The sequence below is a fragment of the Ornithinimicrobium cerasi genome (genome assembly GCF_003702705.1).
Taxonomy (GTDB): Bacteria; Actinomycetota; Actinomycetes; order Actinomycetales; family Dermatophilaceae; genus Ornithinicoccus; species Ornithinicoccus cerasi.
In genome coordinates, this window is sequence record NZ_QZMN01000003.1 from 281,454 (window position 1) to 338,448 (window position 56,995).

48 protein-coding genes and 1 pseudogene (2 of these 49 only partly in view) are annotated in these 56,995 nt (G+C 73.5%); 30 read left to right on the forward strand and 19 right to left on the reverse strand.

Annotated features, from left to right (window positions below; all coding sequences use genetic code 11):
* From D4B81_RS04960 to D4B81_RS05005, 10 genes are all read left to right on the forward strand, one after another.
* A protein-coding gene (locus D4B81_RS04960) for a LamB/YcsF family protein (protein WP_122261443.1) crosses the window boundary here: on the forward strand, positions 1-172 show its 3' end. 593 nt of this gene lie to the left of the window's left edge; only the last 172 of its 765 coding nucleotides appear in the window; its start codon lies off the left edge, out of view; it ends in the stop codon at positions 170-172.
* Positions 173-175: 3 nt separating this feature from the next.
* A complete protein-coding gene (locus D4B81_RS04965) occupies positions 176-784 on the forward strand; it encodes a 5-oxoprolinase subunit B family protein (RefSeq protein ID WP_122261348.1) in 609 nt (202 codons plus the stop codon).
* Positions 781-1,644, forward strand: a complete 864-nt coding sequence (locus D4B81_RS04970) for a 5-oxoprolinase subunit C family protein (RefSeq protein WP_122261349.1) — start codon at positions 781-783, stop codon at positions 1,642-1,644. Before D4B81_RS04965 ends, D4B81_RS04970 begins: the two co-directional genes overlap by 4 nt.
* A gap of 75 nt (positions 1,645-1,719) precedes the next feature.
* The gene (locus D4B81_RS04975) at positions 1,720-2,757 is read left to right on the forward strand and encodes a M14 family zinc carboxypeptidase (protein ID WP_122261350.1); all 1,038 of its coding nucleotides are present in this window, start codon (positions 1,720-1,722) and stop codon (positions 2,755-2,757) included.
* A 112-nt stretch (positions 2,758-2,869) separates the two neighbouring features.
* The gene (locus D4B81_RS18715) at positions 2,870-3,502 is read left to right on the forward strand and encodes an SHOCT domain-containing protein (protein WP_237565817.1); all 633 of its coding nucleotides are present in this window, start codon (positions 2,870-2,872) and stop codon (positions 3,500-3,502) included.
* Positions 3,503-3,605: 103 nt separating this feature from the next.
* Positions 3,606-4,913 carry an ABC transporter substrate-binding protein gene (locus tag D4B81_RS04985; RefSeq protein WP_122261351.1) on the forward strand — a complete coding sequence of 436 codons (1,308 nt, stop codon included), beginning with the start codon at positions 3,606-3,608 and terminating at the stop codon, positions 4,911-4,913.
* 41 nt (positions 4,914-4,954) lie between these two features.
* Positions 4,955-5,905, forward strand: coding sequence for a carbohydrate ABC transporter permease (locus D4B81_RS04990; RefSeq protein WP_122261352.1), 951 nt, complete (start codon positions 4,955-4,957; stop codon positions 5,903-5,905).
* Positions 5,902-6,717 carry a carbohydrate ABC transporter permease gene (locus tag D4B81_RS04995; protein ID WP_122261353.1) on the forward strand — a complete coding sequence of 272 codons (816 nt, stop codon included), beginning with the start codon at positions 5,902-5,904 and terminating at the stop codon, positions 6,715-6,717. The genes D4B81_RS04990 and D4B81_RS04995 overlap by 4 nt, the downstream gene beginning before the upstream one ends.
* The gene (locus D4B81_RS05000; RefSeq protein ID WP_122261354.1) at positions 6,714-8,165 is read left to right on the forward strand and encodes a GH1 family beta-glucosidase; all 1,452 of its coding nucleotides are present in this window, start codon (positions 6,714-6,716) and stop codon (positions 8,163-8,165) included. Before D4B81_RS04995 ends, D4B81_RS05000 begins: the two co-directional genes overlap by 4 nt.
* Before the next feature lie 8 nt (positions 8,166-8,173).
* Positions 8,174-9,181: a LacI family DNA-binding transcriptional regulator gene (locus tag D4B81_RS05005; protein ID WP_237565818.1), complete on the forward strand. Its 1,008-nt coding sequence runs from the start codon at positions 8,174-8,176 to the stop codon at positions 9,179-9,181.
* Between the two features lie 2 nt (positions 9,182-9,183).
* On the opposite strand, the gene D4B81_RS05010 is transcribed toward D4B81_RS05005, so the two are convergent.
* Complete coding sequence (locus D4B81_RS05010) at positions 9,184-10,548, reverse strand: aspartate aminotransferase family protein (RefSeq protein ID WP_122261355.1); 1,365 nt, start codon at positions 10,546-10,548, stop codon at positions 9,184-9,186.
* A gap of 52 nt (positions 10,549-10,600) precedes the next feature.
* Positions 10,601-12,094, reverse strand: coding sequence for a CoA-acylating methylmalonate-semialdehyde dehydrogenase (locus tag D4B81_RS05015; protein ID WP_122261446.1), 1,494 nt, complete (start codon positions 12,092-12,094; stop codon positions 10,601-10,603).
* A gap of 88 nt (positions 12,095-12,182) precedes the next feature.
* Here D4B81_RS05015 and D4B81_RS05020 point away from each other — a divergent pair, with 88 nt between their 5' ends.
* On the forward strand, positions 12,183-12,944 hold the full coding sequence (locus tag D4B81_RS05020; RefSeq protein ID WP_237565819.1) for a sulfite exporter TauE/SafE family protein: 762 nt from the start codon (positions 12,183-12,185) through the stop codon (positions 12,942-12,944).
* A gap of 122 nt (positions 12,945-13,066) precedes the next feature.
* On the opposite strand, the gene D4B81_RS05025 is transcribed toward D4B81_RS05020, so the two are convergent.
* Positions 13,067-13,537: a PPOX class F420-dependent oxidoreductase gene (locus D4B81_RS05025; protein WP_122261357.1), complete on the reverse strand. Its 471-nt coding sequence runs from the start codon at positions 13,535-13,537 to the stop codon at positions 13,067-13,069.
* A 108-nt stretch (positions 13,538-13,645) separates the two neighbouring features.
* On the opposite strand from D4B81_RS05025, the gene D4B81_RS05030 reads away from it, so the two are divergent.
* Positions 13,646-15,934, forward strand: a complete 2,289-nt coding sequence (locus D4B81_RS05030) for a hypothetical protein (RefSeq protein WP_161964989.1) — start codon at positions 13,646-13,648, stop codon at positions 15,932-15,934.
* On the opposite strand, the gene D4B81_RS05035 is transcribed toward D4B81_RS05030, so the two are convergent.
* From D4B81_RS05035 to xylA, 4 genes are read right to left on the reverse strand one after another with little or no spacing between them, the layout of a single operon-like run.
* Entirely contained in the window at positions 15,867-16,766 is a 900-nt protein-coding gene (locus D4B81_RS05035) for a hypothetical protein (protein WP_122261359.1), read from the reverse strand. The two genes, D4B81_RS05030 and D4B81_RS05035, sit on opposite strands and share 68 nt — an antisense overlap.
* Positions 16,763-17,527, reverse strand: coding sequence for a hypothetical protein (locus tag D4B81_RS05040; RefSeq protein WP_237565820.1), 765 nt, complete (start codon positions 17,525-17,527; stop codon positions 16,763-16,765). The genes D4B81_RS05035 and D4B81_RS05040 overlap by 4 nt, the downstream gene beginning before the upstream one ends.
* Positions 17,528-17,575: 48 nt before the next feature.
* Complete coding sequence (gene xylB / locus D4B81_RS05045; protein ID WP_122261361.1) at positions 17,576-19,051, reverse strand: xylulokinase; 1,476 nt, start codon at positions 19,049-19,051, stop codon at positions 17,576-17,578.
* A 3-nt stretch (positions 19,052-19,054) separates the two neighbouring features.
* Positions 19,055-20,248 (reverse strand): xylose isomerase, encoded by a 1,194-nt coding sequence (gene xylA / locus D4B81_RS05050; RefSeq protein WP_237565821.1) that lies wholly within the window; start codon positions 20,246-20,248, stop codon positions 19,055-19,057.
* A 163-nt stretch (positions 20,249-20,411) separates the two neighbouring features.
* On the opposite strand from xylA, the gene D4B81_RS05055 reads away from it, so the two are divergent.
* From D4B81_RS05055 to D4B81_RS05075, 5 genes are all read left to right on the forward strand, one after another.
* On the forward strand, positions 20,412-21,725 hold the full coding sequence (locus D4B81_RS05055) for a sugar ABC transporter substrate-binding protein (RefSeq protein WP_122261362.1): 1,314 nt from the start codon (positions 20,412-20,414) through the stop codon (positions 21,723-21,725).
* Positions 21,726-21,739: 14 nt separating this feature from the next.
* Positions 21,740-22,723 (forward strand): carbohydrate ABC transporter permease, encoded by a 984-nt coding sequence (locus D4B81_RS05060; RefSeq protein ID WP_122261363.1) that lies wholly within the window; start codon positions 21,740-21,742, stop codon positions 22,721-22,723.
* Positions 22,720-23,580 (forward strand): carbohydrate ABC transporter permease, encoded by an 861-nt coding sequence (locus D4B81_RS05065; RefSeq protein ID WP_122261364.1) that lies wholly within the window; start codon positions 22,720-22,722, stop codon positions 23,578-23,580. Before D4B81_RS05060 ends, D4B81_RS05065 begins: the two co-directional genes overlap by 4 nt.
* A gap of 83 nt (positions 23,581-23,663) precedes the next feature.
* On the forward strand, positions 23,664-25,976 hold the full coding sequence (locus tag D4B81_RS05070; protein WP_122261365.1) for a beta-xylosidase/alpha-l-arabinosidase: 2,313 nt from the start codon (positions 23,664-23,666) through the stop codon (positions 25,974-25,976).
* Between the two features lie 123 nt (positions 25,977-26,099).
* Entirely contained in the window at positions 26,100-27,479 is a 1,380-nt protein-coding gene (locus D4B81_RS05075) for a DUF6395 domain-containing protein (RefSeq protein WP_122261366.1), read from the forward strand.
* A gap of 34 nt (positions 27,480-27,513) precedes the next feature.
* Here D4B81_RS05075 and D4B81_RS05080 read toward each other — a convergent pair whose 3' ends face one another.
* Positions 27,514-28,530, reverse strand: coding sequence for a LacI family DNA-binding transcriptional regulator (locus D4B81_RS05080; RefSeq protein WP_122261367.1), 1,017 nt, complete (start codon positions 28,528-28,530; stop codon positions 27,514-27,516).
* 190 nt (positions 28,531-28,720) lie between these two features.
* Between D4B81_RS05080 and D4B81_RS05085 the strand changes: the two genes are divergently transcribed.
* Genes D4B81_RS05085 through D4B81_RS05095 form a run of 3 tightly spaced genes read left to right on the forward strand, consistent with a single transcriptional unit; the run spans position 28,721 to position 32,105 of the window.
* The gene (locus tag D4B81_RS05085; RefSeq protein WP_122261368.1) at positions 28,721-29,923 is read left to right on the forward strand and encodes an ROK family transcriptional regulator; all 1,203 of its coding nucleotides are present in this window, start codon (positions 28,721-28,723) and stop codon (positions 29,921-29,923) included.
* 11 nt (positions 29,924-29,934) lie between these two features.
* Entirely contained in the window at positions 29,935-30,897 is a 963-nt protein-coding gene (locus D4B81_RS05090) for an acetylxylan esterase (RefSeq protein ID WP_122261369.1), read from the forward strand.
* A complete protein-coding gene (locus D4B81_RS05095; RefSeq protein ID WP_122261370.1) occupies positions 30,894-32,105 on the forward strand; it encodes an FAD-binding protein in 1,212 nt (403 codons plus the stop codon). Before D4B81_RS05090 ends, D4B81_RS05095 begins: the two co-directional genes overlap by 4 nt.
* A 14-nt stretch (positions 32,106-32,119) precedes the next feature.
* Here D4B81_RS05095 and D4B81_RS05100 read toward each other — a convergent pair whose 3' ends face one another.
* Positions 32,120-35,569, reverse strand: coding sequence for a P-loop NTPase fold protein (locus D4B81_RS05100; RefSeq protein WP_161964990.1), 3,450 nt, complete (start codon positions 35,567-35,569; stop codon positions 32,120-32,122).
* A gap of 117 nt (positions 35,570-35,686) precedes the next feature.
* Between D4B81_RS05100 and D4B81_RS05105 the strand changes: the two genes are divergently transcribed.
* The gene (locus tag D4B81_RS05105; RefSeq protein WP_122261372.1) at positions 35,687-37,327 is read left to right on the forward strand and encodes a lipase family alpha/beta hydrolase; all 1,641 of its coding nucleotides are present in this window, start codon (positions 35,687-35,689) and stop codon (positions 37,325-37,327) included.
* Between the two features lie 4 nt (positions 37,328-37,331).
* Positions 37,332-40,730: a hypothetical protein gene (locus D4B81_RS17980; protein ID WP_161964991.1), complete on the forward strand. Its 3,399-nt coding sequence runs from the start codon at positions 37,332-37,334 to the stop codon at positions 40,728-40,730.
* On the opposite strand, the gene D4B81_RS05115 is transcribed toward D4B81_RS17980, so the two are convergent.
* Complete coding sequence (locus tag D4B81_RS05115) at positions 40,714-41,445, reverse strand: CDP-alcohol phosphatidyltransferase family protein (protein WP_122261373.1); 732 nt, start codon at positions 41,443-41,445, stop codon at positions 40,714-40,716. The two genes, D4B81_RS17980 and D4B81_RS05115, sit on opposite strands and share 17 nt — an antisense overlap.
* A 74-nt stretch (positions 41,446-41,519) precedes the next feature.
* Here D4B81_RS05115 and D4B81_RS05120 point away from each other — a divergent pair, with 74 nt between their 5' ends.
* Positions 41,520-42,749 (forward strand): ATP-grasp domain-containing protein, encoded by a 1,230-nt coding sequence (locus D4B81_RS05120; RefSeq protein WP_122261374.1) that lies wholly within the window; start codon positions 41,520-41,522, stop codon positions 42,747-42,749.
* Between the two features lie 5 nt (positions 42,750-42,754).
* On the forward strand, positions 42,755-43,966 hold the full coding sequence (locus tag D4B81_RS05125; RefSeq protein ID WP_122261375.1) for an ATP-grasp domain-containing protein: 1,212 nt from the start codon (positions 42,755-42,757) through the stop codon (positions 43,964-43,966).
* A 39-nt stretch (positions 43,967-44,005) separates the two neighbouring features.
* On the opposite strand, the pseudogene D4B81_RS05130 reads toward D4B81_RS05125, so the two are convergent.
* A pseudogene (locus D4B81_RS05130) lies at positions 44,006-44,512 on the reverse strand (aldo/keto reductase); the annotation flags it as partial.
* Positions 44,513-44,523: 11 nt separating this feature from the next.
* Here D4B81_RS05130 and D4B81_RS05135 point away from each other — a divergent pair.
* From D4B81_RS05135 to D4B81_RS05145, 3 genes are all read left to right on the forward strand, one after another.
* Positions 44,524-44,823, forward strand: a complete 300-nt coding sequence (locus tag D4B81_RS05135; protein WP_122261377.1) for an oxidoreductase — start codon at positions 44,524-44,526, stop codon at positions 44,821-44,823.
* Between the two features lie 547 nt (positions 44,824-45,370).
* Positions 45,371-45,607, forward strand: coding sequence for a hypothetical protein (locus D4B81_RS05140; protein WP_122261378.1), 237 nt, complete (start codon positions 45,371-45,373; stop codon positions 45,605-45,607).
* A complete protein-coding gene (locus D4B81_RS05145) occupies positions 45,600-46,733 on the forward strand; it encodes a hypothetical protein (protein WP_122261379.1) in 1,134 nt (377 codons plus the stop codon). Before D4B81_RS05140 ends, D4B81_RS05145 begins: the two co-directional genes overlap by 8 nt.
* A gap of 128 nt (positions 46,734-46,861) precedes the next feature.
* On the opposite strand, the gene D4B81_RS05150 is transcribed toward D4B81_RS05145, so the two are convergent.
* The 4 genes from D4B81_RS05150 to D4B81_RS05165 all read right to left on the reverse strand — a co-directional run bounded on the left by D4B81_RS05150 (position 46,862) and on the right by D4B81_RS05165 (position 49,482).
* A complete protein-coding gene (locus D4B81_RS05150; RefSeq protein WP_122261380.1) occupies positions 46,862-48,100 on the reverse strand; it encodes an RNA polymerase sigma factor in 1,239 nt (412 codons plus the stop codon).
* Positions 48,097-48,483, reverse strand: coding sequence for a YciI family protein (locus tag D4B81_RS05155; protein WP_122261381.1), 387 nt, complete (start codon positions 48,481-48,483; stop codon positions 48,097-48,099). The genes D4B81_RS05150 and D4B81_RS05155 overlap by 4 nt, the downstream gene beginning before the upstream one ends.
* 1 nt (position 48,484) lies before the next feature.
* Positions 48,485-48,871 (reverse strand): YciI family protein, encoded by a 387-nt coding sequence (locus tag D4B81_RS05160; protein WP_122261382.1) that lies wholly within the window; start codon positions 48,869-48,871, stop codon positions 48,485-48,487.
* A 131-nt stretch (positions 48,872-49,002) separates the two neighbouring features.
* Positions 49,003-49,482: a GrpB family protein gene (locus D4B81_RS05165; RefSeq protein WP_122261383.1), complete on the reverse strand. Its 480-nt coding sequence runs from the start codon at positions 49,480-49,482 to the stop codon at positions 49,003-49,005.
* A gap of 62 nt (positions 49,483-49,544) precedes the next feature.
* Between D4B81_RS05165 and D4B81_RS05170 the strand changes: the two genes are divergently transcribed.
* Positions 49,545-51,269 carry an ABC-F family ATP-binding cassette domain-containing protein gene (locus tag D4B81_RS05170; protein ID WP_122261448.1) on the forward strand — a complete coding sequence of 575 codons (1,725 nt, stop codon included), beginning with the start codon at positions 49,545-49,547 and terminating at the stop codon, positions 51,267-51,269.
* A 175-nt stretch (positions 51,270-51,444) separates the two neighbouring features.
* Here D4B81_RS05170 and D4B81_RS05175 read toward each other — a convergent pair whose 3' ends face one another.
* Genes D4B81_RS05175 through D4B81_RS05185 form a run of 3 tightly spaced genes read right to left on the reverse strand, consistent with a single transcriptional unit; the run spans position 51,445 to position 54,051 of the window.
* Positions 51,445-51,963: a hypothetical protein gene (locus D4B81_RS05175; RefSeq protein ID WP_122261384.1), complete on the reverse strand. Its 519-nt coding sequence runs from the start codon at positions 51,961-51,963 to the stop codon at positions 51,445-51,447.
* On the reverse strand, positions 51,960-53,054 hold the full coding sequence (locus D4B81_RS05180; RefSeq protein ID WP_202613571.1) for a HoxN/HupN/NixA family nickel/cobalt transporter: 1,095 nt from the start codon (positions 53,052-53,054) through the stop codon (positions 51,960-51,962). Before D4B81_RS05180 ends, D4B81_RS05175 begins: the two co-directional genes overlap by 4 nt.
* Positions 53,055-53,076: 22 nt before the next feature.
* Complete coding sequence (locus tag D4B81_RS05185) at positions 53,077-54,051, reverse strand: helix-turn-helix transcriptional regulator (RefSeq protein WP_122261386.1); 975 nt, start codon at positions 54,049-54,051, stop codon at positions 53,077-53,079.
* Positions 54,052-54,172: 121 nt separating this feature from the next.
* Between D4B81_RS05185 and D4B81_RS05190 the strand changes: the two genes are divergently transcribed.
* The gene (locus D4B81_RS05190) at positions 54,173-55,168 is read left to right on the forward strand and encodes an ATP-binding cassette domain-containing protein (protein ID WP_122261387.1); all 996 of its coding nucleotides are present in this window, start codon (positions 54,173-54,175) and stop codon (positions 55,166-55,168) included.
* A complete protein-coding gene (locus tag D4B81_RS05195) occupies positions 55,165-55,977 on the forward strand; it encodes an ABC transporter permease (RefSeq protein WP_122261388.1) in 813 nt (270 codons plus the stop codon). Before D4B81_RS05190 ends, D4B81_RS05195 begins: the two co-directional genes overlap by 4 nt.
* Here the strand turns inward: D4B81_RS05195 and D4B81_RS05200 are convergent, their stop codons facing one another.
* Positions 55,978-56,995, reverse strand: partial view of a glycosyltransferase family 4 protein gene (locus D4B81_RS05200; RefSeq protein WP_122261389.1) — the 3' portion only. Its footprint extends 53 nt past the window's final position; only the last 1,018 of its 1,071 coding nucleotides appear in the window; the start codon falls outside the window, past its right edge; the stop codon is at positions 55,978-55,980.

Here is a 56,995-nt window from a genome sequence, read left to right on the forward strand (position 1 = left end):
GATGGCGACCGGGGAGCCGGTAGCTGACGTCAACGGCGACCCGCTCACGGTGCACCCGGACTCCCTCTGCGTCCACGGCGACACCCCCGGGGCGGTCGGGATCGCCCGTGCGGTGCGGGCGGCGCTCCAGGGCGCGGGCGTGACGCTGGCCCCGTTCGTCGCGACGGTCTGAGGCGTGCGCGTCCTGCCGAGCGGCTCCCGCGGGCTGCTGCTGGAGCTGGACTCCCTCGAGGAGGTCCTGGCCCGTTACGCCGCGCTCCGGGAGGTCGACCTCCCGGTCCTGGACCTCGTCCCGGCCGGACGCACGATCCTCGTCGTCGCCGACCGGGGCACCGACCTGCGCGCCCTGGAGCAGCGGGTCCGGGCGGTCGCGCCGGTCGAGCACGCCGGCGCCGACCTGGACCCCGTCGAGGTGCCGGTGCGCTACGACGGGGAGGACCTGCACGAGGCGGCCGACCTGCTCGCGTGCTCGGTGGAGGAGCTGGTGCGCCGACACCGCGAGGAGGCGTGGACGGTCGCGTTCTGCGGATTCGCCCCCGGCTTCGCCTACCTGCGCGGCACCCGGTCCGGCTGGGACACCCCTCGCCGCACCTCCCCGCGGACCCGTGTGCCGGCCGGTGCGCTGGCCCTCGCGGGGGAGTTCACCGCCGTCTACCCGCGGGAGTCGCCGGGCGGCTGGCAGCTCATCGGCCACGCCCTCGTGCCGATGTTCGACCTCCACCGCGACCCGCCCTCGCTGCTGCTGCCCGGCACCCCGGTGCGTTTCGTGGAGGCCCGGGTATGACGTCGCTCACCGTGGTGGAGCCCGGCACCCTCACCACGGTCCAGGACTTCGGCCGGCCGGGGCAGGCGGCCCTGGGCGTCGGTCGCTCGGGCTGCTGCGACCGCGGGGCGCACCGGCTGGCCAACGCCCTGGTCGGCAACCACCCCACGCTGGCGACCCTGGAGGTCACCCTCGGCGGGCTCGTGCTGACCGCCGACGGGGACGTCGTCGTCGCCACCACCGGGGCACGCTGCCCGGGGGTGCCCCACCTGGGCCCCTTCTCCCTGGGACCGGGGGAGGAGCTGCGCCTCGGCATACCCGCGGCCGGCCTGCGCACCTATGTCGCGGTGCGCGGCGGCATCGACGTGGAGCCGGTGCTGGGCAGCCGCTCCACCGACGTGCTCGCCGGGCTCGGCCCCCCGGTGGTCGCGGCTGGCGACCGGCTCCCGGTGGGCACCACCCCCCGGCCGGTGCCCGGGGTGGACGTCGCCGCGGTCCCGGAGCCGACCGGCGACCTGCTCACCGTGCCGGTGACCCCCGGCCCCCGCCGCGACTGGTTCGACGACGCCCAGTGGCGGCGGCTCCTCGAGCAGGCCTGGACCGTCGACCCGCGGTCCGACCGCGTCGGCGCGCGGCTGGTCGGCGATCCGCTGGTCCGCACCCGCGAGGGCGAGCTGACGAGCGAGGGGATGCTGCGCGGCGCCCTGCAGGTCCCGCCGTCGGGTCTGCCCGTGCTCCTCCTCGCGGACCACCCGGTGACCGGTGGCTACCCCGTCATCGGCTACGTCGACGACGAGGCGGTCGACCGGTGCGCCCAGCTGCGACCGGGCCAGCAGGTGCGGTTCACGTCGCTGCGTCAGGACGCGGCCAGGGAGCGGTAAAGACCTGGTCAGGGTTCGGTCTGGGTTGCGTCAGAAGCCTGGTCAGGGGCCCGTCGACCTGCCTAGCGTGCGGGCATGGAACTCAGCCGCAGAAGTCTCGTCGCCGCGCTCGTCGCCGCACCCATCGCCCTCGGCTCCCTCCCCGCGCTGGCGGTGGGCAACGGTCCCGAGTGGGGCGGGAACGGCAACATCACCACCGCGCACCTGTCCACCTACGACGACCTCGCCGACTTCCTGCACACGCAGGACGCCCGCCAGGACGCGATGGAGCTCACGGTCATCGGCCAGTCGGTCAAGGGCCGCGACCTCTACCTGGCGTCCTGGGTCAGCGACCCCGACAACCCGACGATCCTGTACCTGACCCAGCAGCACGGCAACGAGCAGCTGACCACCGAGGGCGCGATGGAGTTCATCAAGCACCTCGGCACCGGCCGGGGCAGCGACGTGCTCGACGGGGTCAACATCCTCGTCGTGCCGATGCTCAACCCGGACGGCGCCATGGGGGACGTCAACTTCTCCCTCGACAACTACATCGCCCACGGCGACCGGCACCTGACCCGCGCCAACGCCGTCGGCGTGGACCTCAACCGCGACCACGTCGCGCGGGTCCAGCCCGAGACGCAGGCGCTGCACGACAACGTGCTCGGCGCCTACGACATCGACTACATGATCGACCTGCACCACCAGGGGGCCTACAGCGCGATCGGCGAGGAGTGGGTCAGCGGCTCGATCCTCTACCCGACCACGCCCAACGCCGACCCGGAGGTCGTCGAGCGCTCCAAGCAGCTGGGCGCCGTGGTCTACGACGCCGTCGACTCCACGGGCTGGGGCCTGCTGGCCAGGTACGAGGGCGGCTCCGCGGAGACCATCAGCCGCAACGGCCTCGCGGTCGAGTACGGCATCGCCACCCTGCTGTTCGAGATGCGGGGCATGTCCGACCACTCCAGCCCCACGTCGGTGCTCGGCGCGCGCAGCAGCGGCTACCTGATCCGTCAGACCGTCATCACCCTCGAGGCGACGGCGCGGGCGATCGCCGACGGGTCGGTCGAGACGGTCGACACCTCCTTCTGGGACACGCTCCCGACGCAGAACTGGTACAACCCCGACGAGTGAGGGCGCGGGTATGACGAGGGGCGGGTGCCGTGGGCGCCCGCCCGCGGCGTCGGTGGCCGGCGCGAGGGGGGCGTTCGGTAGCGTGGTGCACTCAGCACAGAGAGGCAGGGGCGTGCAGGAGGAGATCGACGGGGTGCCCGGGGAGAACGCGGCATACACCGACCCGAAGGTGGGCAGGCGGCTGCTGCACACGGCGCGCCAGTCCCTGCGGCTCGTGCTGCACCCGGGGGAGCGGGTCCTCGGGATGTTCGCCGTCACCCGCTTCCGCCGCTCCGTCACCCTCCTGGTCGTGACCGACCGGCGGTTGCTGACGCTGGGCGACCAGCACGTCGGGATGCCGGTGGTGGACGAGGTGGTGCGGGCCGACGTGGTCAGCCTGCACGTGGAGCGCGAGAAGGTCTTCACCTCCGGTCTGGTGACGGCGACGACCGACCAGGGCGAGGTCAGCCTCGGCACGCTGACCTTCGGACCGGACACCTTCCTCCGCCTGGAGGAGGTCCTCGCCCGCACCGACACGGCGATGCCCGTCATCCCGACCGTGCCGCCCTGGGGCGAGGCGCCGGCAGGTCCTGGGGGGCGCGAGCCCGGGGACGTCGTCGGCCCACGGTCTGCGCCCGTCCGGGCGTCGGAGCACCCGCTGGTGGCCCAGCTGACGGCGCTGGCCGACCTGCACGATCGCGGGGGCCTCACCGACGCGGAGTTCACGGCGGCCAAGGCCAGGCTGCTGGCGGACCCCACGCCGTAGGGGGTTGACAGAAGGATCCGGCACCGCCATAGTCAGTCGTGAGAGCGCTCTCACAAAGGTCCACGACCGGGCCGGGGTGCTTGCCACGGACAAAGGAGTCGCGATGAGACGCAGTACCTCCCCCTACCTCCTGCTGGCTGCCGGCACGGCCGCGAGCCTCGTGCTCGCCGCCTGCGGGGGAGCCTCGGACGCGGGCGACGACGGCGGGGACGGGAACGCTGCCTCGGCCGGTGACGGCGAGCAGGTGTCGCTGACCGTGGCCACCTTCAACGAGTTCGGCTACGAGGAGCTGCTGGAGGAGTACGAGGACCTCAACCCCGGCGTCACCGTCGAGCACGTCAAGGCGGACACCGCCGACAACGCCCGCGCCGCGCTGCGCAACAGCCTGGGCGCGAACTCCGGGGCCGCCGACATCGAGGCGATCGAGGTCGACTGGGTCACCGAGTTCAAGCAGTACCCCGACAAGTTCGCGGACCTGAGCTCCGCCGACGTCGAGGGCCGCTGGTTGGACTGGAAGACCGAGGCGGTGACCCTCGAGGACGGCACGCTCATGGGCTACGGCACGGACATCGGCCCCGAGGCCGTCTGCTACCGCGCCGACCTCTTCGAGGAGGCCGGGCTGCCCACCGACCGCGAGGAGGTCGCCGAGCTGCTCGGGGAGTCGTGGGAGGACTACTTCGCCGTCGGCAAGGAGTTCGTCGCGGCCTCCGACGCCGCCTGGTACGACTCGGCCGGTGCCCTGTGGCAGGGGATGATCAACCAGGTCGACTACGCCTACGAGGACGCCGACGACAACGTCGTCGCCACCACGAACCCGCAGGTGCGCGAGCTCTACGACCAGGTGCTCGCCGCCTCGGTCGACGACGAGCTCTCGGCCGGGCTGGGCCAGTGGAGCAGCGACTGGAGCTCCTCGTTCCAGGAGGACGAGTTCGCCACGATGCTCTGCCCCGGCTGGATGCTCGGCGTCATCGCCGGCAACGCCGAGGGCGTCGAGGGCTGGGACGTGGCCAACGTCTTCCCCGGCGGCGGCGGCAACTGGGGCGGGTCCTACCTGACCGTGCCGGCCCAGGGCGAGAACATCGAGGAGGCCACCAAGCTGGCCGCCTGGCTGACCGCGCCGGAGCAGCAGATCAAGGCCTTCGAGGCCAAGGGCACCTTCCCCAGCCAGGTCGAGGCGCTCGAGTCGGACGTCCTGCTCGGGTCCACCAACGCCTTCTTCAACGACGCCCCGACCGGCCAGATCCTGGCCGAGCGCGCCGAGGCCGTCACGATGATGCCGCACAAGGGACCGAAGTACTTCGAGATCAACACGGCCCTTCAGGACGCCATCACCCGGGTCGACGTCGACGGCTCGGACGACCCCGACAGCAGCTGGGCGAAGTTCGTCGCGGCCGTGGAGGCGCTGGGCTGACCGTGGGAGCAGCGACGACGGCTCCACCGGCGAGCCACTCCATGCCGGCCCCGGCCCCGGTCCCGCCCCGCGGCGGACGCCGGGGCCGGGGCCGGCTCGGCCGGCTCGACAGCACCGTCTCCCCCTACCTCTACATCGCCCCGTTCTTCCTGCTCTTCCTCGTCACCGGGCTCTTCCCGCTCGTCTACACCGGGTGGGTGGCGCTGCACGACTGGGACCAGATCATGGGTCAGGGCGAGTTCGTCGGGATGGCCAACTACGTCGACGTGCTCACCGGCCGGGGCTTCTGGCGAGCGCTGTCCAACACGGTCAGCATCTTCGTCCTCTCCTCGGTCCCGCAGATCCTGGCGGCCCTGCTCATCGCCACCCTCCTCGACCGCAACCTCCGGGCCAGGACGCTGTGGCGGATGGGGGTCCTGCTGCCCTACGTCGTCGCGCCGGTCGCCGTGGCGCTGATCTTCAACAACCTGTTCGCGGACCGGTTCGGCCTGATCAACCTGCTGCTCGAGACGGCCGGGCTGGAGCCGGTGCGCTGGCACTCCGACCGGTTCGCCAGCCACGTCGCGATCGCGACGATGGTCAACTTCCGGTGGACCGGCTACAACGCGCTGATCCTGCTGGCCGCCATGCAGGCCATCCCGCGCGACCTCTACGAGCAGGCCGCCATCGACGGGGCCAACGCGTGGCGGCAGTTCTGGTCGGTGACCGTGCCGATGCTGCGTCCCACGCTCATCTTCGTCATCATCACCTCCACCATCGGCGGCCTCCAGATCTTCGACGAGCCCAAGATGTACGACCAGTTCGGCCGCGGCGGCGCCGACCAGCAGTGGCAGACGCTGACCATCTATCTCTACGAGCTGGGCTGGACGCGCGCCGACTTCGGTATGGCGTCGGCCGTCGCCGTGCTCCTGTTCCTGCTGATCGTCGCCTTCGGCGTGGTCAACTTCCTCCTCACCCGACGCATCGCCCACGACGAGGGAGGCCGTCGATGAGACGCCCCGGCTGGACCGTCTACGGGCTGCTCGCGGCCGTCGTCCTCGGCAGCATGTTCCCGTTGTGGTGGTCGATCGTGGTGGCCAGCCACGACTCCACGGTCCTGGCGCGGGACCGCTTCCCGCTGCTGCCAGGAGGCAACTTCTTCCGCAACGCGGCCACCGTGCTCGACACGGTCCCCTTCTGGCGCGCCACGCTCAACTCGGTCATCGTCTCCACGACCGTCTCGGCGTCGGTGGTGTTCTTCTCCACGCTCGCGGGCTACGCCTTCGCCAAGCTGCGCTTCCGCGGGTCCGGACCGCTCCTCGTCTTCGTCATCGCCACCATGGCGGTGCCGACCCAGCTGGGAGTGGTGCCGCTCTACCAGGTGATGGCCCGGCTCGGCTGGACCGGCGAGCTGACGGCGGTGATCGTCCCAGGCCTGGTGACCGCCTTCGGGGTCTTCTGGATGGCGCAGTACCTCGCCCAGGCCGTGCCCTCCGAGCTCATCGAGGCCGCCCGCGTCGACGGGGCGAACATGTTCCGCACCTTCTGGCACGTCGGGCTGCCCGCCGCCCGGCCGGCCGCCTCGATGCTCTTCCTCTTCACCTTCGTGGCGACCTGGACCAACTTCTTCTGGCCCTTCATCGTCCTCGGCCCGTCCAACCCCACCCTCCCCGTCGCGCTGCAGCAGCTGCAGGCCGCCCACTTCGTCGACTACTCGCTGGTGCTGGCGGGGGCCGTCCTCGCGACGGTCCCGCTGCTGGTGCTGTTCGCCCTGGCCGGGCGCCAGCTGGTGTCCGGCATCATGCAAGGAGCTGTCAAGCAATGACCCCCGGTCCCGCACCGTCCTTCCCGGGCGACTTCCTCTGGGGCGCCGCCACCGCGTCCTACCAGATCGAGGGCGCCGGCACCGCCGACGGCCGCAGCGAGAGCATCTGGGACACCTTCTCGCGGATGCCGGGCAAGGTCCTCCACGGCCACGACGGCTTGACCGCGTGCGACCACTACCACCGCTACCCCGACGACGTGGCGCTGATGCGCGAGCTCAACCTCACGGCATACCGGTTCTCCCTCGCCTGGACCCGGATCCTGCCGGACGGGCGCACCCTGAACCGGCCCGGGCTGGACTTCTACTCGCGCCTCGTCGACGAGCTGCTCGGGGCGGGCGTCACGCCCTGGCTCACGCTCTACCACTGGGACCTGCCGCAGGCGCTCGAGGACGCCGGCGGCTGGCCGGAGCGTGACACCGCGCTGCGGTTCGTGGACTACGCGGCGGCCGTGCACGACGCGCTCGGGGACCGGGTGCACTACTGGACGACCCTCAACGAGCCCTGGTGCTCGGCCTTCCTCGGGTATGCCGCCGGCGTGCACGCGCCGGGTCGCACCGAGCCGCAGGCGGCTCTCCGGGCGGCGCACCACCTGCTGCTCGGCCACGGACTGGCCACCCAGGAGCTGCGCCGCCGAGACCCCTCCCTCAGCCTGGGGCTGACGCTGAACTTCACCGACACCCAGCCCCTGGACCCGGCGTCCGAGCGGGACCAGGACGCGGCCCGCCGCCTCGACGGGCTGGCCAACCGGTTCTTCGTGGAGCCGGTGACGCTCGGCGCCTACCCGCAGGACGTGCTCGCGGACCTGGGCGACCTGTGGCCGCAGGACCTCGTGCAGGACGGTGACCTGGAGGTCATCTCCACGCCGATCGACGTGCTGGGCGTCAACTACTACGCGACCCAGGCGGTCACCGCGGGCTGCCCGCCGGAGCGGGCACCGCTCGCGGCGGCGCAGGCCCGGCGCCACGACCTGCCCTCGCCGTCGGTCGGGTCCGAGCACGTCGCGGTGGTGCGACGCGGCATACCCGTCTCGGACATGGGGTGGGAGATCTCGGCGGACGGGCTGAGCGACCTCCTGCTGCGGCTGCACAAGGACTACACCGGGCCGCTGGGGGTGCGGCTGACCGTGACCGAGAACGGCGCGGCGATGGACGACGTGCCGGACGCGACGGGCTACGTCGAGGACCGGGACCGCGTGGACTACCTCGACCGGCACCTGCGCGCCGTGCACGAGGCGCTGGCCCGGGGGGCCGACGTCAACGGCTACTTCGTCTGGTCCCTCCTCGACAACTTCGAGTGGGCCTGGGGCTACACCAAGCGGTTCGGGATCGTGCGGGTCGACTACGACACCCAGCGGCGGACTCCCAAGGCGAGCGCCCGGTGGTACGCCGACGTGGCAGGATCGGGGCTGATCCGCAGCCGGAACGGAGCGGGGGCCACGGCGGAGTGAGGACCTGAGTGAGCGCGCGACGACCACCGACCCTGGAGGACGTGGCCGCCCGGGCGGGTGTCTCGCGGGCGACCGCCTCGCGCGTCGTCAACGACGACCCCCGGGTGCGCGAGAGCGCGCGGGAGGCGGTGACCTCGGCGATCGCCGAGCTGGGCTACCTGCCCAACCGGGCGGCGCGGTCCCTCGTGGTCCGCGAGCCCGACTCGGTCGCGGTGCTGATCCACGAGCCCGACCAGCGCATCTTCGCCGACCCGTTCTTCAGCGGGATGCTGCGCGGGGTGAGCTCGCGGCTCGCGGGGACCCCCCTTCAGATGGTGCTGCTGCTGGGCGAGCCGGCCCGGGACGCGGCGCGGATGGAGCGCTACCTGCGCGCCGGGCATACCGACGGGGTGATCGTCGTCAGCGCGCACAGGGGCGACGGCCTGGTCTCGGTCCTCACCGAGACGCGGCTGCCCACGGTGTTCGTCGGGCGGCCGCTGACCGAGGGGCCGGCCTTCGCCTACGTCGACGTCGACAACCGTGAGGGCGGGCGCATCGCGACGCGACGGCTGGTGGAGCGCGGCTGCCGGCGGATCGCCACGATCACCGGGCCGACCGACATGGCGGCCGGGATCGACCGGCTCGAGGGGTGGAGGGACACGCTGACCGGGGCGGGTCTGCCGACCGACGCGGTCGAGACCGGGGACTTCACGTCGCAGGGCGGGGCGGAGGCGATGCGGCGCCTGCTCGCCGCTCACCCGGACCTCGACGGGGTCTTCGTGGCCTCCGACCTGATGGCGGCCGCGGCGATGGCCGAGATCCAGGCCACCGGCCGGCGGGTCCCTGAGGACGTGGCGCTCGTCGGCTTCGACGCCTCGGCCGCCGCGTCGCTCACCCGACCGCCGCTGACGTCGGTGGAGAACCCGGTCTCGGAGATGGCCGTCCGTGCGACCGAGCTGCTGCTGCGGCTGCTGCGCGGCGAGGAGGTGGCGCCGGAGGTGCTCCCGACCCGGCTGGTGGAGGGCGGGACCGCCTGACCTCAGCCCACGTGCGCGTCGGCCACCGAGAGCGCCTCGTCGAGCACGTCGAGGCCGGCGTGCAGGTCCTCGTCGGGGATGTTGAGCGGCGGGACGACGTGGACCCGGTTGAAGTTGACGAAGGGCAGCACGCCGCCGGTGCGCAGTGCGGCGGTGAGCTCGGTCATCGCGGGTGAGCTGCCGCCGTAGGGCGCCAGCGGCTCCCGGGTCTCCCGGTCCCTCACGAGCTCGACGGCCCAGAAGCAGCCGAGGCCGCGGACGTCGCCGACGCTGGGGTGGCGCTCGGCGATCTCACGCAGGCGCGGCCCGATGACCTCGCGGCCCAGCCGGGCGGCGTTGTCGACCATCCCCTCCTCCCGCATCGCGGTGATGGTGGCGACGGCGGCCGCGCAGGCGAGCGGGTGCCCGGAGTAGGTCAGGCCGCCCGGGTAGGCGCGCTCGTCGAAGGTCGCGGCGATCTCGTCCCGGATCGCGACACCGCCGAGCGGGACGTAGCCGGAGTTGACCCCCTTGGCGAAGGCGACGAGGTCGGGCTCGAGGTCCCAGTGGTCGAAGGCGAACCACGCACCGCTGCGCCCGAAGCCCGCCATCACCTCGTCGGCGATCAGGACGATGCCGAAGCGGTGCGTCAGCTCCCGCACCCCGGCGAGGTAGCCCGGAGGCGGCAGGTAGATGCCCGCCGTGCCGGGGATGGTCTCGAGGATCAGCGCCGCGATGTTGGTCGGACCCTCGAGGACGATCAGGTCCTCCAGGTGCCGCAGCGCGCGCTCGGTCTCCTCCTCCTCGGTGGTCGAGCCGAAGTAGCTGCGGTAGGTGTAGGCCGGCATGAAGTGGACGACGCCCTCGGCCGAGTAGTCGTTGGCGAAGCGGCGCGGGTCGCCGGTGACGTTCACGGCCAGCTGGGTCCCGCCGTGGTAGCTCCGGTAGGCCGAGAGCACCTTGGTCCGCCCCGTGTGCAACCGGGCCATCCGGATCGCGTGCTCGACGGCGTCCGCGCCGCCGTTGGTGAAGAACACCCTGTCCAGCCCGGTGGGCGTGAGCTCGGTGATGAGGCGGGCCGCCTCCGAGCGGGCGTCGTTGACGTGCTGGGGCGCGACGGTGCACAGGCGTCCGGCCTGCTCCTGGATGGCCGCGACGACGGCCGGGTGCTGGTGGCCGATGTTGGTGTTGACCAGCTGGGAGGAGAGGTCGATGAGGCGGTTGCCGTCGCCGTCCCAGACGTAGGACCCCGAGGCGGCGAGGACCGTCATCGGCTGGAAGAGCGCCTGCGCCTGCCAGGAGTGGAAGACGTGGGCCCGGTCGAGCTCGTGGGCGCGGCGGCCGGCCTCGAGGTCGGTCGCCGAGATCGGGGTGGTGTCGGTGGTCATCGGTGCGGCCTCCGGGGGTCGGGGTGAGCGGGTGGCTGGCGGACCGGCTGGCTCACGCGTTGGTGGGGAAGCCGAGCTGCAGGCCGGCGTGGCTGGGGTCGAGCCACCGGCTGGTGACGACCTTGCCGCGGGTGAAGAAGTGGACGCCCTCGGTCCCGTGCGCGTGGGAGTCGCCGAAGAGGCTGTTCTTCCACCCGCCGAAGGAGTAGTACGCCATCGGGACCGGGATGGGGACGTTGATGCCGATCATGCCGACCTCCACCTCGTTCTGGAAGCGCCGGGCCGCGCCGCCGTCGTTGGTGAAGATCGCGGTGCCGTTGCCGTAGGGGTTGCCGTTGATCAGCTGCAGACCCTCCTCGTAGCCCTCCACGCGGACCACGGAGAGCACCGGCCCGAAGATCTCGTCGGTGTAGACCGTCATGTCGGGGGTGACGTCGTCGAGCAGCGTCGGGTTGAGGAAGAACCCGTCACCCTCGGCGTCGGGGTCCACGGTGCGACCGTCGAGGACGAGGGTGGCACCGGCCTCCTCACCGGCGTCGACGTAGGCGGCGACCTTGTCCCGGTGCTCGGCGGTGATGAGCGGGCCCATGTCGCAGCTGCGGGTGCCGTCGCCGACGCGCAGCCCCTGGGTGCGCTCGCTGATCTTGGCGACCAGCTCGTCGGCGATCGAGTCGACGGCGACGACGGCGGAGATGGCCATGCACCGCTCGCCCGCGGCGCCGTAGCCGGCGCTGACCGCGGCGTCGGCCGCCAGGTCGAGGTCGGCGTCGGGCAGCACGAGCATGTGGTTCTTCGCGCCGCCCAGGGCCTGCACGCGCTTGCCGGAGGCGGTGCCGTGCTCGTAGACGTAGCGGGCCACCGGGGTGGAGCCGACGAAGGAGACGGAGGCGACCTGCGGGTCGGTGAGGAGGGCGTCGACGGCCTCCTTGTCGCCGTGGACGACGTTGAAGACACCCTCGGGCAGGCCCGCCTCGGCCCACAGCGCGGCGAGCCAGTTGGCCGGCGAGGGATCCTTCTCCGAGGGCTTGACGACCACCGTGTTGCCGGCCGCGATGGCGACGGGGAAGAACCACATCGGCACCATGGCCGGGAAGTTGAACGGGGAGATGATCGCGCTCACGCCCAGCGGCTGACGCACGGAGTGGACGTCGACGCCGGTCGAGGCGTTCTCGGTGAACCCTCCCTTCAGCAGGTGCGGCATACCGCAGGCGAACTCGACGACCTCCTGGCCGCGGCTCACCTCGCCCATCGCGTCGGCGAGGACCTTGCCGTGCTCCTCGGTGATGAGCGCCGCCAGCTCGGGCTGGCGCGCGTTCAGCAGCTCCCGGAAGCGGAAGAGGATGGCGGCCCGCCGAGACAGGGCGGTGTCCCGCCAGCCGGGGAACGCGGCTGCGGCGGCGGCCACCGCCTCGCCCACCTGGTCGGCGTCGGCGAGGGCGACCCGTCGGACGACCTTGCCGGTGGCGGGGTTGTGCACGTCAAGAGTCCGGGCGTCCGCGGGGGCGGCGACCTCCTGGCCGTTGATCCAGTGTCCGAGGGTCTGCAGTGTCATGGGACCGACCCTAGACCCGCAACGGTCCGCCCTCCACGGGTCCTGCCCCGGCCGGGGCGGGTGACAGGGCACGATGGGCGGCATGGAGCTCACCGCCGTCACCGTGCTCGTCATGGTGGCGGCGATCGTCGTCGGGGCGTCGCTGCAGCGGGTCTCCGGCACGGGGATGGGGCTTGTCGTCGCGCCCCTGCTCGCGGTGCTTCTCGGGGCCGCGCCGGGGGTGCTGCTGGCCAACGCCACGACGACGGTGTCGGCGCTGCTGCTGACGCTGGCCGTGCGCCGCGACGTCGAGTGGCGGCGGGCGCTGCTGATCGGGGTGTTCGCGGTGCCCGGTGCGGCGCTTGGGGCGCTGGTCGTCGGGAACGTGCCGGCGTCGGCGCTGCAGGTCCTGGTCGGGGCCATCGTGCTGGTGGCGCTGGGCCTGAGCTCGCTGGCGGCCCTGCTCGGGCGGTTGCCGGAGGTGCGACGGCCGTGGGTGACCCCGGCCGCCGGGTTCCTGGGTGCGGCCTTCAACACGACGGCGGGCGTGGCGGCACCGGTCATGGTCGTGCACGCGCGGCTGGTGCGGTGGGGCCAGGCCGGGTTCGCGGCCACGATGCAGCCGGTCTACATGACGATGGGTGCCCTGTCCGTGCTGGCCAAGACGGTCATGACCCCGGTGACCACGTGGACGCCGCCGTGGTGGCTGGTCGCGCTCGCCGTCGCGGCCGTCCTGGTCGGGATCGCCGTCGGGGGCGTGCTGGTGTCCCGGGTCTCGGCGTCGGCGGCCCGGCGGACGGCCACCCTGCTGGCGGCGGCCGGGGGGCTGAGCGCGGTCGTCCGGGGGGTGCTCACCTGGGGGTGAGAGGCGGTATGCCCTCGCTCGCCGCCCCCGGGTCTAGCGCGGTCGTCCGCGGGTGCTCACCTGGTCGGCGGGTGCTCACCTGGGGGTGGGAGGCGGCATACCCGCGCCTCCTGCAGAAGGGTCTAGCTGTCCTCGACCAGCCGGGCCGGGAAGCCGCCGGTGGCGACGGGTGACCAGCGGGTCGGGGTGATGCGCAGCAGCGACTTGCCCTGAGCGACCATCGCCTCGCGGTACTCCGCCCAGTCGGGGTGCTCACCGGCCACCGCCCGGAAGTAGTCGACGAGCGGCTCGACGGACTCGGGGCAGTCGATCACCTCGCACTCCCCGTCGACCTGCACCCACGCGCCGCCGAAGTCGTCGGAGAGGACGACGACGCTCACCCGGGGGTCGCGGCGGGCGTTGGTGGTCTTGGCCCGCTCGGGGTAGGTCGAGATGACGATCCGGCCTCGGTCGTCGACGCCCCCGGTCACGGGCGAGGCCTGGGGGCGCCCGTCGGAGCGACTGGTGATGAGGACGAGGTTGTGGCGCGGGCGGACGAAGTCCAGGAGCTCCTGGAGACCGACGTCGGTGGTCGTGGCGATGGTGCGTGGCATGGGGTCAGTCTGCCCGGTGGAGTCCGCGACACGCAGCGCGCTTCCGCAGGTATGTCGTACAGGTGTTCTATAGTTGGTGTCAGCAGGGGAGGACGGGAGGGGAGTCTCGTGGAGGAGATGACTGGACGTGGCGGTAGGGCCGACACCGCTCGGCCGGCGATGCTGGTGCAGGGCCTCGGGGTGAGCGGCGACGTGCCCCACGGTGCGCGGTGGCTGACGGAGGACGTCGTGCCTCCCCGGTGGCGTGACCACGCGGTCGTCGGGCTGGACGGGGTGGTCCGGGTGCGGTGGCTGCGACGTGTTGACGACGTGGACGACGTGCAGGAGGGGGTCGCCGGGGCCGAGGGTGCCGGGAGGGCGGAGGTGGCGGGGACGTCTGGGCGGGCCGAGGGCACCGAGGTACCGGTGCGTGAGCGCCCTTCCGCCGATCTGTTCGCGCTGGCAGCACCTTTCCTCGGCGGCACGTCCTCGATCCCGGCGGAGGAGTGCCTGACCGGCATCGAAGCCATGCACGTGCTGATGAGCAGGATGGCTGCGGGGCGTCTGCACGCTGCAGGCGAGCTGGCGGCTCGGGCCGCCGAGGTGCTGCTCGAGGAGGAGGGCGTGGCAGACCCGGACGAGCTGTCCAGGACCCGGCGGGAGGACTGGCGCCGCCGGGCGAAGATGACTGCCGGCCAGGAGATCGCCGCACTCACCGGGTGGGGTCGGGGCAAGTCGCGCGAGCTGGTGGCCATCGCGCTGACGCCCCGAACCACCCGTCGGGCGGTCGACCAGGCTCTGCACTCAGGGATCGCGTCGTGGTGGCAGGTCGACAAGTTCTGGAGGGACACGCGGATGCTGCCGCACGAGGACGCAGCACTGGTCGCGCGAGCGCTCTTCGCCACCGACCCCCAGGCCGCCGACGCAGCCGTGGAGCGGCTGGACCCGGAGGGCAGCCTGACGAGCGATCCCTGGCAGGACGCGCTCTTCGTCAAGGCGCTCGCCCGGGAGATCGCCCGCGCGCGGGGCGCTGACGCGGAGGCCGAGGCGAGACGCAGGGCGGCGAGGCGGCAGGAGCGCGACGCCTTCGCCCTGATCGACGACGACGGCGAGGGCCAGGTGGTGGTGAGGGGTGACGCCGCCACCTCGGCGGCGTGCGCGGACCGGCTGCACCTCCTGGCGACCACGCTGCGTCAGGGCGGGGACGGGCGCACCGTGGCCCAGCTCCGTGCAGACCTCGCTCATGCCCTCCTGCTGCACGGGGTGCTTCCCCTCGGCGGCCAGGAGGCGACCGGGGGCGTCGCGGGCACCGTCGGGGGCGTCGAGACTGCCTCCGGGGGCGTCGACGAGGGCGATCGATGGGGAGACGACCTGATCGCGCCCGAGGAGCTGGAGCGCCTGGCCCAGGTGCTCACCGGCACACCGTCGTACCACCTCCAGGTCATCGTCCCGTGGGACACCCTCACGGGGCAGCCGTGGCTCTCGGGATCGTGCGTCTGCGGGGGAGGCGGTGAGGGTACGCAGCCGACGTCCCCACCACGGTCGTCCGCGCCCGCCCGGTCTCCGGGACCACGGAGGCGTGAGGGGGTGGGGCACGTGCTGTCGAGGACCCCGGTCTTCCTGACCGGTGCAGCGCTGCGTGCCATGGCCCTGGCACCCGGGACGACGTTCTCGAGGATCCTCGTCGACCCGGCCGACGGGCGCTGCGTCGAGCGCTCGGTGGCGAGGTACCAGCCGGACCGCCTCATGCGGGAGCAGATCCTGGCGGCCGATGTCACGTCCCGCGGGTTCGGGTCGGCCACCCTGGCCCGGGACTCCCAGCTCGACCACGTCCTCGAGTACCTCGCGGGCGGGGAGACGAGCGAGACCAATCTCCAGGCGCTGGACGTGGCTTCCCACCTGCGCAAGACGCGCAAGGAGTGGGCCGCGACCATCGGCCGTCTGCGCGACGTCACCTGGACCTCCTTCTTCGGGCGCGTCTACCGCACGCGGGTCCACGACTACCGCCAGTACCTCTCCACAGGAGTGAGCCAGGTGGAGGCGGGGGAGTCGACGCACCCGGGCAACGCGGTGGGACTGCGCGCTGAGGACCGCCGGCAGCTCGCGTCCTGGCTGACCTACGCCGCACTCACCGCGCGCCAGGTCGGTGCACCCCTGGAGGCCTCCGACGACGACCCCGACGGCGACGACACGCTGCCCGGGCGGCGGCACCCGGCCGTCTGGCTGCGTCGCACCCGGGAGCGGGACGGTCGCAAGATCTCCGGACCGCGGCCGGGCACGCCGACACCCGAGCAGGTCATCTCCGTCCCTGCGTCGACCATCCTGAGGGCGGCGCACTGGACGGACCCGTTCACCGAACCGGACCCGGCCCCGCGGACGACGACCTGGAACGCGCAGGATGACCCGCCACCGTTCTGACACCCACCTCACGGACCCGCCGCAGGTATGCCGTCACGGCGCCGACGCTGACCGCCACCAAGAACGAGACCATCACGGCCGGCGGTATGGCCGCAGCCCCCTCGGTCCCCAGCATCAGCAGCATCGCGACGACGATGCTGGCACCCATCAGCGCCGAGAAGACGAGCCACGGCCCGAGCCAGAACAACCCCCCAGGCCGGCCGAGCCAGGCGCCCACACCCGTCACCACGAGGGCCGGCAGCACGATCGACAGGTCGATCACGTGGATGGGGTTCACCCACAGCCCGGCCTCGGTGAGGCTGTCGGGCACCGTCCCGGTGACGGCCGCAGGGACGAGCTCGCCCAGCCAGAGGGCTGCGAAGAGGACGCCGGTGCCCACGCTGACGCCCGCGGCGACCCGCGTCCACGTCCGGTGGGGGAAGTCGAACCCGCCGCTGCGCAGTGGCCCGACGTGCACGACCAACGCCCACGCGCTGAGCCCCAGCACAGCGACATACGCGAGGAACAGGTAGTTGAGGTGGACCGCCATCGCGTAGACGACGAAGGCGTACACGAGGTAGAGCAGGGCTCCCAGCCAGACGAGGCCGGCCCGCATGGACCCGTGCGCGTGCCGCACCGCCGCTGCGAGGAGGACGACGACCGCGACGAGGTTGCCCACGTCCTGGCCCCTGGCCTGCGTCGCCCAGTTCACCGTCTCCTGGGCGTAGACGCGGGGGTCCGTCAGCCCGGCGACGCTGCACACGAGCACCAGGAGCGAGATCGGGACCGACCAGGCCAGCACCGAACGAGCGGCCAGGCCCGTCCGCGGGCGACCCGCGACCGCGCTCGTCACGGGCGCCGACCCTCGACCGGCACCGGACGGCGCAGGACGACCGCGAGCAGAGGCCCGGCCACGATCAGGGTGAGCCAGACGATGCTGATCACGAGGATCTCGAAGACGTCACCGCGGTCCCGGCCCTGCACCACCGACACCACTCCGAGACCTGCTGCCACGGAGGCGGGGCTGGCCACGAGGACCCACCTGAGCACCCGCTCGACGCGCGACCCCGCCGACAGCGCCGGCGCCAGGCAGAGGAGGGACAGACTCATGAGCAGGTAGCCCAGCTCCTCGAGCGCGATGAAGACCCCGCCGGGGTTGTACTGCGTCAACAGCGCCCAGCCGTCCAGCTGCCCCTTCTCCAGGGCGAGCGGCATCACCGACGACTGGACGTAGTAGTCGATCAGGAGGACGGCCGCGGCGATCGTCGCCAGGCACAGGGCGATCTGGGTGTAGACCTTCCGCTCGGGCTCGACGTGCTGGTGCACGACGGCGACGAGCGCGACGAACAGCACCATGAGCACCATGGCAGGGAACATCCAGAGGTAGTCACCCGGCCACTGCGCCACGATCACCTCGTCGGTGAAGGGGTACGGCACCTTGTCCGGCAGCGCCGTGAGCGCCAGGGCGAAGGTCACCAGCGTGAGCGCCGCCGTGGCCAGGGCCACCCCGGCGCCGAAGCCGCTCCCGTCACGCGCACGCGCGGTGGACGGCGAGCTCCGGACACCTCCTGCGGCTGGAGGGCCTGCGGACCGTCCTCGGACGTCGACACCCATCTCGTGCCTCCTAGCACTACTACACAGCGTAGCACCAGAGGTCTCGGGTCAGCTGTCCTGCGGGCGTTCCAGGACGTGCGTGCGGGCCTCGGCGTAGCGCTCCCGGACCCGCGCGCCGTCGCCGCCCGGACCCGGCTCCACGAGCACGGTCTCGTGCAGCGGCCAGTCGGGGGGCGGGGCCTGGGACGTCGCGAGCACCCAGGCGGCCTGCCGGGCGGCGCCGTTGGCGACGTACTCGTCCGGCGTCGGCACCAGCACCGGCGTGCCGAGCACGTCGGCGAGCGCCTGCCGCAGGGTCAGCGACCGGGCTGCGCCACCCACGAGGAGGAAGCGCCGCGCCAGCACCCCCTCGGCCGCCAGGGCGTCCACCGCGTCGGCGAGCAGGCAGGCGATCGACTCCACGGCCGCGCGGGCGAGGTGCGCGGGCGTCGTGGTGCCGAGGGTGAGCCCGTGCAGGGAGCCCGTGGCCAGCGGCAGGTTGGGCGTGCGCTCACCCTCGAGGTACGGCACGAGGACCAGCCCGCCCGCGCCCACCGGAGCCTGGGCAGCCAGGGTGTCCAGCCCGCTCACGTCCGTGCCCAGCAGGCGGGCGGTCGCGTCGAGCACCCGCGCGCCGTTGAGGGTGCACGCCAGGGGCAGGAAGCGGCCCGTGGCGTCGGCGAAGCCGCTCACCAGGCCGCTGACGTCTGCGGTACCCCGGTCCGTGACCGCGGACACCACCCCCGACGTGCCGACCGAGAGCACCACGTCACCGGGGCCGGCGCCCAGGCCGAGCGCGGCCGCGGCGTTGTCCCCCGCCCCGGGGCCGAGGGGTATGCCGTCCGCGCCGGCTCCGCGTGCGGCGGGTCCGCGCGCGGCGGCGCCGGCGTCGAGCCTGCGTCCCCTGGTGGTCCCGGGGCTGTCGGCCGGCCCGAGGACGCGCGGCAGCCCGACGTCCCGACCCAGGACCTCTCGGACCAGGTCGGGCAGGTATCGGCCGGCCGCCGGGTGCCAGTAGCCGGTGCCGGAGGCGTCGGACCGGTCCGTGGTCAGGTCGGCGAGCCGGCCGGTCCCGCGCAACCGCCAGGTCAACCAGTCGTGGGGGAGGGCGACTGCCGACGTACGGTCGGCGTGCTGCGGCTCGTGCTCGCGGAGCCACGCGAGCTTGGTCACGGTGTAGGACGCGACCGGTACCGAGCCGGTGGTCGTCGCCCACCAGGCCGCCCCGCGCTCCTCCACCAGACGCTCGGCCTGCGGGGCGGAGCGGGTGTCGTTCCACAGCAGCGCCGGGCGGACCACCTGCCCCGCCTCGTCGAGCGCGACCATGCCGTGCTGCTGCCCCGCCACCGAGACGGCTGCCACGTCATCCAGGCCGCCCGCCTGCGCGACCGCCTCCCCGAGCGCCCGCCACCAGGCCTCCGGGTCCACCTCGGTGCCGTCGGGGTGGGCGGCACGCCCGGAGCGCACCAGGTCCCCGCTGGCGGCGTCCCGCACGACGACCTTGCAGGACTGGGTGGAGGAGTCGATCCCGGCGACGAGCGGCATACCTCAGACGGCTCCGAGGAGGTGGCGCAGGGCGAGCTGGTTGAGGTGGACGTGCGCGTAGCCGCGCGAGCCCAGCCGCTCGGACTCCTCGAGGATCTCCACGCCGAGGTCGCCCTCGGTCCGGAGCAGCGAGGCGGGCGACTCGCCCTCGTCCAGGGTCGGGCGGGCCAGCTCCTCGAGCCCGGAGGCGCGCATCGCCTCCTGCACCTGCGGGTCGGCGCGGAACGCGACGGCCCGCTCGGCCAGGAGCGAGTAGGCCTCCATGTTGGCGGCCGCCGACACCCACACCCCCTCCAGGTCCTCGGTCCGCGAGGGCTTGTAGTCGAAGTGCCGGGGGCCGTCGTAGCGCGGACCGCCGCCCGGGAAGCCGTTCTCCAGCAGGTCCACCGTGAAGAACGCCGACAGCAGGTCGCCGTGCCCGAACACGAGGTCCTGGTCGAAGCGCGGCCCGTGCTGACCGTTGAGGTCGATGTGGAAGAGCTTGCCCTGCCACAGCGCCTGGCTGATGCCGGCGGTGAAGTTGAGCCCGGCCATCTGCTCGTGCCCGACCTCGGGGTTGAGCCCGACGATGTCCCCGTGCTCGAGGGTGGAGATGAAGCCCAGGGCGTGGCCCACCGTCGGCAGGAGGATGTCCCCGCGGGGCTCGTTGGGCTTGGGCTCGAGGGCGATCCGCATCCCGTAGCCGCGCTCCTTGATGAACGACGCGACGGCGTCGACGCCCTCGGCGTAGCGGTCCAGCGCGGCCTTGTGGTCCTTGGCGCCGTCGTACTCCGCCCCCTCGCGGCCGCCCCACATCACGAACGTGGCCGCTCCCAGCTCGGCACCGAGCTCGACCTGGCGCAGCACCTTGCGCAGGGCGAGCCGGCGCACGCCGCGGTCGTTGCTGGTGAGGGCGCCGTCCTTGAACACCGGGTGGCTGAAGGTGTTGGTGGTGACCATCGGCACCGTGAGACCGGTCTCCTCCAGCGCGGTGCGGAACCGCGCCAGCGTCGCGTCCCGGTCGGCGGTGGAGGCTCCCAGCGGGACGAGGTCGTCGTCGTGGAAGGTGACGCCGGAGGCCCCCAGCTCGGCGAGGCGGTGGACGGACTCGACGGGGTCGATCGGGGCGCGGGTCGCGTCACCGAACGGGTCCTGGGCGGACCAGCCGACGGTCCAGAGGCCGAAGGTGAACGGGACCTGGGCGAGCGTGGTGGGCACGAGAGCCTCCTTGGTTGGTTGTGCGTCAAAACTATCCAGTCGCAGGCTCGCGCGCAACCCCACCGTCACCGTTGCGAAATCGTTATCGATAACGTTTGACACGCGGCGCAACTAACTGGCAGATTCAGGCTACGGAACTCACTCGACGCTGAGGAGCATGACCATGAAGATGACCCGCGCACTGAGCCTGATGGCCTCGGGAGGCCTGGTTCTCACTCTCGCCGCCTGCGGCGGCGACGGTGGTGAGGAGGTCGACGAGGGCGGGTCGACGGGTGGGGGAGCCGCCGCCGGCGACACGACGATCACCTGGTGGCACAACTCCAACACCGGGGAGGGGCTGGAGTACTACCAGCAGCTGGCCGACGACTTCGCCGAGGAGAACGGCATCACCATCCAGGTCGAGGCGATGCAGCACGAGGACATGCTCACCCAGCTCGACGCGGCCTTCCAGGCCGGCGACGCCCCGGACATCTACATGGAGCGCGGCGGCGGCGAGCTCGCCGACCACGTGGAGGCCGGGCTGACCCGTGACCTCACCGAGGACGCCGCGGAGGAGATCGAGCTGCTCGGCGGCACGGTCCAGGGGTGGACGGTCGAGGACCGGGTCTACGCGCTGCCGTTCTCCGTCGGCGTCGTGGGCTTCTGGTACAACACCGAGATGTTCGAGGAGGCCGGGATCACCGAGCCGCCCGCCACCTGGGACGAGATGTACGAGGCCATCGACCAGCTCAAGGCCGCCGGCATGGAGCCGATCTCGGTCGGGGCGGGCGACGGCTGGCCGGCCGCGCACTACTGGTACCAGTTCGCGCTGCGGCACTGCGCCGAGGACGTGCTCACCAGCGCCGTCCAGTCCCTCGACTTCTCCGACCAGTGCTTCATCAGCGCCGGGGAGGACGTCGAGCGGCTGATCGCCGCCGAGCCGTTCAACCGCGGGTTCCTGTCCACCCCCGCCCAGTCCGGTCCGACCAGCGCCTCGGGCCTGCTCGCGACGGAGCAGGTGGCGATGGAGATGCAGGGCCACTGGGAGCCGGGCGTGATGGCCGGCCTGACGGAGGACGGCGAGGGGCTGGGCGACAAGCTCGGCTGGTTCCCGTTCCCGCAGGTCGAGGGTGGCCAGGGTGATCCCGAGGCCCAGCTCGGCGGCGGCGACGCGTGGGGCGTCTCCGCCGACGCGCCGGACGAGGCCGTCGACTTCGTGCGCTTCCTGCTCTCCGACGAGGTCCAGAGGGGCTTCGCCGAGCGGGACATGGGCCTGCCGACCAACCCCAACGTCGGCGACGCGGTCCAGGACCCGGCACTGGCCGGTCTGCTCGAGGTGCGCGACAGCGCCCCCTACGTCCAGCTCTACTTCGACACCGCCTTCGTCCAGTCCGTCGGCGGGGCCATGAACGACGCGATCGAGCTGATGTTCGCCGGTCAGGCGACCCCGCAGGACATCGTGGCCGACACCCAGGCCGCGGCGGACTCCGCGGGCTGACCGCCCGCCTGACGATGACCGTCCTCCCCGTCGCCCCCCGGGCGACCACGGATCCCTCCGCCGGCCGCGCCTCGCGGCCGGCGGGGGCCCGGGGTCGCGACTGGCGCATGGCGCTGGAGATCGTGGGCTTCACCGCCCCGGCCCTGCTGCTCTTCGCCGTCTTCGTGGTCTGGCCGATCCTGCGTGCCGTCCAGTTCTCCGTCTACCGCTGGAAGGGCTTCGGCCCCCTCGTCGACTTCGTCGGCCTGCAGAACTACGTCAGCGTGCTCACCGACGACGTCTTCACCGGTGCGGTCGGGCACAACCTGCTCATCGTGGTGCTCTCGATCCTCGTGCAGCTGCCGCTCGGCCTGGCCATCGCGCTGCTGCTCAACCGCCGGATGCGCGGTCAGGGCGTGCTCCGGACGATCATCTTCGTCCCGTACGTGCTGTCGGAGGTCATCGCCGGTGTCGTCTGGTTCCAGCTGCTGCAGCCGGGCCGCGGCGTCGTCGAGACGCTGCTCGGCACGGTCGGTCTCGAGGGGCCCTTCCAGGGGTTCCTCGGCACCCCGGAGCTGGCCATGCCCACCCTCATCGTGGTGCTGACCTGGAAGTACGTCGGCCTCGCGGTCCTGCTCTTCCTCGCCGGCCTGCAGGGCGTGCCGGCCGAGCTCTCCGAGGCGGCCCAGATCGACGGGGCCACCTGGTGGCAGACCCAGTGGCGGGTCACCATCCCGCTGCTCGGTCCGACCATCCGGATGTGGGCCTTCCTGTCGATGATCGGCTCGCTGCAGCTCTTCGACATGGTGTGGATCCTGACCGGCGGCGGACCCGCCAACGCGACGACGACCATGGCCACCTTCCTCGTCAACGAGGGCACGAAGCGGCAGAACTACGGCATCGCCGCCGCCGCGTCGGTCGTCCTCTTCGTCATCGCCCTGGTGATGGCTCTCCTCTACCAGCGGTTCGTGCTCCGGCGCGACACCGACGACGCCGACGTCGTCCGGGGGGTCCGATGAGCGCCGTTCCCGTCACCCGAGGCTCCCGCGAGGGCAGCGGCCGCCGCGAGGGCGGCGTGCTGGTCTACCTCGCCGCGCTGCTCGTCGTGATCATCACCCTGGGCCCGGTCCTGTATGCCGTGCTCGGCGGCTTCCGCAGCAACGCGCAGCTGGCCGCCGACCCCGCCGGCCTGCCCGACCCCTGGCTGCTGGACAGCTACCGCCGCGTCGTCACCGAGGGCGCCTTCTGGACCTATGCCCTCAACTCCGTGGCAGTGGCCGTGATCACCACGGTGGTCACCGTCGTCCTCGGCCTGATGGCCGCCTACCCGCTGGCCCGCTACCAGTTCCGGTGGCGCGAGCCGCTGTTCATGGTCTTCGTCGTCGGCCTGCTCTTCCCGGCCACCGTCGCGATCATCCCGCTCTTCATCCTCGTCACCCGTGACCTGAGCCTCGGCAACACCTGGTGGGGCGTCGCGCTGCCCCAGGCGGCGTTCGCGCTGCCGATGACCATCGTCATCCTGCGCCCGTTCCTGATGGCCATCCCGCGCGAGCTGGAGGAGGCCGCGACCGTGGACGGCGCCTCACGGCTGCAGTTCTTCTGGCGGATCCTGCTGCCGCTGTCGGCGCCGGGCGCGATCACCGTCGGGGTGCTGGCCTTCGTCGGCTCCTGGAACGCCTACCTGCTGCCCCTGCTCCTGCTGCGGGGAGACATGAAGACGCTGCCCCTGGGCGTGGCCGACTTCTCCTCGCAGTACTCCTCGGACACCGCCGGCGTCTTCGCCTTCACCACGCTGGCGATGATCCCCGCGCTGATCTTCTTCCTCGCCATGCAGAAGCGGATCGTCAGCGGCCTGCAGGGCGCGGTCAAGGGCTGACCGTCCTCGACCGCCCCTGACCCGCCCGTGACCCTGCCGACCCGCCCGGCCCCCCCACACCTCCGCCCAGAGAGACCTGCCCCATGAGCCAGACCACCGCGCAGCCCGACACCAGCACCAGCACCGTCGCGGTCCCCGAGGACCCCACCGACGTGGCGGGCCTCGTCGCGTCGATGACCCTGGAGGAGAAGCTGGCCCAGATCGTCGGCTTCTGGGACAAGGGTGACGGTGACGCGGTCGCGCCGCTGCAGGGCGCCTTCGTCGAGCCGAAGAGCCTCCACGACGTCGCCGCCTCCGGACTGGGCCACCTGACCCGGGTCTACGGCACCCGGCCGGTGGACCCGCTCGAGCGGGCCCGCTGGCTGTGGGACTTCCAGCGCTGGATCGTGAGCAGCACGCGGCACGGCATACCGGCGCTGGTCCACGAGGAGTGCCTGACGGGGCTGTCCGCGTGGGGCGCGGCCACCTACCCGACCCCGCTCGCCTGGGGTGCCACCTTCGACCCCGACCTCGTCACCGAGGCGGCGGCCCTGGTCGGCCGCTCGATGCGGCAGCTCGGTGTGCACCAGGGGCTGGCGCCCGTGCTCGACGTCGTCCGCGACCCCCGCTGGGGGCGGGTCGAGGAGGCGATCTCCGAGGACCCCTACCTCGTCGCCACCGTCGGGACCGGGTATGTCGTGGGCCTGCAGTCCGCAGGGATCCACGCCACCCTCAAGCACTTCGTCGGCTACTCCGCCTCGCAGGCCGGGCGCAACTTCGCCCCCGTCCACGCCGGGCCGCGCGAGCTCGAGGACGTGCTGTTGGTGCCCTTCGAGATGGCTGTCGTCGAGGGCGGCGCGCGGTCGGTCATGCATTCCTACAGCGAGATCGACGGCGTCCCCGTCGCCGCCGACCCGACCCTGCTCACCGGGGTGCTGCGCGAGCGGTGGGGCTTCGACGGCACCGTCGTCGCCGACTACTTCGGGGTCGCCTTCCTCGCGCTGCTCCACCACGTCGCCGCGGACCTCGGCGACGCCGCCGGTCAGGCGCTGCTCGCCGGCGTCGACGTCGAGCTGCCCACCGGTGACGCCTACCTCGGCCCGCTCGCGGCCGCGGTGCGCTCCGGTGCGGTCGACGAGTCCCTCGTCGACCGGGCCTGCACCCGGGCGCTGGAGCAGAAGGCCGAGCTCGGGCTGCTCGGGGCCACCTTCGAGGACGAGCCGCCGACCGAGGTCGACCTCGACGGTCCCGAGCACCGGGCGCTCGCCGCCCGGCTGGCCGAGGAGTCCGTGGTGCTGCTGTCCAACGACGGGACGCTCCCGCTCGCGGCTCCGCGCCGGGTCGCGGTCCTGGGCCCGAACGCCGACCGGCTGGCGGCCCTCCTCGGCTGCTACGCGTTCGTCAACCATGTCATCCCGCAGCACCCCGGCACCGAGCCGGGCATCGAGGTCCCGACGGTCCTCGAGGCGCTCACGGGCGAGTGGCCGGACGTCCAGGTGCGGTTCGCACGAGGCTGCGAGGTGGACTCCGACGACGTCACCGGCATCGAGGAGGCGGTCACCGCGGCGCGGGAGGCCGAGGTGGCGGTCCTCGTCGTGGGTGACTCCTCGGGGCTCTTCGGGCGCGGCACCTCCGGGGAGGGCTGCGACCGCGACGACCTCGAGCTGCCGGGCGTGCAGCGCCGCCTCGTCGAGGAGGTCGTGGCGACCGGCACCCCCGTCGTCCTCGTCCTCGTCACCGGGCGCCCCTACGCCGTGGACTGGGCCCTGGGCTCGTGCGCCGCCGTGGTCCAGGCCTTCTTCCCGGGCGAGGAGGGCGCCGGCGCGGTCGCGGGGGTGCTCTCGGGCCGGGTCAACCCCTCCGGGCACCTGCCGGTCAGCATGCCGCGGTCGGCCGGCAGCCAGCCCTACACCTACCTCCACCCCGCGCTGGGCGGCGACTCCGACGTCACGAACCTCTCGAGCCGACCGGCGCTGCCGTTCGGGCACGGGTTGTCCTACACGACCTTCGAGCTCACCGACCTCGACGTCCTCGCCGGCTCGACCGCCGACGACGTCGTCGTGCGGGTCCGCGTGCACAACACGGGGGACCGCCCCGGGGACGACGTCGTCCAGCTCTACGCCCGCGACCTGGTGGCCTCCGTGACACGCCCGGTGGCCCAGCTCGTGGGCTACGCCCGCGTCCGGCTGGCCGCCGGTGAGTCCCGCACCCTGACGCTGCGGGTGCCGCCCTCCCGCCTCTCGTTCACCGTCCGCGACGGGCGGCGGGTCGTCGAGCCTGGGGAGGTGGAGGTGTGGGTCGGCGACTGCGTCACCGACCGCCGCCAGCTGCGCACCGTCATGCTGACCGGCGGCGTGCACGAGGTGGCGCTGCACGACCCGCGCCGCACCACCGTGGAGGTCGGGACGGGGATCTGACGCCTCGCGGGAGCGTCCGTGCCGGGACCGGCGAGGCCGGTCGACAGCCGCCCCGGCCGGCCGTAGTCTCCGCTGCGTGACTCCTGTGCCGGTGGACCGCGCCGACGACCCGCGGACCGGCTGATGCACGTCGAGGTCGAGCACACGCCCGGCAGGGTGACCTTCACGCTGGAGCCGGGCGCCGCCGAGCGCACCGGCCGGCGCGTCGAGCTCGCACGCCGCAGCGCCAGCTTCCTGCTCGACGTCCCGCCGGGGCAGGTGCACCCGGACCTCCTCGTCGTCAGCGCGCTCCTCTGCGCCCGCCCGTGGGTGCACCGGTCCACCCCCTTCTCCTGCTCCGTCCCGGCGAGCCGGGAGCTGGCCGACGCCGTCCGCTCCGGTCCTCGGTTGAGGCTGGCGCACGTGGGGGAGGGCTCCCCCCGCCCGGCCCCGCAGGACGGTAGCCCCGGCCTCTGCTTCAGCGGGGGCACGGACAGCGTCGCGGCCCTCGTCCTGATGCCGGGCACCACCCAGAGCTACCACCTCTCCCGGCAGACGCCGGAGGACGAGCGTCGGGCCACGATGATGGACGGACGGGCGGCGTTGCAGTCGTGCGAGGTCCTGCGGCGGCACAGGCGCCCGGTGACCGTCGTGCCGAGCGACGTCGAGTACCTCCGGAACCCCACGGGTTTCCCGCACGACCTGACCACGGCCGTCCCCCTGCTGCTGCACGCCGACGTCCGCCGCCTCGACGCCGTCGCCTGGGGCGCGCCCCTGGAGGCCACCTACCGGCTGCAGCGGGGCCGGTACCGCGACTACGCCCAGTCGCCGTTCGTCGCCGAGTGGGGACCGGTGCTCGACGTCCTGGGCCTGCCCGTGTGCGTGCCGGTCGCCGGGGTGTCGGAGGTGGTGACCAGCGCGATCGTCCACCAGCACCCGCTCGGGGAGGCCGCCCAGTCCTGCGTGCGCGGCCCCCGCCTGGGGCGCCCGTGCGGACGGTGCCCCAAGTGCACCCGCAAGACGCTGCTGGCCGCCACGGTGAGCGGCAGGTGGCCCGGCGACAGTGCGCTGGAGCGGCAGTGGCGTGATCGGGAGGCACGTCAGCACCTCCTGGCCGAGCCGATGAAGGTCGAGCCGGTGCTGGCCCACGGCGTGCACCGCTACCTGGCCCAGGGCGGTCGCAGCGACCTCCTGCGGCTGGTGGCGGCCAAGGCCGGCCCCGATCCGCGCGACTGGCTCGTCCGCTCCTACGAGCCGGCGCTCCAGCTCCTCCCGGAGCGCTACCGCCCCGCCATCACCGAGGAGGTCCACCGGTTCGCCCCGCCCATGAGCGCGGACGAGGAGGCGGCCGTCCGCGCCTACGACGTCACCGTGCCGGACGACCGGCGGGCCGCCGCCCAGGTCGAGCTGGAGCGCTGGATGGCGGCGCACCCTCCTCGTGATCGGGCGCGCCGGGCCTGGAACCGGGCGCGCCGCGAGGTGCGCGCCCGGCTCGGGCGGCGCCGGTCGGCACCGGCGCGCTGACCCGCGATTGGACCGTCGCCCGGTCCGGACGCGGTCAGAGCCGGCCGGGTGCGGGCGGGCCGGTGGAGGCGCGCTCGACCAGCCGGGTGTCCAGGCGCACGTGCGGCTGGGCCAGCTCCTCGCCCGCGAGCAGCGAGAGCAGCAGGTCGAGAGCGCAGCGGCCCATCTCCCGCAGCGGCTGCGCCACCGTCGTCAGCGCGGGCTGGGCCAGCGCCGACTCCGGGATGTTGTCGAAGCCGACCACGGAGAGGTCCGCGGGGACCTGCAGCCCCAGCGTCCGGGCCACCTCGACGGTCCGGATCGCCATCAGGTCGTTGGCGGCGAAGACCGCCGTCGGGCGGTCGCGCCGGTCGAGCAGCAGCAGCGCCGGTGCGACGGCCGACTCGGACCGGTAGGACCCCGTCGCCAGCAGGGTCTCGTCGACCTCGAGGCCGGCCGCCGCCATCGCCTGCCGGAAACCGTGCTCGCGGAGGCGGGCCGACTCCAGGTCCTCCCGCCCCCGGATCATCCCGATCCTGGTGTGCCCCAGGCCGATCAGGTGCTCGACGGCCGACCGTGCCCCACCGACGTTGTCGGAGTCGACGGTCGGCACGTCGCTGCTGCCGGTGTGCGGGTCGATGGCCACGACCGGTACCGCAGCACCGGGCTCGATGACGGTGGGGGTGACGACGATCGCCCCGTCCAGGAGGGTGCCGCCCAGGCGGCGCAGCGACCGGCGCTCCCAGCCCACCGTCTCGCCGTGGGTCGCCCCGGCGAAGGCCATCAGCTCGTAGTCCGTGTCGGCCATCGCGCCGGACACCCCCTTGAGCAGCTCGGTGCTGAACGGCTCGAACTCCGCGACCAGCACCCCGAGGATGCCGGTCCGCGTGCTGCGCAGGCTGCGCGCCCCCAGGCTGGCCTCGTAGCCCAGCTCGGAGATGACGTCGGCGACGCGCGCGGTGGTGGTGGCGGACACGCCATACCTGCCGTTGACGACCTTGGAGACGGTGGCGACGGACACGCCGGCCTGTCGCGCGACGTCCTCCATCCGGACGCGGCCGTAGGTCACCATGGCGCCATTATCGCGACGACCGTGCGGGACGTGCGCAGGTGGTGGGCGGCAGCCCCGCTCGTCCCTGACCGGTCGGTGGAGCACGGAGGAGGTTCCGCGCTCCCCGTCGTTGCGGCACAAAACTTTCGTCACAAAACTTATCTCGGGTCGGCGGGGCCCGCACGGCGCGCGGGTGCGTACGCTGGGCCGCATGCTCCCGGTGTCCGACGCGGCCGCGCCGCTCCTGGCCCACCAGTCGACGCTGCGCGAGACCAACCTCGCGGTCGTGCTGAGGTGCGTGTCCGGCGCCGCCGAGCCGCCTTCCCGGGCGGGGGTCGCGGCCGCGACCGGCCTGACCCGCTCGACCGTCTCGCGCCTGGTCGACGAGCTCGTCGCCGGCGGTCTGGTCGAGGAGGGCGCTGCCCTGCTCGCCGGTCCGGGGCGGCCGGCGACACCCCTGCGGCCCTCGGGTCGCGTCTGCGCGCTGGGCCTGCAGGTCAACGCCGCCCACGTGGCCGCCCGGCTCATCGACCTGGGCGGACGGATGCTGTCCGAGTCGCGGTCCGAGCCCGACCTCGTCGGCTCCGAACCGGCCGTGGCGCTCGACCTGCTCGCCGACCACCTGCGCGAGGTCCTCGCCCGCACGCCCGAGGGCGGCCGGGTCGTCGGCGCGGGGCTTGCCCTGCCCGGCGTGGTCGACGGGTCCGGCGAGCGGCTGCTGCGTGCGCCCAACCTCGGCTGGCGGGACCTGGCCCCCGGCACCGGCCTGCGCGAACAGCTCCACGGCATACCCCTGAGCCTGGGGAACGAGGCCAACCTCGCGGCGCACGCGTTCGTCCAGCCCGCGCCGGGCCGCCTCGGACGTGCCGGCCACTTCGTCTACGTCTCGGGCGAGATCGGGATCGGGGGTGCCGTCGTCACCGACCACCGCGTCCAGACCGGCCGGCACGGCTTCGCCGGCGAGATCGGGCACATGCCCTTCCGCCCCGGCGGCGACCCGTGCCCGTGCGGCTCGGACGGCTGCCTGGAGCGGTATGCCGGTCGCCTCGCCCTCACCCGTCGCGCCGGTCTGCCCCCGACCACGACGCTCGCCGAGCTGGACCGGCTGGCGGAGGACGGGCACGCGGCCAGCCGGGCGGCCATCGACCTCGCCGCCGAGGCGCTCGGCGTCGTCCTCGCCGGGGTCGTCAACCTGCTGGACGTCCCCACGATCGTGCTCGGCGGCGAGATCGGCGACCTCGCGGACCGGATCACCCCGACCGTCCAGGCCCGGCTCCGCGCCCGGGTGATGGCCGCCGACTGGATGCCGCTGGAGGTCGTCCGCGACCCCGACGACGTCGCCGGGGCCAGCGGTGGCGCGCTGCTGCACCTGTCCCGCGTCGTGACCGCACCGGTCGCCTTCCTGGCGGCCTGAGGAGGAGGACCGTGCTCGTCGACCTGCCCCTGGACCAGCTCCGGGACTACCGGCCCGAGGTGCCGGAGCCGGACGACTTCGACGACTTCTGGGCGACCACCCTCGCGCAGGCGCGGTCGGCCCCGACCGTCGCCACCAGCGAGCCCGCCGACACCCCCGTGACGGCCCTGCGGGTCGAGGACGTCACGTTCCCGGGGTTCGGGGGCGAGCCGGTGCGGGCGTGGTTCGTGGCCCCACCGGTCCCCGGCCCGCTGCCCTGCGTGGTCGAGCTCATCGGCTACGGGGGCGGGCGGGGGTTGCCGCACGAGCGGCTGGGCTGGGCGGCGGCCGGCTACGCCTCCCTCGTCATGGACACGCGCGGCCAGGCCTCGACCTGGGGCAGCGGTGGCGGCACGCCCGACCCGCACGGGTCCGGACCCGCTCACCCCGGCGTGATGACCCGCGGGATCGAGTCCCCGCAGACCTACTACTACCGCCGCCTCGTCACCGACGCCGTCCGGGCCGTGGACCACGTCCTCACCCGTCCCGACGTGGACCCGGACCGGGTGGCGGTGGTCGGCACCAGCCAGGGCGGCGGGCTGGCGCTCGCCACGGGGGCGCTGCACGGGCGGGTGGCGGCGGTGGTCGCCGACGTGCCGTTCCTGTGCCACCTGGAGCGGGCGGTCTCGATCACCGACGCGGCGCCCTACTCCGAGGTCGCGTCCTACCTCGCCGTCCACCGGGGAGCGGCGGAGCAGGTCTTCCGGACGCTGTCCTACGTCGACGGCGTGGTCATGGCGCGCCGCATCTCGGCCCCGACGATGGTCTCGGTCGCCCTCATGGACGACGTCTGCCCGCCCTCGACCGTCTTCGCGGCGGCCAACGCGATCCCCGTCCCGCCCACCGTCGAGGTCTACCCCTTCAACGGTCACGAGGGCGGCGGGCAGGAGCAGTGGCTGCGGTCGGTCCGCTGGCTGGGGGAGGTGCTCGCGTGAGCACCCGCACCAACTGGGGTGGCAATCTCCGGTATGCCGCCACCCGCCTCGTCGAGCCCGTCTCGGTCGCGCAGCTGCAGGAGGTGCTGCCGACGCTCGGGGCGGCGCGGGCACTGGGCTCGCGCCACTCCTTCAGCAGGGTGGCCGACACCCCCGGCGTGCAGGTGTCCACGGCGTCGCTGCCCAGGTCCGCCTCGGTCGACCGGGACCGCGGCGTGCTCCGTGTCGAGGGCGGCGCGCGCTACAGCGACCTCGTGCCCGAGCTGGACCGGACCTGCACGGCCCTTGCCAACCTCGCCTCGCTGCCGCACATCACGGTCGCGGGCGCGGTCGCGACCGGCACCCACGGCTCGGGCGACGCCCTGGGGTCGCTGGCCACCCAGGTCACCGCGCTCGAGATCGTCGGCTGGGACGGTGAGCTGCGGCGGCTCGCGGCGGGGCACCCCGACCTGCCCGGCGCCGTGGTGAGCCTGGGACGCCTCGGCGTCGTCACGGCCCTCGAGCTGGCGGTGGAGCCGACCTACGAGGTGGGCCAGACGGTGGTGGAGCAGGTCCCCCTCGACGCGGTCCTGGACGACCTGGACGCCGCGACCTCGCTCGGGCACAGCGTCTCCCTGTTCACCACCTGGGCCGACCCCGACGTCCTGGACCAGGTGTGGGTCAAGCGCCGCACCGACCGGCCCGCCGGTCCCGACCCGGCCACCGCGCTCGGGGGACGGCCCGCGGACGGGCCGCGCCACCCCATACCGGGGGTCGACCCCGCCCCGGCCACCCGGCAGGGCGGTGTGCCCGGGCCCTGGTGGTCCCGGCTCCCGCACTTCCGGGCCGACCACGTGCCCTCCGCGGGCCGCGAGATCCAGAGCGAGTGGCTGCTGCCCCGGCCGCACGCGGTCGCAGCGCTGGAGGCGGTGCGGGGTCTGGCGGACCGGCTCGCACCCCTGCTCCAGGTGTGCGAGATCCGGACCGTCGCCGCCGACGACCTGTGGCTCAGCGGCGCCTCCGGCACCGACGTCGTGGGCCTGCACCTCACCTGGCACCTCGACCCCGAGGGGGTGGCCGCCGTGCTGCCCGCCCTGGAGGCGCGGCTGGCGCCGTTCGCGGCGCGCCCGCACTGGGGCAAGGTCCACCGTGAGGAGGAGCTCGACGCGGCAGCCCTCTACCCGCGGTGGGCGGACTGGCAGGACCTGCTCCGGCGCTGGGGCGGCTGACCCAGCTCAGCGCGTCAGTCGTCCGGGTCCCCGATCGGCGCCGGTCGGGATGTCGGCGCCGGCGTCCCGGCGGTCCGGAAGACGAAGCGTCGCACCGCCTCGGCGGCCGGGCGGAGCGACCCGGCCGTCCACGTCGACCACGTCCGCAGCTCGACCGGCACCGTACCCGTGAACCACTCCCGGTCCTCCGGCGGCCAGGCCCTGACGAGCGTCTCGAGCGTCACCCCAGGCTCCGCGCCGGCGATCTGGTCGAGCAGCCGCTCGCCCGTCCGGGGACGCCCGGTCGCGACCGCCAGCATGAGCCTGGCCGCCTCCAGGTCCTCCTCGTCGACGAGTCCCTTGAGCAGCCGGTACGTGTTGAGATAACGCTTGAGCGCCCTCGGTGACCGCGCCAGCATCGGTGCCAGCGCGGCGATCGACGTCGCCTCGCCCTCCAGGAGAGTGACCGGGGCAGGTGGGCTGGTGGCGAGCGGCGCGCCGACCCCCTCGCCCGCACCCGACGCAGACCCACCGGGGTATGCCGTCCCCTCCCCGTCCGTCGCAGCCTCCGCTGATCCTTGCGTGGCGTCGGGTTCCGGACGGGTGCCCGACGCGGGTCCGGCACCTCCCTCACCACGTCCCGTCGCGGCGGCTTGGCCGAGCAGGTGGCGGGCCATCGAGGTGGCGGCCTCGGGCCCGGGGCGGTCGAGCCACACCGGCAGCTGGAAGATCTTCTCCAGGTAGTTGTCTGCCGTGACCTCGCCCCCCTCGAGCAAGGTCGGGTAGACCGTGGACAGCGACGTCGACACCCAGTGCGCGTCCACCGCGACGACCACCACGAAGAGTTCGAACGACAGGAGCATCGAGACCGCCTCGAGCACCCGCACGACGGTCTTCGGGGGGCAGCGGTCCAGGTCGTCGATGTAGAGGACGACCCGGTTGACCGCGTCCGCGCCCTCCTCCCGACTGGCCTCGGGCGCCTCCAGCAGCCTGCGGTTGTGGCGGGTGACCCCGTCGGAGATGACCCGCAGGTCGCGGTGCACCGTGCCGATCAGACCGAGCTGGCTGCGGTAGTCGTCGGTGGTGACGCGACCCTCGAGGTACTCGTTGAGGAGTCGACCGACGCTCGCGGGCCGGGCCTGCTCCCGGGCTGCCTCGAGGTTCGCCTGCGCCTCCTCGAGGAGCTGCTGCGCGGCCGTGACCGACTCGACCCTGGCCGCGTACTGCTGGACCTTCTCCCGCACCCAGGTAGCCGCTCCGGCTGCGGCGCTGACCAGGGCGGCAATGGGTCCCCACGTCATCGTCCTCACGTCCGTCCAGCGCAGCAGGAGCAGGAGCACCCCGAGGACGACGGCGAACACGGCACCGACCTTTCCCGAGGTGACGAGGAGCTGCCTGCGGGTCCCCGGGGTGAGCCAGCCCACCTGGCGGAGCTTCTCGCGGGTGGCGACCACCTCGGTGAGGGTGGTGCTCAGGTCCTTCTCCAGCTTCAGATCGGCGCCGTCGAGGTTCCTCCGCAAGGTTTCGAGGGTGCTCGTGGACGCGAGCTCGAAGAGACCCTCGGCCCCCTGCCGCTCCGCCTCGGCCAGGGCCTCCGCACGGGTCCGGACCTCGGCCTCCGCGTCGGCAAGTCGCCGCACGCGCGCCTCCTCCGCAGCCGAGAGTCCGGGCGGCAGCGGCAGCTCGACGTCGCGTGCGGCGCCGTCGACGCTGATCCCGGCGATCAGCTGCTCGAGCATCCCCGCCCAGACGTCGGCGGAAGCGTAGTGCCAGGCGTTGAACCGCACCTGACGGACGTTGCGCCAGGCCCACAGCTGCGACTGCGTGCGGCCGGAGGTCCGGGCGGTGCCGGTGATCTCCTCGACCTTGGCGTGCAGCTGCTCCATGAAGAAGCTCTTACCGGAACCCCAGGACCCGAACAGCCCGATCGCCAGCGGAGGCTGCACGACGTGCGCGCAGACCACGGCGGCGAGGGCCTTCACGGTGGGGGTGATGTCCAGCAGGTCCTCGCCCTGCGGCGTGTCCGCGAGGTAGCCCGTCAGGCGCAGCTCCGGCTGGCTGTCCACCCGCCACATCCGGACGAGTCCGTCCGCGCAGATCCCGAGCGAGCGACCGTCCGGGCTCAGCGCAACGACCTGCGGTCCGCCACCCTGGGTGCTGCGCCACCGGCACACCAGAGCCCCGTCCCGCAGCACGGCGACCGACGTGCCCGAGGCGGCGACGACCAGCCCCCCGCCGCAGGCCAGGTGCTCGATCCGCTCGCCGGGCAGCGCCACCGTGGGCGCGGTGGCCGACCCGTCGGGGGTGAAGGACCCCACAGACCCGGTGTCCGTGCCGAACCAGCTCGTGGTGAGCTGCTGGGCGATCGCGGTCACGCCCGCGGTGCCCGACCCGCCCGGGTACCACGGCCCGTCGACCCGGGTGAGGTCGACAGCCCGGACGGTGCCGTCCGGGAGGAGAGCGGTGACCGTCCGTCCCGAGGCGGCGAGCCGCACAGGCTGCGGCCCCGGCGGAGCCAGGACCACCGGGGCGCCGTCGTCGACGTTGCCCCAGAGGATCTTCCCGTCCTCCCCCTGACCGGGCACCAGCGCCACACCCCCCTCGCCCACAGCGGCCACCGTGCCGTGCGGCCAGCTCTTCCCGAGCGGGAGCACGGCCTCCTGCGCCGCGTCCCACCGCACCACGCCGCCGTCCGGCCCGTCGGCCAGGATGACCCACAGCGTCCCCCGCCGGGACCACCCGAGGGCCGAGACGTCGACGTGCACGGGCGGATCCGTGTCTCCTGGCGGGGACGGTGGGTAGACCCGTTCCGACTCCGTCCCCCGGCCCACGCTCACGCGTGCCGGAAAGCCCATGGCCCAGCGCCCGACGCCGCGGTCGGTGCTCGAGGGTCCGCGGAGCGCCAGGTGACGCACCGGGTCCTCCGGGTCCAGGGGACCCTCCACGGACACGGGCAGCAGACCCTCCTGGAGCGCGATGAGCGGAGCCCGGCGGCGCAGGAGGTCGCGCCCGCCCGCGGAGAGGTGGTCGGCCAGCGACGGACTGACCTCCGCGGCCAGGGCGCCCAGCAGCCCGCTGGCGACCGACTCCTCGGCCACGTCGTCGTCCAGGAGGCACCATGCCACCACGGCGACCCGGCCGAAGACCAGCCCCTCGGACCGCAGCAGCGAACGTGCCTCCGCCAACCAGTCCTGCGCCGGCTGCCGCGGGCCGTCCTCCGGCCACGCGGGGTCACGCCGTGGCCAGGTGCGGGCGTAGTCGCGGCGGTGCCGGTCCAGGACGCCGTCGACCAGGGTCGTCACCAGCACGAGGCCCGGACCTGCGTCCCGCACCGCACCGGCCACCGTCCCGGTGACGGTCCCGGCGCCGGTGACGGCAACCTCCACGGCGACGGACCCGCTCCCGCTGACGACGGGCACGTCATACCCCCGCGCGGGATCGGCCCCGACCGACCCTGGCCCCGCCTCCCGATCAGGTCCAGCCACGCCCGCAGCGTCCCGCCGCCTGGCCGGTTCGTCAATAGGTACAACTACCTATCCCCACGGAGCACGCCGGGCTGCTAGACCAAGCAGGACCGCGACCCGACGGCTCAGGGGAGAGACATGGACGAGCAGAGCACCCGACCGCTGATCCTGGTGCGCGGCTTCGGCGGCCTGGACATCGGCTCCGAGCAGGCCAACGCCTACCAGGGGTTCAACGAGGGGACGGTCTACCCGGGGCGGCGGGGCGACAACTACATCTACGAGGGCTTCCTGCTGCGGGCCCTGAAGTCGACGGACTACCCCTACGCCGACGCCACCAACGTCGTCGGCTACTACTCCACCCCCGTCTCCTCGCCCGGGGGAGACCTCGGCGGCTGGACGGCCGAGGACACCGAGGGGACCGTGGTCATCGACGCGCAGGTGGCCCGTCGGGTGCTGCGGGAGGCGGCCAAGGGGACGCTGTGGGTCTACCGCTTCTACGACCTGTCGCCCCGGTCCCTGCGCACCTACGGCGAGGGGCTGGTGCGCCTCGTCAAGCTCATCCGCAAGGCGGTGGAGTCGCGTCAGGTTGGGAGCTTCGACGGCGTCGACCTGGTGTGCCACAGCATGGGCGGCCTGGTGATGCGCGAGGCGCTCCTGGCCATGCACGAGCAGCAGGAGGGGTCGGCCGCCGACCTGGTGCACCGCGTCGTCACGCTGGGGACCCCGCACCGGGGCATCGCCTTCCAGCGGCTGCCCCGCTGGCTCGTGGACTCCCTGCCGGGGGTGAGCGGCGGCTCCGACGAGCTGGAGTCGTTCTCCCCGCGGTCGACGCGGTTCCTGGAGCTGGAGAAGGCGTTCCCGCTGGACCGGATCCTCACCGTCGTGGGCACCAACTACCGCAGCTACTCCGTCGGGCCGGCGAGCGTGCTCAACCGGCTCTCCACGCTCCTCGACGAGGGCAACCTGGCCACCAACCGCAGCGACGGGCTCGTGAAGCACTCCTCGGCCCAGCTGCCCGGTGCGCCCCGCACCTTCGTCCACAAGAGCCACGGCGGCAGCGACTCGGTCGTCAACTCCCGCGAGACCTACGAGATCGCCATGCGGTTCCTGCACGGGACGCACAAGGTCAGCCTGTGGATGGAGCAGGCCGAGATCACGCGGGGCAAGGACTGGTTCGGGGACAGCGAGTTCTACTTCGGCGTCAGCATCAAGCCGCGCTACGTCGACTTCGAGCTGTTCCACCAGAGCGCGGAGGCGGAGAACTGCTACGGCCCGTTCGCCAGGGCCGACCTCAGCGACGGTCCACCCGACCTGGACACCGAGCTGCGCCGTCCGCTCGCCGACAAGGGAGACCGGACGACCGGCTGGGCGGGGCCGGACCGGCTCATCTGGGAGGGCTGGATCGACGGGCGGATCCGGCCGGGGCAGGACGCCCAGGGCATGGTCTTCCGGCTCGACGTCTACGTCGGCGAGCGGGACACCCGCGGCATCGGCTTCTCGGACAACGTCATCTTCCGCAAGCAGTACTACGTGCAGGTCTTCCCGGGCACCCACGCCGAGCTGTTCCTGCACACCGGTGAGCAGTACCTCAGCGAGCGTGACCCGAAGGACGCCGCCGCGCTGCGGGAGCTCGCGGCCGCCGACGCCCACCTGGGGGTCAAGGCGACGGTGCAGCGGCTGGAGGAGATCAGGTCGCGCCCCGGCTGGTTCCTCGACGTCGAGGGCACCGGCTTCTCGGCCCGGCTGCGGGTGGCCATCGCCAAGAACCGCGAGCACTGAGCCCATGCCGCTCCCGCTGCCGCTGTCGGTGCGCGCGGTCCTCACCTCCGCCCGGACGGTGCTGCGGCACGTCGTCGCGGTCCAGCTCCCGCTGCACGTCGCGGCCGTGTCCCTGCTGCGTTTCGGCGGGGAAGACCCCCTCCTGGAGGCCGACGACCTCGAGAACTGGCACCACCGTCGGCTCTCCTTCGAGGCCGCCCGGGCCTCCGGCTGGGCCGAGGACGCGGCCATGGAGATGTCGTGGCACACCGACTACGTCGACAGCTACCTCTACAACCCGCTGTGGTGGTTCCAGGGAGGTCTGGACCGGGTCAAGACGGCCCTGTCGCTGGCGCCCACCCTGACCAAGATCCACTTCGACGACCTCACCGACGTCCGCCAGATCGAGGTGATGTGGCACCGCTACCGGGGCGGGCTGCTGGCCGGCGTGCTCTGGGCGGCCGACCTGCCGCTGCCGCTGCCGGCCCGGGTCGCGGCCGCCCGGCACGTCGTCGGGGTGGCGCTGCACCCGGTGCAGGACTTCTACTCCCACTCCTCCTGGGTGGACGACCCGTCGCGGCGCGGCCTGCTGTGGACCGACCCCCACGAGCTGGCCGGGGACCACCCGATCTACACCGGCAACTACGAGCTGTCCCCGGTGACCGGCATCGCCCACCACGGCCGGTTCGCCCCGGAGTGCACCGTGCTGCGCATGGACCCCGGCCTGCTCGAGGTCCTCTGCCATCCGGTGTCCCCGCTGACCAAGAACGCCGTCTGCGACATGTACCGCGCGTGCCAGGACGGCGTGGCGCTCGGCTCCACCACCGTGTATGGCGTGCCCGTCCCCGCCGGGCTCGTCCACCTCGCCCCGCCCGGCATCGCGCTCGACTCCCGGTGGGTCGCGCCGATCGGGGCCCAGCAGCGCGGCTTCCCCCAGGCGGACGCGGAGATGCTGTTCACGACGGCGCTGCGGCTGGCCGGGCGGCAGAGCGCCGAGATCCTCTGCGGGCTGACCCGGGCGCTGGTCGCGCCCGATCTGGCGACCTTCTGGCAGCACGTCCGGTCCGACCCGGCCGGGGACGAGGAGGGGTGGCAGGCGGAGTTCGAGGACTTCCACCGCCAGGGTGTGCGCTTCCTCGGCACCGGCGAGTACCCGCCGAAGCCTGCGCCCGTCGCGGAGGAGTGGTACGTCCGCCTGCGCCTGGTCACGGCGGACGAGACGGGTGCCGGCACCGACGCCGACATCTACGCCTCGGTCGACAGCGGGCCCGGGGAGCACCTGCTCGACAACATGCCCGACGCCGGTCCGCTGCTGGCCTACGACGACTTCGAGAAGGGCGACGACCAGGTGTTCCACATCGGTCCGTTCGACTCCTTCCCCTCCGAGCTGGTGCTGCGCAACGCCGACGCCGACCTGGGCGACGTGCTGGAGGCCCTCGGCCGGACGTTCGTCAACGCGGTGAGGGACGCCGTCTACGCGATCGGGGACCTGCTGCTCAGCCTGATCGGGGGTCACGCCGACCACGTGGCGACCGAGCACCGGGTGTGGACGCCGGCGCAGCTGGCCGGCCTGACCGGCTCCGCCAGCCCGTTCAGCGTGGACCTGAACGGCGGCGGCGAGGGTCACTACCGCGTGCACGGGACGATCCGCCGCTCCCGCCGTCACCAGCTCGGCCACGTCCACGTCTCGGACTGGGAGGTGCGGCTGGACGCCCTGGAGGCGGTCGAGGAGTCGGACTGGGACCGCGGCTCTGACTCCGACGAGCCGTTCCTCATCGCGATGCTGGTCAACCAGGCGTCCCGGACCGCCGACCACCACCTCTTCGGGCCCTGGTCCGACGTGGACACCGGCGAGCGCCGGGGGCTGGGCCGCACGTTCCGGGCCACCGGCGTGCCGGACCGCCACGGTCACCTCACCCTCGCGCTGCAGCTGTGGGAGAGCGACGACGAGGGTGGTCCCGGTCGCAGGAACGCCTACCAGGAGTTCACCAAGGAGTTCCAGGAGCGGACGGCGCCCGCGCGCGACGGCTTCCTGGACACCCTCGGCCGCTCGCTCGGCTCGGCCTGGACCGTGGAACGCCTCGAGGCGCACACCTACGGGTTCACGCCCGACGGCACGGTCCGCTACGGGCGCTCCCTCGAGGTCCGACCCGGGACGATCGAGGGTGGTGAGACCCGGCGCTGGCGGCTCGGGGTCAACCACGAGTCGGTCTCCTGGACCGGCCGGGTCTGTCCCCGCGACGAGCTGCGCAGGCTCGACACCGACGGGGACGGGGCGGGGGAGATCCTGGTCAGCAGCCCCTGGGGGGTGGGGCTGCTCGGCGACGACGGCAACGCCGGCCTGACGAGCCGCTCGATGGCACCGAACGGGACCGCCTTCGGGGCGTGGACCGTCGACACCTCGGCCGACCGGTTCGGGCCGAGCGGCCGCTTCGACCCCACGGTGCCGGTGGACCAGGTGTGGGTGCGCGGCCCGGCGGGGCTCAGCGTGGTGACGGGCGACGGGCCGGGGTTCGCCGAGCTGGCGCACCTGCCGGAGGGGTCCGAGCGGGCGGAGCTGGTGCCCGGTCGCGAGCTGCGCGCCGGTCCGGGCGGGTGGCTCGTCGAGGCACAGCGTGACGACGCGGTGTTCCTCACCGACGACGCGCTGTCGGTGCTCGGTGCCGACGGCGGCCGCGTGCTGCTGCGCGCCCGTGCCGTCGCCGGCGAGGACCTCGGTGGCTGGACCCTCGATCCCCGCGCGGACCGGGTGGTGGCCGCGGGCGACCTGGACGGCGACGGGCTGGACGAGCTGGTCCTGCACGGCGCGCAGGGGCTGGCCATGGTCAAGGTCGTCGACGGGGTGCTCCGGGTGGTCGCCCGGCTGCACCCGGGGCAGGACCTCGGCCTGGGTGACCCGCTCGACCCCGAGCTCGTGCGCGTGGGCCCGGCGGCCGACCTGCGTGCCTCGGGCCGGCTGGGCGTCCTCGTCACGACGCCCGCGGTCCACGGCTTCCTCGAGCTGGAGGACGGACGGTGGCGCAGCACCGCCTACGCCAACCACGACACGAGGGCCGGCGACTGGGTGGTGGACGTCCGGGCCGACCGGTTCGGGCCCGTCGGACCGCTGCGCCGCTCGGACCACGACCTCTGGCTGAGCTCGCCCACCACGATCGGCGTCCTCGTCGCGGACGGCTACCACCTGACCGCTGAGTGCTGCCACCCCGTCGGCGAGATGTTCGACGACTGGACGCCGACCCCGGACACCCGCTACGGCACGGGCCGTGCGGTCCAGGGGCGGGAGGGTCTTGTCCTGGCGGCCGACGACTGGGGGGTCGTGCTGATCGAGGCTCGCGGCGACCGACCGCACGTCGTCGCCCGCGTCGCGCAGGCCGACCGGGCCGGCGGCTGGGTGGTCGACACCAGGGTCAACGCGTTCCAGTGAGGGCGGGGCGGCGGCTCAGCGTGAGGTGCAGGCTGAGCCCGGTGTAGTAGACGACGTAGGCGAGCGAGAGGGCGACCAGCCACGGCTCCGGCGACGGGGAGCGGGCGAGGATGACGGCATACAGGACCAGCCATCCGGTGGTCAGCGCCATGGTGAGCCGCCAGGCCGTCGCCGTCCGCGACGGGTAGACGTAGCGGACCGGCACGAAGACCAGCACCGCGAGGACGAGCAGCACCGCCGTGACGACGGGGGCGCCCGCGTCCAGCACGACCAGGTAGAACGCCGCGACGTTCCAGTAGCTGGGGAACCCGAGGAAGAAGTGATCCTCGGTCTTGGCGTCGGTGCGGCAGAACTGGACGCAGGACGCGAGCACCGGCACCGCGGCCACGACGCCGCCGAGCCAGCCGTCCGGCAGGTAGCCCGCGCTCCACAGCAGCACCATCGGCGCGAACGCGTAGGTGATGAAGTCGACGATGTTGTCGAGCAGCGCGCCGTCGAAGCCGGGCAGCACCTCCTTGACGCGGAAGCGGCGGGCGAGGAAGCCGTCGGTGCCGTCGACGACCATCGCCACGAGGAAGAGCCACAGCACCGCGGTGACCTCGCCGGCGTAGGACAGGTGGACCATGAGCAGCGCCAGCACCGACCCGAGAGCCGTGTAGGCGTGCACCGCGGCCGCCGCCAGCCGCTGCGCGGTGCTCGGTCGCGGGGGGCTCATGGCCGCACACCCTAGGCGACCCGGGACCTCGCCCGCTCCCGGCGGGCGGGGCGCCCACCTGGTTACGATCGGCCATGGTCACCGCCGCCTTCGTCGCCCCGTTCCTCCTCGAGGCGACCCGGAGGTTCGTGCTGTCGGCCGCGCGCGTCCCGGGCGTCCGCCTCGCCGTCGTCACCGCCACCCCCGCGGACCGTCTCGACCCCGAGCTGCGCGAGGCGATCGCCGGCCACTGGCAGGTCGCCGACGCCCTGGACCCCCAGCAGGTGGCCGACGCGGTCCGCGGTCTGGGCGCGCGGCTGGGGCCGGTCGAGCGGCTCGTCGGGATCCTCGAGCAGCTGCAGGTGCCGCTCGCCCAGGTCCGGGACGCGCTCGGCATACCGGGCATGGACGAGGAGACAGCCCGCAACGTGCGCGAGAAGGCGCGGATGAAGACCGTGCTCGGCCGGGCCGGCGTGCCCTGCGCGCGCCACCGGCTCGTCACCCGCACCGAGGAGGCGATCGACTTCCTGGAGCTGGTGGGGCTGCCCGTCGTCGCCAAGCCGCCGGACGGGGCGGGGGCCGTCGCGACCTTCCGCCTCGACACCTGGGCGGACGTGGACGCCTGGCTGCAGATGGCGCGCGGCGAGGCGGGGGAGGCCTGGCTGCTGGAGGAGTTCCTCACCGGCCGCGAGCACACCTTCGACTCGGTGACGATCGACGGCGAGACGGTCTTCTCCTCGGTCGCCGACTACCACCCCACCCCGCTGGAGGTGCTGCGCAACCCGTGGGTGCAGTGGCAGGTCGTGCTGCCGCACGCGGTCGACGGGCCGGAGTGCCGCGAGATCCACCGCGTCGGACCCGCCGCCCTCGCCGCGCTCGGGGTGCGGACGAGCATCTCGCACATGGAGTGGTTCGCCCGGCCCGACGGCACCGTCGCCATCTCCGAGGTCGGCGCCCGGCCGCCCGGCGCGCAGCTGGCCTCGATGATCGGCCTCGCCCACGACGTCGACTTCTTCGACCTCTGGGCGCGGCTGATGATCCTCGAGGAGTTCACCCGGCCCGAACGCTCCTGGGCGTGCGGCACGGCATACCTGCGGGGTCTGGGGCGCGGACGCGTCCGCGCCGTGCACGGCCTCGAGGAGGTATGGCGTGAGCTGGGGGACCTGGTCGTGGACTCACGCCTGCCACGGCCGGGGGCACCCTCGTCGACGGGCTACGAGGGGGAGGGGTTCATCACCGTGCGCCACCGCGACACCGACGCCGTCCGCGAGGCCCTCGACCTCATCGTCTCCCGGGTCCGCGTCGAGCTGGTCGAGGAGGCGTGAGGGGGATGAACGTCGTCCTGCTGTCCCCGGGCTTCCCGCTCGACGTCTCATCCTTCACGCGGGCCCTGGCCCGCACCGGCGCACGGGTCATCGGCATCGGCGACCAGCCGGTCGGCGCGCTGCCGGCGACGGTGCGCGACCACCTCGTCCACTACGAGCACGTGCCGCTCGCCGACACCGCGGCGGTCCTGGCCGCGCTCCGGGGGCTGGCGCGCCACGTGCGCATCGACCAGGTCGAGTGTCTCTGGGAGCCCTACGTCGTGCTCGCCGCCACCATCCGGGAGCACCTCGACCTGCCGGGCATGCGGGTGGAGGAGGCGACGTGGTTCCGTGACAAGGAGGTGATGAAGCGGGTGCTCGACGCCGCCGGGGTCCGCACGCCGCGGCACGCCGGCGCGACCACGGTCGCCGAGGTGTGGGAGGCGGCGGAGCAGGTCGGCTACCCGCTCATCGTCAAGCCGGTCGCCGGCGCGGGCTCGGCCGACACCTACCGTGTGGACACGCCGGCCCGGCTGGCCGAGGTGCAGCAGATGATCCAGCACGTGCCGCGGGTCAGCGTGGAGGAGTTCGTCGAGGGGGAGGAGTTCACCTACGACACGGTCTGCGGGGACGGGGAGGTGCTCTTCGAGAACGTCAGCTGGTACCAGCCCCGGCCGCTGGAGCAGCGCAGCCACGAGTGGGTCAGCCCGATGACGATCGCGCTGCGGGACAAGGACGACCCCGCTCTGGCCGGTGGTCTGGACATGGGGCGTCGCGTCCTCACGGCGCTCGGCTTCACCTCGGGGTTCACGCACATGGAGTGGTACCGCACCGCGGACGGCGAGGTGGTCTTCGGCGAGATCGGGGCCCGGCCGCCCGGCGCGCGGACGGTCGACGTCATGAACTACGCGACCGACGGGGACCTCTTCGACACCTGGGCGCTCGCGGTGACGACGGGGCAGGCGCCGCCGCTCACGCACCGGTTCAACGCGGCCAGCATGTTCAAGCGGGCGCAGGGGTCGGGGCGGATCACCCGGGTCGAGGGCCTTGAGCGGCTGCTGCGCGAGGAGGGCGAGCACGTCTGCGTCGTCGACCTGCTGCCCGTCGGCACCCCCCGCCGCGACTGGCGGGCGACCCTGCTCTCGGACGGCATGGTCATCGCCCGCCACCCCGAGCTGCCCGAGCTGATGCGGGTGCTGGGGCGCTTCGCGACCGAGCTGGAGATGTTCGCGGAGTAGGGCGCACGTCGGTCGGCCCGTCCCGGGGCGACCCCGGGGTCACCAGCGGTGGTGCACGTGCTCCCGGGCGTAGCGGTCGTAGATGTCGGCGTAGGCGGCCTCGGCCCCGGGGGTGGTCGGGGCGAGCGAGGCCGCGGCGGCGTTGGCCCGCGCCTGGTCCGGCGAGCTGGCGCCCGGGATCGTGGTGGTGACGCCGGGCTGGTCGACGATCCACCGCAGCGCGCGCTGCGCCGGGGTGCCGGCCGCCCCGTCACCACCCACGGCCGCGAACTCGCGGGCCGCCCGGACCCCGACCTCGTAGGGCACGCCGGCGAACGTCTCACCCACGTCGAACGCCTCGCCGTGCCGGTTGTACTGACGGTGGTCGTCGGCGGCGAACGTCGAGGTCTCCTCGAACCGGCCGGTGAGCAGGCCCGAGGCCAGCGGGACGCGCGCGATGATGCCGACGCCCGCCTCCTGCGCCGCCGCCGTCACCTGCTCCAGCGGCTTGCGGCGCAGGACGTTGAGGATGATCTGCACCGTCGCGACGTGCGGGCGGGCGATCGCCCCGCTTCCGGGTGGTCGGCTCGGAGGCCGGCTTCACGTCATACGGGCTGGAACCGCTGGAGGGGGCCCTCAAGGAGGGCGCGCGCCCCGCCGACCCCGGGTTCGCCGAGGTCACCGGCGGCCGCACCGGCGTGGTCGGGGTGCCGGGCGCGCAGCGGGAGGTGCCGCTCGAGCGCGGTCGCTACGACCTGTTCTACCGCGGGGTCGCGGCCAGCCTGCTCGACGGCGCACCGCCCCCGGTCGACCCCCGCGACAGCGTGGCGGTCATCGAGCTCGTCGAGCGCCTGCACCGCGACGTGCCGGTGCGCTGACGCCGCGGCGGCGGTGCCGCGCTGCCCGATCCGCGGATGCAGCAGGACGCACCCCGGACCAGGTCGACGGCGCTGCACGGGGTGGATCCTGCTGCGCCTGCTGCGGCGTGCAGCAGAACGCACTCCGAGCAGGGTCGACGGCACGGCTTCGGGTGGATCCTGCTGCGCCGGCTGCGGCGTGCAGCAGAACGCACGCCGGGCGAGGCCGACGGCACGGTTTCGGGCCCCCGCCCGCCTGCAGGACCGCCCCCCAGCTGCCAGACCAGGCGCCGACCCCGGGCCGCTGCCTCAGGACGGGTGGGTGCGTGCACGCACCACTCACGTGAGGGGGTCGGGCACGGCAACGGGCGGTATGGCGTGCACCCGCCACTCACGTGAGTGGGTCGGGCACGGCCCGTGCCGGTATGGCGTCCACGCGCCACTCACGTGAGTGGCGCCTGCGGGGCAGGCGGGCAGCGGGATCGCCAGCATCCCGTCGAGGTCTGTCGTGGTCGTTGACACCCGTCACACGACGGCGGGATGCTGAGGGTCTCGGGAGGAGCGACCCATGGCCATCAACATCGTCACCGACGAGACCGATCCGGACGGCTGGCCGATCCGCTACGTCTCGCTCACCCCGGACGTCACGCGGGGCGCGCTTGCGGAGTGGGCCAGGACCCAGCCGGACGACCTCGCCGTCCACGTCCTCGCCGAGGAGGGCGGCCTGTCCGCCACCGAGATCGTCGACGTGCTCGAGCCCCAGGTCGGCTCCGTCGAGGTGCGCATCACCGACACCGATGCCTGACCTGGGCCGGATCCCGACGGCGGTCGCGGCCGCCTTACGGGTCCTCCGGCACGGGAAGGACGGCGCCGACGGCGGGGCTGCTCCGACGGCCGGCGGTGGCGCGGGAGGTGGCTCCAGCGGCGCGACGGCGGCCACGGCTGGTGGGGGTGGCGGTGGCGGATCGGGGGGCGACGCAGCACCGGTCAACCCGTTCGCCCGCGAGGACGAGCAGCTGCTCACCTCGGTCAAGTGGCTCATCGGCGCCCTGGCCGCCATCGCAGCGCTCCTCGTCGCGGGCACGCAGCTCTCCGACGTGGGCCAGCTGACCTGGCCGGACGACCGGGTGCGGATGGTCGCGGCGGGCGTCACGGTCGTCGTCGTCCTGGTCTGCGTGGTCGTCTCGCTCGGGCTGCTCGCCTGGGTCCAGACCCCCGGTCCCGGCAGCGACATCGAGCGGCTGCAGGAGATCGTCCGTTCCCGCAGGCCCGCCGAGGTGCTGGACTCGGTCAGCCGGGACTCGGCATACCACCGGGGCGAGGGCGACCTGGACACGCTGCTGCTCCGGCTCGAGGAGGCGAGCGAGCGGCACTACGCGGCGAAGGCCGAGGTGGTCCGGGCCAGGCTCGCGGCCGCCGGCGAGGTCGTGCCGGGTCCGGCGGTGCTGGAGGTCGGTCTCGCCCAGGACCGTGCGGCCGCCCGGACGGCCGCGTACGCGAACCTGCGCGACGGCGTGCGGCGGGCCTCCCAGCTCGACCGGCACCTGCGCATCGGCGGCCGTGCCAGGCGGGTGTCCGCGGTCGTGCTGGGCCTCTCGCTCCTCTCGGCCCTGTCCCTCGTCGTCTTCGCCTGGGCCTCGCACCCTCCCGCGGACCCGGCGGAGGAGGCGGACGCGCTGCCGGCCAGGCCCGTCGGGGCGACTCTCGTCCTGCCGGAGGGGGAGGACCTGTGGGCGGACCGGCTGGGGGACGCCTGCGCCGACCGGGCCCGGCTCGGCGGGGTGCCGGTGGTGGCGCTCGCCACCTCCGAGGACGGCGTCGAGGTGGTGACCGTCCCGTCAGAGGACTGCCCGGAGCCGGTGCGGGTGCTCGTGCCCGTCGACGAGGGCACCGTGGTGGCCGACGAGCAGGTGCAGCCCGCCGGCGGCTAGACGGGGCACGTGTGTCGGCAATCCGACGCTGGTGCACCGCCTCGATCTCCGACTGCCATCATCCCACGTCCGCTGTCTGCGACAAGCACCGTGCTCCCCGAGGAGGTCGGGAGGGGACTGCATACCCGTCACCGCGTCTCGTCCCGCCGACGGGCGAGATACGTCTTCTCGGCCACGTTGCCGGTGAGACCGATCGCCCGGTCGTAGGCGGCGCGCGCCTCGCGGGCGCGGCCGAGGCGCCTCAGCAGGTCAGCGCGGGTGGCGTGCAGCGGGTGGTAGCCGTCGAGACGGTCGGCGATCGCCTCCACCTCGGCGAGCCCCGCCTCCGGCCCGTCGGTCTCCGCGACGGCCACCGCCCGGTTGAGCCGCACGATGGGCGAGGGGTCGAGGTCCAGCAGGCGGTCGTAGAGGGAGACGACCTGTGCCCAGTCGGTGTCCCCGGCCGACGGGGCGCCGGTGTGGACGGCGCTGATCGCGGCGAGCAGCTGGTAACGCCCGGGCCGCTCGCCACCCGTCGCGACCACCACCGCCCGCTCCCGCACGATCGCGAGACCCTCGCCGACCAGCTCGGCGTCCCACGCGCCGCGGTCCTGCTCGGCCAGCGTGACCAGCTCACCGGTGCCGGAGAAGCGCGCCGGGCGCCGGGCGTCGGTGAGGAGCATGAGCGCCAGCAGACCGGCGACCTCGCGGTCCTGAGGGAGCAGCGTCCGGAGCAGCCGGGTGAGCCGGATCGCCTCGTCCGAGAGGTCGACCCGCACCGGGTCCTCGCCCGCGCCGGCCAGGTAGCCCTCGTTGAAGACCAGGTACAGCACCGCCAGCACCCCGGCCAGCCGCTCCCGGACGTCCGCCGCCGACGGCACCCGGTAGGGGATGGAGGCTGCCCTGATCTTCCCCTTGGCCCGGGTGATCCGCTGCGCCATCGTCGTCTTCTGCACGAGGAACGCCCGGGCGATGTCGGCGACGCTGAGGCCGCCGAGCATCCGCAGCGTCAGCGCCACCCGCGCCTCCATCGCGAGCGCCGGGTGGCAGCAGGTGAAGACGAGCCGCAGCCGGTCGTCCTCGACCGGGCCCTTCGGCTCGGCGGGGGTGTCGTCGTGCAGCATGAGGGCCGCCTCGTGCTTGGCGTCGCGGCGGGACTCGCGGCGCAGCCGGTCGATCGCCCGGCGGGTGGCGGTGGTGACCAGCCACCCACCGGGATTCGGAGGTATGCCGTCGCGCGGCCAGCGCTCGACCGCCGCCGCGAACGCCTCGGCCGCGGCCTCCTCGGCGACGTCGAGGTCGCCGAAGCGGCGGGCCAGGCCGGCGACCACCCGCGCCCACTCCTCGTGGTGGACGCGGGCGATCGCCTCGGACAGCGGGTCGGTCACGACTCCAGCAGCGCCCGCACGGACTCCTCGGACTGGAAGGGGCGCACCTCGACGGTGCCGCGGCAGGCCCGTGACCCCTCGGCCGCGAGTGCGAGCGCCTCGTCGAGGTCGGCGGCCTCGATGACCCAGAAGCCGCCGAGGCACTCCTTGGTCTCCAGGTAGGGGCCGTCGGTGAGGACCGGTCGCTCCCCCTGAGCGTCGACGGTCGTCGCGGTCGAACCTGGGTCCAGTCCGTCGGCGAAGACGAGGCGGCCCTCTCGCTCCAGTCTGTCGTTGAAGGCGCCGGTGTCGGCGAACGCCTCGAGCATGGCCTCCTTGGAGGGGTAGGGGCCGAACGGCTGGCGCTCGACCGGGCCGAACACGGACAGCAGGTACCTGGGCATCTCAGACCTCCCCGGACCCGGCACGGGTGCTGTCGTGGGGCATGCGCGGCGGGAACCGGTGCACCTCCTGCGGCCACTCGAGGGCGACCGCGAGCCGACCGGCCCAGTGCCGCGCCGCCTCGTCGTCGGCCACGTCCACGACGGCGAAGCCGCCGAGGTGCTCCTTCGTCTCCGCGTACGGCCCGTCGGTGAACACCGGCTCGCCGCCGGAGGCTTCGACGCTGCACAGCGCGGTCGAGCCGTCGATGCCGCCGTGGCTATAGACGAGGACGCCCTGCGCCTGCATGTCCTCGATCACCGGCCACACCGCCTCGCTCTTGGCGGTCAGCTGCTCCGGGGAGTGCTCGGGCACCCATTCGTCGTTGAAGGCGATGAGGTATTCCGTCAACGTCGTCTCCTCTCCTCGTCGGTGACGGGGTCACCGTGCTCCACCGGGCGACCGGTCGGCCGCCCCCTGTACCTCTTCCACGAACGCGAGGGCCGGCATACGACACCGTGCCCGACCCTCATGCTCTCGCGTCAGGGGTATGCCGTCCCGGCGCGGCCGAGCGCGGTGAAGAAGGTCGACTTGCGCTCCTCGTAGTCCGCCTCGTCCGACGCCTCCCGCTTGAGGCGGTTGTACTCCTCCAGGAGCTCGGGGCGGCCGCTCAGCTCGCGCCAGCCGGTGACGAAGCGCACGTCGTGCTCGGAGCCGACCGGGGTGACGGCCAGCCCGGTCGGCAGGGTGCCCGGGATGCCGAAGACCGCCAGGGTCGCGGCCCAGGCGGTCGGGCTGGCGATCGGGTAGGCCGTCCGCAGGAGCCGCACCGTCTCGTCGAAGAGGTCGGCCGGCACGCGTAGGTGCAGGTCCACGTCACCCCTGGTCAGGGCGCCGGGGACGGACGTGGCGCCGGTCAGCTCCAGCTCGCCGGCGACGCCGAGGGCCGCCAGCTCGGCGGCGACGAGGTCGCGGGTCCGTCGGGCCTCCGCCTGCAGGTCGTCGGAGCGGAGGAGGTCCATCCGGGTGACGCTACGCCGTGCTGGCGGTCGGCGTCGGCCCCGTCGGCTGGGAGGATGGCGTGGTGACCGCGACGATCCAGGCCCGGGACGTGGCCGTCGGCCACGGGGCGACCATCCTCTTCTCCGGGCTCGACCTGGTGGTCGCGCCGGGTGACGTCGTGGGGCTCGTCGGGCCCAACGGTGCCGGGAAGTCCACCCTCCTGCACGTGCTGGCCGGTCGACGGGCCCCGGAGGCCGGCGAGGTCGTCGTCTCGCCCCGGACCGCGCACCTCGGGCTGCTCACCCAGGAGTCCGACGCGCGGGCCGGGGAGACGATCCGGCAGTCGCTCGCCCGCCGCACGGGGGTCGGCGCCGCGGGGGAGGCGATGGAGGCCGCGGCCCAGCTGCTGGCCGACCACCCGGAGGAGGAGGCGAGCGGGACGGCATACTCGACCGCTCTGGAGGGCTGGCTCGCGCTGGGTGGCGCCGACCTCGACGAGCGGGCCGAGGAGGTCGCCGCCCGCCTGGGTCTGGCGGTGGACCTCGACCGCGAGGTGCGCACCCTCTCGGGCGGCCAGGCGGCGAGGGTGGGGCTGGCCGGGCTGCTGCTGTCGCGCTACGACGGCTACCTGCTCGACGAGCCGACCAACGACCTCGACGTCGCGGGGCTGGACCTGCTGGAGGAGTTCGTCGTCGGGCTCGACGCCCCGGTGGTGCTCGTCAGCCACGACCGGGCGTTCCTCTCCGCCACGGTCACGACGGTCGTCGAGATCGACCGCAGCCTGCAGCGGGTGGTGGCCTACGGGGGTGGCTACGACGCCTACCTGGAGGAGCGGTCGATCACCCGTCGGCACGCGCGCGAGGCCTACGAGGAGTATGCCGAGCGTCGCCGCGGCCTGGAGTCGCGCGCCCGGATGCAGCGTGACTGGATGAGCAAGGGGGTGCGGGCGGCCAACAGCAAGCTGGCGAGGCGCAAGGAGAGCGACAAGCACATCCGCTTCCACCAGCAGGCCACCTCGGAGAAGCAGGCGGCCAAGGCGCGGCAGACCCAGCGGATGATCGAGCGGCTCGACGTGGTCGAGGAGCCGCGCAAGGAGTGGTCGCTGCAGTTCACCATCGCGCAGGCGCCGCGGTCGGGGGACGTGGTGGCGGTGGCCCGCGAGGCGGTGGTGCGGCGCACGGGGTCCTCGCCGGCGGGCGCCTTCGTCCTCGGGCCGGTCGACCTGCAGCTCGACCTCGGCGACCGGGTGGCGATCACCGGCCCGAACGGGTCCGGGAAGACGACGCTGCTGGCGCTGCTGCTCGGCCGGGAGGCGCCGGACGAGGGGAGCGTCACGTCCGGGTCGCGGGTCGTCGTCGGGGAGGTGGACCAGGCGCGCCGGCTGCTGGAGGCGGTGGACACGCCCCTGGCCCGGGTGCTCGCGACGGAGCTGCCGGAGTGGACCGACGCGGACCGACGGACGCTGCTGGCGAAGTTCGGGCTGGCAGGCGGGCACGTCGGGAGGCCGGCGTCGACCCTCTCGCCCGGTGAGCGGACCAGGGCGGCGCTGGCGCTGCTTCAGGCGCGCGGGGTCAACCTGCTCGTGCTCGACGAGCCGACGAACCACCTCGACCTGCCGGCGATCGAGCAGCTCGAGCAGGCGCTCGACGCGTTCGAGGGCACCCTGCTGCTGGTGACCCACGACCGGCGGATGCTGGAGACGGTGCGGCTGACGCGGCGGTGGGAGGTCGCGGACGGGGTGGTCACCGAGGTGCTGCCCGGTGCCGACACGGGTGCCGATCCTGCGGCCGGCGGAGGGGCACCCTGAGACGGATATCGCGGATCGTCGATCACCCCGGCAGGTGACAGGGGACCGACGGCCGCGGGCATGCCGTGGCGCACCCCGCCCGAACCGGCCGCAGGTGCAGGCCGCCGGTCGCGGCGAGGCGATCGCGCGGGCGAGGAGGGTCGGGCTGGGGCGGGAGTGAGCCGGCCCAGCCCCCTCACGACCGCCTGGCGACCCCGGAGTACGTCCCACCCACGGCCACCTGCGCGTCGGCGCGGACCACCGCCCGCGCACCGTCGTCGCCGTCGAGGATGACCGTGGCGTCGATGGCGCCCCCCACCCGGGTGACGCCGGCATAGCTGAGCGCCCCCGACGTCGGGTCACCGAGCACCTCCCCGGAGAAGACCCCCTCGAAGCGGAAGACGTCGAAGGAGGTCCCGGGCGGCGACGCGAGCGCGTCGGAGCACGGGGCGAAGATCACGGCGGTCGTCGTGCCGACCGCCTCGCCGACCACGTCCCCGGAGAACGTCAGCGTGCCCTCGACCGTGAACTCGCACTTGTTGCCCCGCACGTCACGCGCCTGCAGCGTCGGGAAGTCGACGGAGGCCACGAACGACCCCTCGGCCCGCTGCGCCCCCGCGTCGGTGCCGGCGGCGGCGACCGCCGCGGTCGCCGGCACGAGCAGGAGGCCCGCCACGAGCGTGCTGGTGATCGTCCGTGCTCGCGTCGTCCTCATGGCCGTTCCCCTCTCGTTCGCCGCACCCGTTCCGGTATGCCGAGCACGTGCCCCTCGAGTGTGGCACCGAGCCGCCGGGCGCGGGTCACGGTGAGCCGTAGCAGCGTCGCCAGCAGGACGGCGGCGAGCGCCCAGCCCCAGTAGTCGGTCGCCAGGGTGGTGGTCCACGCCAGCGGGTCCGGCCAGCCGCCCCAGGTCGACAGAGCGCCGGAGAGCGAGACCAGCCCGACGACACCGGCCACCACGACCGAGACCGCCGTGACCCCGACGTTGTACCGCCGCAGGCGCTCGGGCCGCTCGGCCGCACGGCCGTAGGCCAGCCGCGCCACCCACCCCTCCAGCAGGTCGAACGTCGACATGCCCGCCGCGAAGAGCACGGGCAGCGTCATCACGGCCCACCACGGCAGCTGGGCCACCCCTGCCGAGCCGGCGAGGACGAGCAGGCTCACCTCGGTGGCCGTGTCGAACCCGAGACCGAAGAGGAGTCCCACGACATACATCTGACGAGGTGTGCGGATCCGGGTGCCGATGCGGTCCAGCACCGCGGTCACCGGCCCGGCGGGGCCATGACCGCCGGAGGACCGCAGCGACACGACGTTGACCGCGGCGATCACGAGCAGGAAGACCCCGGCGACGAGCGGACCCCACACACTGGTGAACCGGTTCCACGTCGACTCGGCGCTCGTGGCCTCACGCACGAGGGTGGACAGCCCGGCCGCCACCAGCCCGGCCAGCACGACGACCACGGTGGAGTGGCCGAGGGAGAACCAGAACCCCACGTTCGTCGCCGGCCGGCCCTCCGCGACGAGCCGCCGGGTGGTGTTGTCGATCGCCGCGATGTGGTCCGCGTCGAACGCGTGCCTGGCCCCGAGGGTGAAAGCGGTGATGCCGACGGCGACGCCGAGGACCTGACCCTCCACGCCGCCCAGCTCCAGCCGGGCCGGCGCCACGAGCAGCATCAGGCCACCCCAGCCGACGAGGTGGAGGAGGAGGACCGCGAGCGCGGCCAGGACCATGCTGCGGCGCTCGACCGCACTGAGGGTATGCCGTGGTGCCACGTCGGTGCCAGACCTCGCGATGGCGCTGCTCACCCGTCCGATCGTACGTGCGACCTCAGCCGGGTCCCTGGCCGGCCGAGGCCCGCGCCGCCCGGGCCACGCGGGCGGTGATGTCCTCCAGGGCCGTCACCAGCTCCGGCGGGTCGAGCACCTCGAAGTCGGCCTCGAACATCAGCAGCCAGGCCGCCAGCGACGGCCACGACCACGACCCGACCTCCACGGTGCACGAGCCGTCGCCGCGGGGGGTGACCGTGCCCTGGTCTGGCCGCACCCAGCGGGCGACCTGGGCGGCGGGGGCGTGCAGGACCACCCGCCCGCGGGCCGGCCACGCGTCCTCGTCCGGCGGCCGGACCAGGTCGGCGACCACCGCGTCCGAGAGCTCCCGGGCGGTGAAGCGCGGACCGACCGGCGCCCGCGGCCGCATCCGGTCCACCCGGAAGGTGCGCCAGCCGTCCCGGTCGAGGTCCCAGCCCACGGCATACCAGCGGCGCCCCCGGCTCACCAGCCGGTGCGGCTCCACCCGGCGCAGCGACGCGATCCCCTCCTTGTCGGTGTAGTCGAAGCGCAGCACCTGGTGGTCCCGGCAGCACTCGCCGACCTGCAGCAGCACGCCGGGGTCGACCGCGACCGTCGGGGCTGACGTCGGTGGCACGGCGAGCACCTGGAGGGCGTCGACCCGGTGCCGCAGCCGTGAGGGCATCACCTGGCGGATCGTCGCGAGCGCCCGCACCGCGGCCTCCTCCACCCCGACCACGCCGAGCGCCGCGGTCTGCAGCGCGACCGCGACGGCGACCGCCTGCTCGTCGTCGAGCAGCAGCGGCGGCAGGTCGGCGCCGGGGGCCAGCCGGTAGCCGCCGGCCGGCCCCTTGGTCGTCTGCACCGGGTAGCCCAGCTCGCGCAGCCGGTCCACGTCGCGGCGCACGGTGCGCCGGCTCACCCCGAGCCGGTCGGCGAGCGCCTCGCCGGGCCAGTCCCGCCGCGCCTGGAGCAGGGAGAGCAGGCTGAGCAGCCGTCCGGACGGGGTGGTCATGTCCTCGAGTATGCCGGGAGGTAGAGGTCAGGATCTGACCTCTACCGCTTCTATCGTCGGGAGGGAAGGGAGCCGGACGACGGACAGCGACGGCTGACAGCGGACACGGGAAGGGCGGACCATGATCGAGGCGAGGGGGCTGACGAAGGACTTCGTCAGCCGCAAGGAGACGGTGCACGCGGTGCGGGGCGTCGACCTGGACGTCGGGCGCGGCGAGACCGTGGCGGTCCTCGGGCCGAACGGCGCCGGGAAGACGACGACGATGCGCATGCTCACCACCCTGATCGCCCCGACGGCGGGCACCGCCCGCGTCGCGGGGTATGACGTGGTGGCCGACCCCGCGCAGGTGCGCCGCCGCCTGGGTTACGTCGGGCAGGGCAACGGCGCTGGCCACGGCCAGCGGGCGCTGGACGAGCTCTACGTGCAGGGGGTGACGTTCGGCCTGGAGCGGCGGGCGGCGCGCTCCCGGGCGCAGGAGCTGATGGCGGGCCTGGACCTCGCCGGCAAGGAACGCACCAAGGTCTCCGAGCTGTCCGGTGGGCAGCGTCGCCGCCTCGACGTCGCGATGGGGCTCATGCACGCACCCGACCTGCTCGTCCTCGACGAGCCGTCGACCGGCCTCGACCCCCACAACCGGGCCAACCTGTGGGAGCACATCAGCGCGCTGCGCACCGAGCACGACATCACGCTGCTGCTGACCACCCACTACCTCGACGAGGCGGACACGATGGCGGCGCGGGTGGTCATCGTCGACGACGGGCGGATCATCGCCGACGACACCCCCGAGGTGCTTAAGACCCGGCACGCCGGTGACCGGCTCATCGTCACCACCGCGACGGCGGAGCAGACGGCCCGCCTGGCCGCCCGGCTGGAGGCCCGGCTGGAGGCGTGGGAGGGCACGAGCGGGGTCGAGCTGACCGGCACGACGCTGCGCGCCGGCATCGTCGCCGGGTCCACCCGGGTGACCGAGCTCGTGCGGACGGCGGACGCGGACGGCATACAGGTCACCGACGTGCAGGTGCGCAGACCCACGCTGGACGACGTCTTCCTCGCCCTCACCGGCCGCAGCCTGCGCGAGGCCGACACCGCGACCACGGGCGAGGGGGCGGCGGCATGAGCACCACGACCCTGACCCCCACGGGCACCGCCACCCAGGGACCGCCGCGACGTTCCCTGGTGCGGGACACCACGATCGTCCTGGCCCGCGAGCTGCGGCCGACCCTGCACGACCCCTTCTCGGTCGTGTTCTCCCTCGTGCAGCCGATCTTCTTCCTCGCGCTGTTCGGGCCGCTGCTGGCCGGCAACCTCGGCGGCGGGCTGCCCGGCGGCGACGTCTGGCAGTGGTTCGTCCCGGCCATCCTGGTGATGATCTCGCTCTTCGGCTCGAGCACGGTCGGGGCCAACCTGCTCTACGAGATGCAGACCGGCGCCCACGAGCGGATGCTCGTCACCCCGCTCGCCCGCTCGTCGCTGCTCGTCGGGCGGGCGCTGAAGGAGATCGTCACGCTCGTCGCCCAGGCGGCGGTCATCGTGCTGGTGATGCTGCCCTTCGGCTTCCGGCTGCACCCGCTCGGCGCGCTGACGGGTCTGGTGCTGCTGGCGGTGCTCGGCGTCGGCATCAGCTCGTTCAGCTACGCCCTGGCGCTGGCAGTCCGCAAGCAGGACTGGATGTTCTGGGTCGTGCAGCAGACGGTGCTCTTCCCGGTGATGATCCTCTCCGGGATGCTGCTGCCGCTCGAGGGCGGCCCGGGCTGGATGCGCGCTCTCGCGCGCCTCAACCCGCTGACGTATGTCGTGGACGCCGAGCGGGCGCTGTTCGCCGGGGACCTGCTGGCGGCGCCGGTGCTGTGGGGCTTCGGAGCGGCCGGGGTGACCGCCGCTCTCGGGCTGGCACTCGGGATACGCTCGATGCGGCGCAGCGACTGATCAGGCGCTGACCCTGGGCCCGACGTCGGCGACCAGGTCGCGGTAGATGCCGACCAGGCGCTCGGCCGCCGCCGAGCTGTCGAACCGCTCGGCGATGCGCGCCGAGGCCTGCTGCCAGGTCGCGTACACGGAGGGGTCGTCCCGCAGGAGGGCGACGGCGTCGGCGAACGTCGCGTCCTCGCAGCGGAGGACGTCGTCGCCGAAGGTGTCGTCGTACTCCGGCAGGTCGCGCGCGACGACCGGCAGGCCGACGCCGGCGGCCTCGAGGATGCACATCGGGTGGTTCTCCTGCTCGGCGGGCAGGCAGAACACGTCGGCGGCCTGCAGGTAGCGCCTCACCTCCGGGTGGGGCACCACGCCCGGGAAGAGCAGGTTGCCCGGCGCCCGCTCCATGAGGCGACGCATCGCGCCATACTCGGCCCCCAGGTGCTTGAACGGGACCCCGCCCACCCAGATGAGCACGACGTCCGGGTGCCGGCGCGCGAGCTGCTCGAAGACGTCGATCCGCTTGCGCGGCTGGACCTGGCCGACGCCGACGACGACGAACGCGTCGTCGGCGATGCCCAGGTGCCGTCGCGCGGCGGTCCGGTCCGCCGGCGTCGTCCGGTAGGCCCGCATGTCGACGGTGTTGTGCAGGACCTCGATCCGCTCCGCGGGCACCCTGAGCTCGTCCTGCAGGACCCGTGCCACCGTGCCCGAGACCGCGAGCACCCGGTCGGCCCGGCCGTAGAACCACCGCATGTAGCGCCGCGCGAGGGGGCGCCAGTACCTCGCCAGCCGGATGGAGCCGACCAGGGAGTCGGGGATGACGTGGGCCGACACGACCTTCCTGGCCCTCGGGTCGAGGATCTTGCGCCACATGGCCGACCCGAGCGTGTGGAGGTGGTACACGTCGCACTCCACCGACTCGCCGTAGCCGCCCCGCACCAGCGTGACGTCGTCACGACGCTCCAGCGCCAGAGCCAGCTCGACGTAGGCCGTGTGCACTCCGTGCCCCTGCACCGAGACGTCGCTCTCG

Bases quoted from the DNA above. Each gene is read 5' to 3' on its own strand.
- D4B81_RS04970 (WP_122261349.1), top strand. From the start codon at position 781: ATGACGTCGCTCACCGTGGTGGAGCCCGGCACCCTCACCACGGTCCAG.
- D4B81_RS04975 (WP_122261350.1), top strand. From the start codon at position 1,720: ATGGAACTCAGCCGCAGAAGTCTCGTCGCCGCGCTCGTCGCCGCACCC.
- D4B81_RS04985 (WP_122261351.1), top strand. From the start codon at position 3,606: ATGAGACGCAGTACCTCCCCCTACCTCCTGCTGGCTGCCGGCACGGCC.
- D4B81_RS04990 (WP_122261352.1), top strand. From the start codon at position 4,955: ATGCCGGCCCCGGCCCCGGTCCCGCCCCGCGGCGGACGCCGGGGCCGG.
- D4B81_RS04995 (WP_122261353.1), top strand. From the start codon at position 5,902: ATGAGACGCCCCGGCTGGACCGTCTACGGGCTGCTCGCGGCCGTCGTC.
- D4B81_RS05000 (WP_122261354.1), top strand. From the start codon at position 6,714: ATGACCCCCGGTCCCGCACCGTCCTTCCCGGGCGACTTCCTCTGGGGC.
- D4B81_RS05010 (WP_122261355.1), bottom strand. From the start codon at position 10,548: ATGACCACCGACACCACCCCGATCTCGGCGACCGACCTCGAGGCCGGC.
- D4B81_RS05020 (WP_237565819.1), top strand. From the start codon at position 12,183: ATGGAGCTCACCGCCGTCACCGTGCTCGTCATGGTGGCGGCGATCGTC.
- D4B81_RS05025 (WP_122261357.1), bottom strand. From the start codon at position 13,537: ATGCCACGCACCATCGCCACGACCACCGACGTCGGTCTCCAGGAGCTC.
- D4B81_RS05040 (WP_237565820.1), bottom strand. From the start codon at position 17,527: ATGGGTGTCGACGTCCGAGGACGGTCCGCAGGCCCTCCAGCCGCAGGA.
- xylB (WP_122261361.1), bottom strand. From the start codon at position 19,051: ATGCCGCTCGTCGCCGGGATCGACTCCTCCACCCAGTCCTGCAAGGTC.
- D4B81_RS05055 (WP_122261362.1), top strand. From the start codon at position 20,412: ATGAAGATGACCCGCGCACTGAGCCTGATGGCCTCGGGAGGCCTGGTT.
- D4B81_RS05060 (WP_122261363.1), top strand. From the start codon at position 21,740: ATGACCGTCCTCCCCGTCGCCCCCCGGGCGACCACGGATCCCTCCGCC.
- D4B81_RS05065 (WP_122261364.1), top strand. From the start codon at position 22,720: ATGAGCGCCGTTCCCGTCACCCGAGGCTCCCGCGAGGGCAGCGGCCGC.
- D4B81_RS05070 (WP_122261365.1), top strand. From the start codon at position 23,664: ATGAGCCAGACCACCGCGCAGCCCGACACCAGCACCAGCACCGTCGCG.
- D4B81_RS05075 (WP_122261366.1), top strand. From the start codon at position 26,100: ATGCACGTCGAGGTCGAGCACACGCCCGGCAGGGTGACCTTCACGCTG.
- D4B81_RS05080 (WP_122261367.1), bottom strand. From the start codon at position 28,530: ATGGTGACCTACGGCCGCGTCCGGATGGAGGACGTCGCGCGACAGGCC.
- D4B81_RS05085 (WP_122261368.1), top strand. From the start codon at position 28,721: ATGCTCCCGGTGTCCGACGCGGCCGCGCCGCTCCTGGCCCACCAGTCG.
- D4B81_RS05105 (WP_122261372.1), top strand. From the start codon at position 35,687: ATGGACGAGCAGAGCACCCGACCGCTGATCCTGGTGCGCGGCTTCGGC.
- D4B81_RS17980 (WP_161964991.1), top strand. From the start codon at position 37,332: ATGCCGCTCCCGCTGCCGCTGTCGGTGCGCGCGGTCCTCACCTCCGCC.
- D4B81_RS05115 (WP_122261373.1), bottom strand. From the start codon at position 41,445: ATGAGCCCCCCGCGACCGAGCACCGCGCAGCGGCTGGCGGCGGCCGCG.
- D4B81_RS05120 (WP_122261374.1), top strand. From the start codon at position 41,520: ATGGTCACCGCCGCCTTCGTCGCCCCGTTCCTCCTCGAGGCGACCCGG.
- D4B81_RS05125 (WP_122261375.1), top strand. From the start codon at position 42,755: ATGAACGTCGTCCTGCTGTCCCCGGGCTTCCCGCTCGACGTCTCATCC.
- D4B81_RS05140 (WP_122261378.1), top strand. From the start codon at position 45,371: ATGGCCATCAACATCGTCACCGACGAGACCGATCCGGACGGCTGGCCG.
- D4B81_RS05145 (WP_122261379.1), top strand. From the start codon at position 45,600: ATGCCTGACCTGGGCCGGATCCCGACGGCGGTCGCGGCCGCCTTACGG.
- D4B81_RS05155 (WP_122261381.1), bottom strand. From the start codon at position 48,483: ATGCCCAGGTACCTGCTGTCCGTGTTCGGCCCGGTCGAGCGCCAGCCG.
- D4B81_RS05165 (WP_122261383.1), bottom strand. From the start codon at position 49,482: ATGGACCTCCTCCGCTCCGACGACCTGCAGGCGGAGGCCCGACGGACC.
- D4B81_RS05175 (WP_122261384.1), bottom strand. From the start codon at position 51,963: ATGAGGACGACGCGAGCACGGACGATCACCAGCACGCTCGTGGCGGGC.
- D4B81_RS05185 (WP_122261386.1), bottom strand. From the start codon at position 54,051: ATGACCACCCCGTCCGGACGGCTGCTCAGCCTGCTCTCCCTGCTCCAG.
- D4B81_RS05190 (WP_122261387.1), top strand. From the start codon at position 54,173: ATGATCGAGGCGAGGGGGCTGACGAAGGACTTCGTCAGCCGCAAGGAG.
- D4B81_RS05195 (WP_122261388.1), top strand. From the start codon at position 55,165: ATGAGCACCACGACCCTGACCCCCACGGGCACCGCCACCCAGGGACCG.